Origin of the sequence: Kitasatospora sp. NPDC094019 (genome assembly GCF_044764505.1) — a bacterium.
Classification (GTDB): domain Bacteria; phylum Actinomycetota; class Actinomycetes; order Streptomycetales; family Streptomycetaceae; genus Kitasatospora.
Genome location: NZ_JBIWIF010000002.1, coordinates 625,705 through 672,416, shown reverse-complemented (window position 1 = coordinate 672,416; position 46,712 = coordinate 625,705). Strand labels below are relative to the sequence as shown.

32 protein-coding genes (1 of these 32 running past the window's edge) are annotated in these 46,712 nt (G+C 74.2%); 20 read left to right on the top strand and 12 right to left on the bottom strand.

Translation table 11 applies throughout. The features are described from left to right. Nucleotides 1-282: 282 nt before the first annotated feature. The 3 genes from ACIQ9P_RS07955 to ACIQ9P_RS07945 form a co-directional block, all read right to left on the bottom strand. Nucleotides 283-1,392, bottom strand: a complete 1,110-nt coding sequence (locus ACIQ9P_RS07955) for a hypothetical protein (RefSeq protein ID WP_402351443.1) — start codon at nt 1,390-1,392, stop codon at nt 283-285. Between the two features lie 895 nt (nt 1,393-2,287). Next, entirely contained in the window at nt 2,288-3,748 is a 1,461-nt protein-coding gene (locus ACIQ9P_RS07950) for a sensor histidine kinase (RefSeq protein WP_402351440.1), read from the bottom strand. Then, a complete protein-coding gene (locus tag ACIQ9P_RS07945; RefSeq protein ID WP_402351437.1) occupies nt 3,741-4,418 on the bottom strand; it encodes a response regulator transcription factor in 678 nt (225 codons plus the stop codon). The genes ACIQ9P_RS07950 and ACIQ9P_RS07945 overlap by 8 nt, the downstream gene beginning before the upstream one ends. A gap of 154 nt (nt 4,419-4,572) precedes the next feature. On the opposite strand from ACIQ9P_RS07945, the gene ACIQ9P_RS07940 reads away from it, so the two are divergent. From ACIQ9P_RS07940 to ACIQ9P_RS07925, 4 genes are all read left to right on the top strand, one after another. Further along, on the top strand, nt 4,573-5,223 hold the full coding sequence (locus ACIQ9P_RS07940; RefSeq protein WP_402351434.1) for a DedA family protein: 651 nt from the start codon (nt 4,573-4,575) through the stop codon (nt 5,221-5,223). Then, nucleotides 5,220-5,849 (top strand): phosphatase PAP2 family protein, encoded by a 630-nt coding sequence (locus ACIQ9P_RS07935; RefSeq protein ID WP_402351431.1) that lies wholly within the window; start codon nt 5,220-5,222, stop codon nt 5,847-5,849. The genes ACIQ9P_RS07940 and ACIQ9P_RS07935 overlap by 4 nt, the downstream gene beginning before the upstream one ends. Then, nucleotides 5,846-6,508 carry a phosphatase PAP2 family protein gene (locus ACIQ9P_RS07930; protein ID WP_402351429.1) on the top strand — a complete coding sequence of 221 codons (663 nt, stop codon included), beginning with the start codon at nt 5,846-5,848 and terminating at the stop codon, nt 6,506-6,508. The genes ACIQ9P_RS07935 and ACIQ9P_RS07930 overlap by 4 nt, the downstream gene beginning before the upstream one ends. Nucleotides 6,509-6,635: 127 nt before the next feature. Continuing rightward, on the top strand, nt 6,636-7,202 hold the full coding sequence (locus ACIQ9P_RS07925) for a hypothetical protein (protein WP_402351426.1): 567 nt from the start codon (nt 6,636-6,638) through the stop codon (nt 7,200-7,202). Nucleotides 7,203-7,293: 91 nt separating this feature from the next. Here ACIQ9P_RS07925 and ACIQ9P_RS07920 read toward each other — a convergent pair whose 3' ends face one another. Beyond that, nucleotides 7,294-8,691 carry a cytochrome P450 gene (locus ACIQ9P_RS07920; RefSeq protein WP_402351424.1) on the bottom strand — a complete coding sequence of 466 codons (1,398 nt, stop codon included), beginning with the start codon at nt 8,689-8,691 and terminating at the stop codon, nt 7,294-7,296. Nucleotides 8,692-9,462: 771 nt separating this feature from the next. On the opposite strand from ACIQ9P_RS07920, the gene ACIQ9P_RS07915 reads away from it, so the two are divergent. From ACIQ9P_RS07915 to dnaE, 11 genes are all read left to right on the top strand, one after another. After that, the gene (locus ACIQ9P_RS07915; protein WP_402351508.1) at nt 9,463-10,434 is read left to right on the top strand and encodes a polyprenyl synthetase family protein; all 972 of its coding nucleotides are present in this window, start codon (nt 9,463-9,465) and stop codon (nt 10,432-10,434) included. A 220-nt stretch (nt 10,435-10,654) separates the two neighbouring features. After that, on the top strand, nt 10,655-11,374 hold the full coding sequence (locus ACIQ9P_RS07910; protein ID WP_402351421.1) for a methyltransferase domain-containing protein: 720 nt from the start codon (nt 10,655-10,657) through the stop codon (nt 11,372-11,374). Further along, complete coding sequence (locus ACIQ9P_RS07905; RefSeq protein ID WP_402351418.1) at nt 11,371-12,318, top strand: 1,4-dihydroxy-2-naphthoate polyprenyltransferase; 948 nt, start codon at nt 11,371-11,373, stop codon at nt 12,316-12,318. Before ACIQ9P_RS07910 ends, ACIQ9P_RS07905 begins: the two co-directional genes overlap by 4 nt. Beyond that, on the top strand, nt 12,315-13,967 hold the full coding sequence (locus tag ACIQ9P_RS07900; protein ID WP_402351415.1) for a flavin-containing monooxygenase: 1,653 nt from the start codon (nt 12,315-12,317) through the stop codon (nt 13,965-13,967). The genes ACIQ9P_RS07905 and ACIQ9P_RS07900 overlap by 4 nt, the downstream gene beginning before the upstream one ends. After that, nucleotides 13,954-14,415 carry a DUF2834 domain-containing protein gene (locus ACIQ9P_RS07895; protein ID WP_402351412.1) on the top strand — a complete coding sequence of 154 codons (462 nt, stop codon included), beginning with the start codon at nt 13,954-13,956 and terminating at the stop codon, nt 14,413-14,415. The genes ACIQ9P_RS07900 and ACIQ9P_RS07895 overlap by 14 nt, the downstream gene beginning before the upstream one ends. After that, nucleotides 14,412-16,292 carry a squalene--hopene cyclase gene (gene shc, locus ACIQ9P_RS07890; protein ID WP_402351410.1) on the top strand — a complete coding sequence of 627 codons (1,881 nt, stop codon included), beginning with the start codon at nt 14,412-14,414 and terminating at the stop codon, nt 16,290-16,292. Before ACIQ9P_RS07895 ends, shc begins: the two co-directional genes overlap by 4 nt. Next, complete coding sequence (locus ACIQ9P_RS07885; protein ID WP_402351407.1) at nt 16,289-17,722, top strand: FAD-dependent oxidoreductase; 1,434 nt, start codon at nt 16,289-16,291, stop codon at nt 17,720-17,722. The genes shc and ACIQ9P_RS07885 overlap by 4 nt, the downstream gene beginning before the upstream one ends. Before the next feature lie 154 nt (nt 17,723-17,876). Next, nucleotides 17,877-19,127 (top strand): FAD-dependent monooxygenase, encoded by a 1,251-nt coding sequence (locus ACIQ9P_RS07880; RefSeq protein ID WP_402351403.1) that lies wholly within the window; start codon nt 17,877-17,879, stop codon nt 19,125-19,127. An 89-nt stretch (nt 19,128-19,216) separates the two neighbouring features. After that, nucleotides 19,217-21,202 (top strand): ricin-type beta-trefoil lectin domain protein, encoded by a 1,986-nt coding sequence (locus tag ACIQ9P_RS07875; protein WP_402351400.1) that lies wholly within the window; start codon nt 19,217-19,219, stop codon nt 21,200-21,202. 102 nt (nt 21,203-21,304) lie between these two features. Next, nucleotides 21,305-21,772 (top strand): SRPBCC family protein, encoded by a 468-nt coding sequence (locus ACIQ9P_RS07870; protein ID WP_402351398.1) that lies wholly within the window; start codon nt 21,305-21,307, stop codon nt 21,770-21,772. A gap of 130 nt (nt 21,773-21,902) precedes the next feature. After that, the gene (dnaE, locus tag ACIQ9P_RS07865) at nt 21,903-25,460 is read left to right on the top strand and encodes a DNA polymerase III subunit alpha (protein WP_402351395.1); all 3,558 of its coding nucleotides are present in this window, start codon (nt 21,903-21,905) and stop codon (nt 25,458-25,460) included. Between the two features lie 101 nt (nt 25,461-25,561). Here dnaE and ACIQ9P_RS07860 read toward each other — a convergent pair whose 3' ends face one another. Continuing rightward, complete coding sequence (locus ACIQ9P_RS07860; protein WP_402351392.1) at nt 25,562-26,089, bottom strand: hypothetical protein; 528 nt, start codon at nt 26,087-26,089, stop codon at nt 25,562-25,564. Nucleotides 26,090-26,238: 149 nt separating this feature from the next. Next, nucleotides 26,239-27,228, bottom strand: coding sequence for a phospholipase (locus ACIQ9P_RS07855; protein ID WP_402351389.1), 990 nt, complete (start codon nt 27,226-27,228; stop codon nt 26,239-26,241). Between the two features lie 285 nt (nt 27,229-27,513). On the opposite strand from ACIQ9P_RS07855, the gene ACIQ9P_RS07850 reads away from it, so the two are divergent. The 3 genes from ACIQ9P_RS07850 (at nt 27,514) to ACIQ9P_RS07840 (ending at nt 30,478) form a co-directional block, all read left to right on the top strand. Beyond that, on the top strand, nt 27,514-27,888 hold the full coding sequence (locus ACIQ9P_RS07850) for a hypothetical protein (RefSeq protein WP_402351386.1): 375 nt from the start codon (nt 27,514-27,516) through the stop codon (nt 27,886-27,888). 206 nt (nt 27,889-28,094) lie between these two features. Beyond that, nucleotides 28,095-29,450, top strand: coding sequence for a hemolysin family protein (locus ACIQ9P_RS07845; protein ID WP_402351383.1), 1,356 nt, complete (start codon nt 28,095-28,097; stop codon nt 29,448-29,450). Continuing rightward, nucleotides 29,447-30,478, top strand: a complete 1,032-nt coding sequence (locus ACIQ9P_RS07840) for a hemolysin family protein (protein WP_402351380.1) — start codon at nt 29,447-29,449, stop codon at nt 30,476-30,478. Before ACIQ9P_RS07845 ends, ACIQ9P_RS07840 begins: the two co-directional genes overlap by 4 nt. Nucleotides 30,479-30,559: 81 nt before the next feature. On the opposite strand, the gene ACIQ9P_RS07835 is transcribed toward ACIQ9P_RS07840, so the two are convergent. From ACIQ9P_RS07835 to ACIQ9P_RS07810, 6 genes are all read right to left on the bottom strand, one after another. Further along, entirely contained in the window at nt 30,560-31,102 is a 543-nt protein-coding gene (locus ACIQ9P_RS07835; RefSeq protein ID WP_402351377.1) for an EF-hand domain-containing protein, read from the bottom strand. 145 nt (nt 31,103-31,247) lie between these two features. Next, nucleotides 31,248-31,868 (bottom strand): HPP family protein, encoded by a 621-nt coding sequence (locus ACIQ9P_RS07830; RefSeq protein WP_402351375.1) that lies wholly within the window; start codon nt 31,866-31,868, stop codon nt 31,248-31,250. A gap of 94 nt (nt 31,869-31,962) precedes the next feature. Beyond that, nucleotides 31,963-33,546 (bottom strand): DEAD/DEAH box helicase, encoded by a 1,584-nt coding sequence (locus tag ACIQ9P_RS07825; protein ID WP_402351372.1) that lies wholly within the window; start codon nt 33,544-33,546, stop codon nt 31,963-31,965. A gap of 371 nt (nt 33,547-33,917) precedes the next feature. Beyond that, the gene (locus tag ACIQ9P_RS07820) at nt 33,918-34,121 is read right to left on the bottom strand and encodes a cold-shock protein (protein ID WP_030918248.1); all 204 of its coding nucleotides are present in this window, start codon (nt 34,119-34,121) and stop codon (nt 33,918-33,920) included. 386 nt (nt 34,122-34,507) lie between these two features. After that, complete coding sequence (locus ACIQ9P_RS07815) at nt 34,508-40,174, bottom strand: amino acid adenylation domain-containing protein (RefSeq protein WP_402351369.1); 5,667 nt, start codon at nt 40,172-40,174, stop codon at nt 34,508-34,510. Further along, complete coding sequence (locus ACIQ9P_RS07810; RefSeq protein ID WP_402351366.1) at nt 40,171-45,426, bottom strand: amino acid adenylation domain-containing protein; 5,256 nt, start codon at nt 45,424-45,426, stop codon at nt 40,171-40,173. The genes ACIQ9P_RS07815 and ACIQ9P_RS07810 overlap by 4 nt, the downstream gene beginning before the upstream one ends. A 422-nt stretch (nt 45,427-45,848) precedes the next feature. Between ACIQ9P_RS07810 and ACIQ9P_RS07805 the strand changes: the two genes are divergently transcribed. Both ACIQ9P_RS07805 and ACIQ9P_RS07800 read left to right on the top strand, forming a co-directional pair. Then, complete coding sequence (locus ACIQ9P_RS07805; protein WP_402351364.1) at nt 45,849-46,373, top strand: BlaI/MecI/CopY family transcriptional regulator; 525 nt, start codon at nt 45,849-45,851, stop codon at nt 46,371-46,373. Beyond that, nucleotides 46,370-46,712: the 5' portion of a M48 family metalloprotease gene (locus tag ACIQ9P_RS07800; protein WP_402351361.1), read on the top strand. Its footprint extends 599 nt past the window's final position; only the first 343 of its 942 coding nucleotides appear in the window; the start codon lies at nt 46,370-46,372; its stop codon lies beyond the right edge, outside the window. Before ACIQ9P_RS07805 ends, ACIQ9P_RS07800 begins: the two co-directional genes overlap by 4 nt.

The following is a 46,712-nucleotide window of genomic DNA, read 5'->3' as shown; positions in this document are numbered from 1 at the left end:
TGACCGGCCCGCGCGGCGGAGCCGTGCCCGGGCCGTCCGCCCGCCACCCCCCGGCCCACCTGCCGGAACCCTGCCCGGGCCGTCCGCCCGCCACCCCACCGACCCGCGCGGCGGAGCCGGGGGGGGCCCGGGGGGGCCCCCCCCGGGCCCCCCCCCCCCCCCCCCGGCCCCCCCCCCCCGGGCCGCCCCCCCCCCCCCCCCCCCCCCCCGCGCGCGGGCCCCCCCCCGCCCCCCGGGGGGGCCCCCCCCCGGCCGGCCGGGGGCCCCCCCCACCGCCCGGCGCTACGAGTAGTCGGCGAGATCGATCCCGCTGTCCACGCCCGATCCGTCGATCGAGAACTTGCCGGTGTTGCCGTACCGGTCCCAGGCGGTGATCACCGGGCTGTAGTACACCCGCCAGGTGTTGATCGGCCCGTTGGGGATGTGCCAGCCGTTGCCGCCGGTGGTGGCGTGCACCCAGGTGAAGCACAGGTACTGGTCGGGGTAGGGCCGGTCGTAGACCCGGGCGTAGTCCCACCACTTGTTGCCGTCGGGGAAGTTGACGATCAGGCCGCCGTACCCGCCGTCCCCGTCGTACGAGCTGCCGTGCGGCTCCTGGTACCAGACGTAGGAGCCGTAGAGGTTCTTGTGGTGGCTGTCGGGCTTGATGTCGCAGGCGAAGAAGCCCTCGTAGCCGGAGTCGGTCCAGTAGCCCGACACCGAGAAGGTGACGAAATAGTTGTCCGTGGAGTCCAGCGAGAGGTAGTAGTTCCAGGCTTCGGTGGTCACGTACTTGGTGTCGTCCTGGTACCTGGTGGCCGTCCTGGAGTAGTCCCAGTTGACGCCCGAGCGCCGGTGGGTCAGGGCCACCAGCGGGTCGAGCGTGACCTTGCCCTCGAAGGAGCCCGATCCGGACTCGGTGGTGTACACCTTCCCGGTGTCCGTCTCGACCCAGGCCGAGATCGACTTCCGGTCCGCGCCCGGCCAGCAGGTGACGTAGAAGGTGAACTTCTGGGTGCCGTCGGCGGCGAGTCCGGCCTCCGCGGGGGCAGGCTCCGACGCCTCACCCGGCTCGGCCGCCGACGCCGACTCCACCCCGGCCTCCGACCCGGCCTCGGCCGAGGCGGCCGCGCCGCCGCCGCCGGGGACGTGGTGGAAGTACCGGTCCTCGCCGGCGGTGAAGCACCAGCCCTCGCGGCCCTGCCAGTTGAGCTTCTCACCGCTGACGTAGTCGACGAGGTTCACCCGGTTCGGCCAGGAGATGTCCCCGTAGTAGGTGCCGCCGTTCTCGTCGGTCGGTTTGACGCTGATGGTCACGGCGACCTGGTTCCGGCCGTTCGCGTAGATGTCGGCGGCCGGACCTCCGGTCTCCAGCATCAGCGAGAGCTTGGACACTCCTGCCCATTGGGTCATGCGTGGTCTCCTTCGCTTCTCCGTGCAACGGGTGCGCCGCCGGGACGTCCGGGGCGCGTCCTTCGGATCCCTGGCGCTCGCGGAGGAACTGCCGGTCGGCCTGCGCGGAGCCGCGCCAGCCGGTCCGGGTGCCGTCCGGATCGGTACGGCTGCGCGGATTTCCCCGCTCGCCCAAATCCGTTGTCGTGATGTCACTGCGGGTGTTCCGCGCCGGATCGGTCCAGGTGACGGTGCGATGCGTCGGAAGCCGGAACCGGTACGGCTGTTCGTCGAATTCATCGCGGATCCGGACGTTGTAAGGACCGGTGCGGGGGTCCACCCCACCAGACACCGAACTCCCGGAATTGGTCGCCTGCGTGAAGAACGAGGACACCGAAGGCATGCGCCACCCTCCCCTGATGTTCCGACGCCGATCCGCTCGAATCCTCTGCCCCGACCGCCTGCCCTCCGCGCCTGCCCGAAAGCGACCGACAACAGGCCGACAACAGGCCGACGGCCGACCGACAATGCGGCGGAACAAGGTGGCGGGGGTGCTGAACCGACCGAAAAGCGCCGGACCGATCCGGCGGCAGTGGCTCAATCCGTGAAGAGGCCCGTGGAAGGACCTGTGAAGTGACCCGTGAAAAGAGCTGTGAAGAGAACTGTTCCTGACGGACTGTTCCGAACACGCCGGGGCGACCGTTTCACTGTAACCCGGCCGCAGCCGATCGTGCCCCTCCCTGTGATAATTCCGCTCCGCCGAGCGGCGTGCCGGTGGCGTCGGGTAGCGCGGAGGGCGCGTCCGGGGCGCGCCGCACGCGCCGGTACCGCCCTTCGTCAGCGCCCCAGCGCCTCGGCCCCCAGTGCCTCAGCCCCCCAGCCTCTCAATGCCTCAGCCCCTCAATGCCTCAGCCCCTCAACGCCCCGACCCCTCGGCCCCGGCGGCGGTCGGGTGGGGACGGGCCGGGAGGCGGGTCCGGAAGACGCAGCCGGCCGGGGTGTCCTCGATCGCGAGGGTGCCGCCGTGGAGGGCGGCGATGTCGCGGGCGATCGACAGACCCAGGCCGGTGCCGCCTTCGTCGCGGCTGCGGGCGTCGTCGAGCCGGGTGAAGCGCTCGAACACCTTCTCCCGTTCGGCGGGCGGCACGCCCGGGCCGTCGTCGGCGACGTCGAGGACGGCCCGGCCGGTCGCCGGGTCCAGGGCGAGGCGCACCGTCACCCGGTGGCGGGCGTGGCGCTCGGCGTTGTCGAGGAGGTTGGTCAGCAGCCGTCCGAGCCACATCGGGTTCCCGGTCACCGCGACCCCGTCGGCGAGCTCCGTCACGACCTCCTTCCGCCCCGGGCCCCGGCCCTCCAGACAGGTGCGCACCAGCTCGGCGAGGTCGAGTTCCTCGGCCGGGCCGTTGTGCCCGGTGGTGTCGAGGCGGGCGAGCAGCAGCAGGTCGGCAGCGAGCGACTGGAGCCGATCGGTGTCCTGGAGGGCACCGGCCACCATGTCGGCGCGGACCACGGGGTCGGGATGGGTGTGCGCGACCTCCAGCTGGGTGCGGAGGACGGCGAGCGGGCTGCGCAGTTCGTGGGAGGCGTCGGCGATGAAGCGCCGCTGGCGGACCCCGGCGGCCTCCAGTCGGTCGAGCATGGCGTTCATGGTGTGGGCGAGGCGGGCGATCTCGTCCTCGCTGCCGGGTTCGGGCACCCGGCGGGCGAGGTCCCGGTCGCCGATCGCGGCGACCTCGGCGCGGATCGCCTCGACCGGGCGCAGCGCGCGGCCGGTGGCCCGCCAGGTCACCACGCCGACGGTGGCCACCAGGACGGCGCTGAGTCCGGCGAGCGCGGCGGTGGTGAGGTCCTCGGCGGTGTCGGCGGTGTGGAGGGAGGCGCCGACCCGGATGGTGACCGGGCCGTCCGGAGTGGCGGTGGTGAGGGTGGTGACCCGCTGGTGGTGCTCGTCGCCGAGGACGCCGAGGTCGAAGCTGTCGTGGCCGCCGTCGGCGAGGGCGGGACGGCCGGCGAGGTTCTGGCTGGCGGCGACCACGGCCCCGGACGTGTCGGTGACCTGGATGAAGTCGGCGCCGGGGTCGAGCGGGAGCACGTGCGGCAGGGGTCCCTCGGCGGCGGACCGGGCCACCGTCCGGGCCTGCTCGCGGGCGGCCGTCTCGACGGTGCGGTGCAGGTTGGCCCGCATCAGCAGCACCACGGCGGCGGAGGCGGCCAGGAGGACGACGGCGACGGCCACGCAGGCGGCGATCGTGGTGCGGGTGCGGACCGACCGGGGTGCCAGCCGCTCGGTCGCGGTGGCCAGGCGCGGCGAGCGCCGCAGCCGGTCGGCCCGGCGGCGCAGGGCCGCGGGGATCCCGGGGCGGGCGGGGTCAGCCACCGTCGGCCTCCAGCCGGTAGCCGACGCCGCGCACGGTCTGCACCGCCGCCCGTCCGAACGGCGCGTCGATCTTGCGCCGGAGGGCGCTGATGTGGACCTCGACCGTGTTGGGTCCGCTGTCGGGGCCGCTGTCCCAGACCTCTTCGAGGATCTCCCGCTTGGAGACCACCTCGCCCGCCCGGCGCGCGAGGTGGTCCAGGACGGCGAACTCGCGCGGGGTCAGCGCGACCGGTGTCCCGGCCCGGGCACAGGTGCGGGCCGCGGAGTCCACCACCAGGTCACCGAGCACGGTGCGCTGCGGGGCGCGGGAGCCGATGCGACGGGCGAGGGCCCTGAGCCGGGCGACCAGGACGACGAAGGAGAACGGCTTGGAGAGGTAGTCGTCGGCTCCGGTGTCCAGTGCCTCGGCCTCGTCCCATTCGCCGTCCTTGGCGGTGAGCATCAGGATTCCGGCGTCACTGCCGGCGGCCCGCAGCCGGGAGCAGACCCGGTAGCCGTTGAGGCCGGGCAGCATGATGTCGAGGATGATCACGTCGTAGGCGTGCTCGGTGGCGCGGGCCAGGCCGGACAGGCCGTCGTGGACGATGTCGACGGCGAAACCCTCGGCCTCCAGACCGTGCTTGACCGCCAGGGCGAGCCGCTGTTCGTCCTCCACCACCAGTACGCGCATGCTCCCCAGGGTCTCAGGTCGCCGCGACGGGGAGCTGAAGGCGTCTTCAGGTCTTCAGGATTCCTTCAGCGCCCTTCGGCCATGCTGATCATGTCAGTGGGAACGCGGCCCGCCTCCGGGCCCGGCCGGGTCCCCTTCTCGGAAAGGCGCTTCCATGGTGCTCCCCCCGGCGGCCGCGCTGGCCGTCAACCCCCTGGACGCGGGCTCGCTGCTGGCCGCGTTCGGCGCGCTGGGCATCGCCGTGATCATGTTCGCGGAGACCGGCCTGCTGGTCGGCTTCTTCCTGCCCGGTGACTCGCTGCTGTTCACGGCCGGCCTGCTGTGCACCACCAGCGAGCGCGGCGGCCCGCACCTCGACCTCGGCCAGGTCCTGGCGGCCGCGGTGGTCGGCGCCCTCGCCGGCGCCCAGGTCGGCTACCTGCTGGGCCGGCGCGGCGGACGCGCCCTGCTCAGCCGCTCCCGCAACAGACACCTGCACGAGGGCGCGGTGCGGGCCGAGGAGATCCTCACCCGCTACGGCCACCGCAAGGCCGTCGTCCTCGCCCGCTTCGTCCCCGTGGTGCGCACCGTGCTCAACCCGCTGGCCGGCGCGCTCGGCGTGGACGCGCGCACCTTCACCGTGTGGCAGGTCGTGGGCGGCCTGGTGTGGACGGTCGGCCTGGTCATGGCGGGCTACGCGCTGGGCTCCTCGATCCCGAACGTCGACCACTATCTGCTGCCGATCGTCGCCGTGGTGGTGGCGGTCTCGCTGCTGCCGCTGGTGCTGGAGGTCGTGCGCTCCCGCCGCCGGGGCAGGACCAGGTGAGCGGGACCGCGGGCGGGCCCGTGCGCGCGCTGGCCCTGGACGGCCGCCCGGTCGACGGCGGTCTGTACCTGCGGATGGAGCACTGGGCCCAACAGCTCCCGGCGCCGCTGCAGCACCTCGTCACCGTCTGGTCCGTCGTCGGGCTGCTGCTGCTCGCCGCCCTGATGCTGCTCGGCTGGTGGCGCTCGCGCCGCGCCGACGGCGTGCTGATGGCCCGTGCGCTGGCCGTGCCCCTGGTGGTCACGCTCGCGTTCGCCACCGACACCCTGCTCAAGTCGGTACTGCGCGAGCCCCGGCCCTGCCAGGTCCTCGACGCCGGCCGGACCCTGGAAGCCTGCCCCGGCACCGGCGACTGGTCGCTGCCCAGCAACCACACCGTGATCGTCTTCGCCGGCGCCGCCGCCCTGTGGCACGTCGACCGCCGCCTCGGCGCGCTCGGGCTGCTGCTGGCCGCCGCGATGGGCCTGACCCGGGTGCTGGTCGGCGTCCACTACCCGCACGACGTACTGCTCGGAGCCGCGGTCGGCACCGCCGCGGGCCACGTGCTCGGCCTGCTGTCCGGCCGGGCCGCACCCCTGGTCGACCGGGCCCGCACGGGCGGACTGCGGAGGTGGCTGACCGCATGACCGCCCGCACCTCGACGGCGGTCGGCGCCGTCCTCGCCCTCTGCGCGGCGGCGTTCGCGACCGTCGCGGCCCTGGTCGCCGCCCATGGCTGGGCGCCGTACGGATTCGAGCGCGGCGCGCTCGACTGGGCCGTGGCCCACCGGCCGGCCCCGGTCGAGCGCGCCGCCGAGCTCCTCACCGACCTGGGGACCGGGGTCTTCTCCTACCTGTTCGCGCTGGCCGCCGGCGTCGTCACCGTGCGGGCGACCGGCCCGCACCGGTCGCGGCCGGTCGCCGCCGCCGTGCTGCTCGCCCCCACGGTCTGGCTGGCCCTGGGGCAGCTGCTGCGCCAGGGCCTGATGCACGGCTTCGGCCGGCCCCGCCCGCCGGTCGTCGACTGGGCGTTCACCGCCCACGGCTTCGCCTTCCCGTCCGGTCACGCCTTCACCGCCGCCCTCTCCGCGGGCCTGCTCGCCCTCGCCGTCGTCCGGGCGCGTCCGGGGGCGGCCCGCCCCGCCGTCGCGGCCGCCGCCGTGTTCGCCGTGCTGATCGGCTGCACCCGGGTCTACCTCGGTGTGCACTGGCCGCTGGACGTGCTGGCGGGCTGGCTGCTGGCCGCCGCCTGGCTGGCGCTGGGTGTCCTGCTGTTCCGGAAACAGCTCGGCAGACTCCGGGGCTGAGGCGCCCCCGGCGGGGCGTGCCCGGTTTCGAGCTCCCTCGAAGGGCTTTGCCCGGACAGTACGGGCACGGTGAGACTCGTCGCGGCAACAAGCCACCTGGAGAAGTGACTTGAGGAGAGTGACCGACATGAGGATCGCACCTTCCCTGGTTCCCCGTACCGGTGTCGCACTGGGGGCCGTACTGATGGCTGCCGGGCTGCTGGGCGGAACCGCCGCCCAGGCCGCCGACGGCGCCCCCGCGGCGGGCGCACCCGCCGCCGCGGCACCGGCCACCGCCGCGGCACCGGCCTCCGACGCGAACCAGACCGTCGTCCAGGGCGGCAGCGTCCTCAACCGGGGCCAGAACTGGTCCTCCCCCGACGGCAGCACGGTGCTGTACCAGCAGTACGACGGCCACGTGGTGCTGTACAAGAACAACGTCGCCATCTGGACAGCGGTCGGCACCCACGGCATCGGCACCTACTTCCAGATGCAGTACGACGGCAACCTCGTCGCCTACGACGCCGCCTGGCGCGCGGTCTGGAACAGCCGCACCATGAACTACCCCGGCGCCTACCTCGCCGTCCAGAACAGCGGGAACATCGTCGTCTACTACGGCAGCACCCCGGTCTGGTGGTCCAACTACCGGCCCGGCGGCGGCCCGGTCGACCCCGATCCCGAGTGCACTCCCACCACCCACCAGCTCTGCCCGTAGCGACTTCCCCGCCACCGGCGACCGCCGGGGCCGCTCCCATCGGACGCGGCCCCGGCGGTCGCCGTTCGCGCGTGCCTCCACCTCCGCCCCCTCACCCTCGGGCGGCGACGCGCGCGTGCCGCCGGGCCGTCAGGGTGGCGGTCATCGGGCCCGGGTTGAGGGTGAGTTGGGGCAGCCTCGGTGTGCTGAGCGTCTGCCGGTGCAGGTCGATCCGCCAGTGGCTGAGCAGCGAGGACAGCATCAGGACACCCTCGACCAGCGAGAACTCGTCACCGATGCACTTGCGGGCGCCACCGCCGAACACGGTGACGGGCACCTGCGGCCGGCCCCCGTGCGCGTCCCAGCGGTCGGGGTCGAAGCGCTCCGGGTCGGGATAGAGGTCGGGCAGGTGGCTGATCAGATAGGGGCTGTAGGCGATCACCGTGCCGCGCGCGATCGCGTAGGGGCCGAGTTCGGTGTCCTCCTCGGTCTGCCGGGTGAGGAACCACCCCGGCGGGTACATCCGCAGCGCCTCGGTGAGCACCTGCCGGGTGTAGGTGAGCCGGGGCAGGTCGTCCCAGGCGGCGGTACGACCGCCCAGCACCGCGCCGGCCTCGGCGGTGAGCCTGCTCAGGACGGCGGGGTGGGTGGTGGCCAGGAACAGCGCCCAGTTCACGGCGCCGGCGGTGGTCTCGGTGCCGGCGGAGTACATGGTCACGGCCTGGTCGACCAGTTCCTCGTCGCTCAGCGCGGGCAGGTCGCTGTCGGGGTCGCGGGAGGCGATGAGCATCGAGAGCAGGTTGTCCTCCGCCGCTCCGCCGTCCGCCGCTCCCCCGTCCGCCGCCGCGGCGACCCGTCGGCGGAGGTCGGCGGTGAGGTCGGCCATGGAGCTGCGCACCCGTTTGGTGGCCCGGTCGTAGCGGACGTTGCCGGGGGTGGGGACCGTGCGCAGCCGCTTGGGCAGGAGGGTGTGCCGGGTGAAGCCGGCCAGCAGGGTGTCGAAGTCGGCGGCCAGGCGGCCGTGCAGGCCCGGGTCCAGGCTGGTGCCGAACACCGCGGAGAGGACGACGTCGGCCGTGATGGTGCGGGACTCGACGGCGAGGTCGAGGGTCTGGCCGTGGTGCCAGCGGCGGAGCGCGAGGTCCAGGCGCTCCGTCATGATGCGGGCATAGCCGGGGAACCGGGACTGGTGGAACGCCGGTTGCATCAGGCGGCGTTGGCGCCGGTGCTCGGCGGCCGGGCAGGAGGCGAGCCCCTGGCCGCCCGCCTCGCGCAGCCGCTCGAACATCGGCCCGCCCTTGTCGAAGACCCGGTCGCGCACCAGCACGGCGCGGGTCAGCTCGGGGTCGCAGACGACGACCAGGGGCTTGCCGAGGAAGCGGATCTCCACCAGCGGGCCGTGCGGGGGCAGCCCGCGCAGGAACGCCAGCGGCGCGCGCAGGAACGCCGCCAGATGGCCGACGACGGGCAGGGCGCCGGGGGCCGACGGGACGACAGCGGTGCCGGTCATGGGACGGACTCCCTTGCTGGGCGGGACTGTTGGAGGGCGGCGCCGGGCCGATCGCCGTCCATCGGCGCCGCGGCGGACCTCCTGGCGGATCGCGCGGAGGGCACCGGGTGACAGCGGCGGCGTGGAACCGGCAGTGCGAAGGAGACGGTGCGAGGACGGCGACGCGGGGACGGCGGTGCGAGGAGCACGGTGCGGACGGCGCGGTGCGAACGACGCGGTGCGGGGGCGGTGTTCGCGCGGGCGGCGGAGTGCCGGGCGAACGGTCGCACCGACGGGCGGAGGCCGGCACGGGCTCCGGTAGGGCGGCACGCCGGGGCGGCCGCCGGAGCCGACGGCCCTCACTCTAGGCAACGAGTTCCGGAACGTCCATGCCCGGGTTGAAGATCCTTGGCACCGGCGGGACCGACTCCGAGCACTGTCAATGTGATCTGCGTCACTCCGAAACTCGTGGAACCGGCACGGAGAGTAACGGCTGAACGGGTGCTACCTGCCCGAACATCCCGGCCGCGGAACGCGCTGCGTGAAAGCGGAGCCGGAATTTCCGCATCCTTGCCCCCCTCCGCCAGGGATTAATCCACGCCCCCTGGTGCGACCGGCGAAAGGCTGCTTAGCCTGTTCGAGACCTCCGGAGCGAGGTCACGGGGGAAGGAATTCATGATGACGACATCGATTCCTGCTGGGCGCGCGTCCGCGCCCGGCGAAGAATCCGCACTCGTTCAGGAATGGCTCCGGAAAGACCTCGTACGGGTCCGGGAGGCACTCCAGTCCTTGGTGGCCCAGCCGCACTCCCGGATCGAGGAGCCCATCGCCTACGCGGTGGAGCACTCCGGACGCCTGCTGCGGCCCACGCTCGTTCTGCTGTCCTCGTACCTGCTCGCCGAAGAACCCGGCCGGCGCACGCACCGGCGGGTCATCGAAGGCGCCGCGGTCGTCGAGACCCTGCACATCGCGACCCTCCATCACGACGACGTGATCGACAAGGCGCAGGTCAGGCGAGGAAGGCCCAGCGTCAACGCCAAGTACGGCACCGCGACCGCCCTGCTGACCGGGGACTACCTGCTGGCCCGCTGCATGCAGGGCGCGGCGGCGCTCGGGCGCTCCCACCTGCTCGCGATGGCCCAGACCCTGGCCGACATGTGCGTCGGCCAGATGCTGGAGTCCAGCCGTCTCCACGACCCGCGGCGAACCGAGCCGGAGTACTACGCCGCCGTTTCCGGGAAAACCGCCCGCCTGTTGCGGACGGCCGCCTCGATGGGAGTTCTCGGCGGAAAGGCAGAAAAGGGCGCACAAGCGGCACTCGAACGCTTCGGGCACGATCTGGGAATGGCATTCCAGATCTGGGACGACATTCTCGACATCTGCAGTACGGAAACCGGCAAGGAGCCGGCGAAGGACATCCTGAACGGTGTCTACACGTTGCCGGTGATCTACGCCGTCCAGGACTCGGCGGACGTGCTGGTGCCGCTACTGAGCGCGCAACCGCTGTCCGCCGACGGGTGCCGGGCCGTGGTCGAGGCCGTCCGGGCCTCGGGAGCGATCACCCGGGCGGCGGAGGTGGCGCAGCGTTACACGGCGAACGCCCTCCTCGCGGTCGAGTCGCACCCGGCCACCGCCGCGCACGCCCCGATCGTCCGGCGGTGCCTGCGGGACCTGGTCGACACCTTCGCGTCCCGCCATCCCGCCCTCCGGGCGCTGCGCGACGCCACCGGTCCCGGGTCCGAGGGCCGTTCGCCGGCCGCGTGACCGGCCCGCACCCCGGAACCGTCCCGGGCCGCCGGGTCACCACCTGACCGGCCCGCGCGGCGGAGCCGTGCCCGGGCCGTCCGCCCGCCACCCACCGGCCCACCTGCCGGAACCCTGCCCGGGCCGTCCGCCCGCCACCCCACCGACCCGCGCGGCGGAGCCGGGGCCGCGCCGTGCGCGCCGCCGCGGCCCGGACCGCTGCCCGTCCAGAAGGAGCGTCGTGCCAGCAGTACGCAGCGACTTCATCACCGACTACGACCCACTCGCCGACGCGTGGTGGGACCCCAGGGGCCCGCTCGCGCCGCTGGGCTGGATCGCCCGCGCCCGGGCCGGTTTCGTCCCGGCCGTGCCCGCCGACCGCCACGGTTCGGCCCGGCTGCTGGACATCGCCTGCGGGGGCGGGCTGTTCGCCCCGCACCTGGCCGGCCGGGGTTACCGGGTGGTCGGCGTCGACCTGTCGTTCCAGTCCCTCCGGCAGGCCCGCGCCCACGGCTACGACGCCACCGCCCGGGCCGACATGTCCCGGCTCCCGTTCGCGGACGAGTCCTTCGACGTGGTCACGGCCGGGCAGTGCCTGGAACACGTCCCGGACCCGTACTCCGTGGTCGCGGAGGCGTGCCGGGTACTGCGCCCCGGGGGAACCCTGATCGCGGACACCATCGCCGACACCGGGGCGGCCCGGCTGGCGGCCATCACCCTCGCCGAGAACCTGCCGCTGCCGGGCCGCCCGACCCCCGGCACCCACGACCACCGGCTCTTCGTCAACCGCGAACGGCTGCTCGCCACCGCCCGGGACCACGGTGTGGAGCTGCGGCTCCACGGTCTGCGCCCGCACCTGCGGGACGGCCTGCGCTACCTGGCCGGGCGCCGCGAGGACGTCCGGATGGTCCGCACCCGGTCCACCGGCGTGCTGTTCCTCGCGGTGGGGAGGAAACGGTGACCGCGCCCTCCTCCGGTTCCGCCGCCCCCGCCCCCGTACCCGCCGCCCCGGCGCCGGTCGGCCGGCCGCGGCCCGCCGGCGGCGCCGTGCGCGCGTGGGTGGTCGGCGCCCGGCTGAAGACCCTCCCGGTCACCCTGGCGCCGATCGCGGTCGGCACCGCCGTCGCCGTCCCGCGCGGTCTGCCCGACGGCGGGCGCACCGCGCTGACCCTGGTGTTCGCCCTGGGCTTCGTGCTCGGCACCAACTTCCTGAACGACTACAGCGACGGCATCCGGGGCACCGACGACCACCGGCTCGGCCCCGCCCGGCTGGTCGGCTCCGGCCGGGCCTCGCCCCGGCGGGTCCTGCGGCACGGACTGGCGCTCTACGGCGTCGCCGTCGCGGCCGCCGTCGTCATGGCGGTGACGGTCAGCTGGTGGCTGCTCGGCCTCGCCGCCGTGTGCGCGCTCGGCGGCTGGTTCTACACCGGCGGCTCCCGGCCGTACGGCTACCGCTCCCTGGGCGACGTGAGCATCTTCGTCTACCACGGTGTGATCGCGGTCTGCGCCACCGCCTTCATCCAGCTCGGCCGGCTCCCGCTGCTGGCGCTCCCGGCGGGCGTGCCGATGGGCCTGCTGGCCTGCGCGCTGCTGACGACCAACAACCTGCGCGACATCCCGACCGACACCGCGTCCGGCAAGATCACCGTCGCCGTCCGGCTCGGCGAGCGGCGCACCCGGATCTACTACGCGCTCCTGCTGGCCTCGGCCTTCGGCTCGGCGGCGGCACTGGCGGCCGCCCGCCCCTGGGCGCTGCTGGTGCTCGGCGCGGCGCCGGTGGCGGTCCGGCCGCTGCGCCGGGTGCTGGGCGGGGCGCGGGGCCGTGACCTGATCCCCGCGCTGGAGCACACCTGCTGGCTGCTGCTCGTGTTCGGCGCGCTGCTGACGACGGGACTGGTCCTGTGAGCGCCGCAGCGGCGGGGCCGCGCCCCGGGGCGGCCGGGTACGAGGTGCTGGTGATCGGGGCCGGCTTCTCCGGGATCGGCACCGCCGTCGGGCTGCTGCGCGCCGGGATCGACGACTTCCTGGTGCTGGACGAGCAGGACGGCGTCGGGGGCTCGTGGCACGCCAACCGCTATCCCGGCGTCGCCGTCGACATCAGCGCCTTCTCCTACTCCTTCGCCTTCGAGCCGCACCCGGGCTGGTCCCGGGCCTTCCCGCCGGGCGAGGAGCTCCGCGCCTACGCCGAGCACTGCGTGGACCGGTTCGGCCTGCGCTCCCGGCTGCGGCTCGGCTCCCGGGTGGTGCGGGCCGGCTACGACGAGGACGCGCACCTGTGGGAGGTGGCGCTGGCCGACGGCACCGTACTGACGGCCCGGTTCGTGGTCTGCGCGACCGGCTGGCTGACCCGGCCGAAGACACCGGACCTGGCGGGTCTCGACCGTTTCGAGGGCCCGGTGGTGCACACCGCGCGCTGGGACGCCTCGGTGACCCTGCGCGGCCGGCGGGTCGCGGTGGTCGGTACCGGTGCCTCGTCGGTCCAGCTCGTCCCCGAGATCGCCCCGCTGGTGGAGCGGCTCGACGTCTACCAGCGCACGCCCACCTGGGTGTTCCCCAAGCCGGACCTGCCCGTCCCGGCGGCGGTGCGCGGGGTGTTCGCCCGGGCGCCGTGGACCCAGCGGGCCGTCCGGCTCGCCACCGACTCGGCCACCGAGCTGTCGTTCGTCATCGCCATGGTCCACTACCGGCGGTTCCCGTTCCTGGTCCGGGCCGGAGAGGCGGCCTCCCGGCTCTATCTCCGCCAGCAGGTCGGCGGCGACCGTGAGTTGACGAAGGCGCTGACGCCGTCCTACCGGCTCGGCTGCAAGCGGCCGTCGTTCGGCAAGGGCTACTGGCGGGCCTTCACCCGGGACAACGTCCGGCTGGTCACCGACCCGATCGAGCGGATCACCGCGGGCGGCGTCGTGACGGCCGACGGCACCGAGCGGCCGGCGGACGTCCTGGTCCTCGCGACCGGGTTCCACGTCCTCGACAACCTGCCGCCGTTCCCGCTGTCCGGCCAGGGTGGCCGGGACCTCGGGGAGTTCTGGGCGGAGGAGCGCTTCCAGACCTACGAGGGCAGCTCGGTCAAGGGCTTCCCGAACCTCTGGTTCATCGTCGGCCCGTACTCGTTCACCGGGGGCTCCTGGTTCGGCATGATCGACTACCAGGTCACCCACCTGCTGCGGGTGATCCGCGAGGCCCGCCGCCGGGGCGCGACCCAGGCGGCGGTGCGGCCGGAGCGGCACGACGCCTCCTTCGCCGAGGTACTGCGCCGGCAGCGCGGCACCGTCTTCGCGGACTCCAGCTGCCGCGGGACGAACAGCTACTACTTCGACCGCCACGGCGACGCGCCGGCGGTCCGGCCCGCCTCCACCTACGAGGCGGCGTGGCGGGCGCGCGGCTTCGACCTCGACGACTACCGGTACGAGCGGGTCCGCGGCGGCGACGGCCCGACGGCCCCGGGCGGCGCCGCACCGGTCGCCGCCGCACCGGGCCCGATCGCCCCTGACCCCGTCACCGCCCCCGTCACCGCCCCCGCGCACCCGGAAGGAGCTCCGCATGCGACCGCCTGAGCCCCCCGACCCGAGCGCACCCGGCGGGCGGGACCGCGCGCTGCGCCTGATGTACGCGCTGTGCGGCGGCGCCGGCTTCCTGGTGATGGCGACGATGGCCGTCACCTTCGTCGTGCGCAACGCCGACGCGGGCCCCTGGGGCGTGATGCGCACCTTCCTGCGCGACGCCACCGGGAACCTCGCCTCCGACTTCGTCTACGCCGACCTGGCGCTGACCTGGGCCGCGCTCGGGGCCTTCATGGTGGTCGAGGCGCGACGGTGGGGGATCCGCCACGTCTGGGCCTACATCGTGGGCGCGCCGGCGCTCGCGCTGGTCGTGAGCTTCTCCGTCTTCATGTACGTCCGCCAGTCCCGGATCGCCGCCGCGCGCGTCGCCTCCCCTGGCACCGCTCCCCGCCGCACCGCCCCCACCCACCCCGTCCCCGCCTCGAAAGGCCCGCAGCGATGACGACCACCGACGCCCCGGGCATCCCCGGCACCGTCGAGCACGCCCTGGCCCGGGCCGCCGACGCGCTCCGCCACCGCCAGGACGCCGACGGCTTCTGGAAGGGCGACTTCGAGACCAGCCTCATCGGCGAGGCCGGCGAGGTCCTCCTGCGCCACTACCTGCGCCTGCCCGACGACGGCACCACGGCCGACGACGCCCGGACCATCCTCGCCGAGCAGAGCCCCACCGGCGGCTGGGCCGCCTACCACCAGGGCCCGGACGAGCTGCTGCTCTCGGTCTTCTGCTACGTCGCCCTGCGCCTGGCCGGCCACCACCCCGACGAGGCGCCGATGCGCGCGGCCGCCGCCTCGATCCGGGCCGGCGGCGGCATCGAGGCCGTCGACAACCTCCTGATGCTCGCCTGGCTGGCCGTGATCGGGCTCTGGCCGTGGAGCGACATCCCGCTCGTCCCGCCGGAGATCGTGCTGCTGCCCAGCTCGTTCCCGGGGAACATCTACCACTTCGGGGCCGCCGCCCGCGGCATCGTGGTCGCCAACAGCCTCTTCATGGCGACCCGCCCCGTCGTCCCGGCCGGATTCGACCTCCGCGAGCTGTTCCGCCGGCCGGACGCCCGCCCGCGACGGCCCCTGCCCGTCCGCTGCGCGACCGCCCTCAGCCACTGGTACGCCCGCCGGCCGGTCCGCGCCCTGCGCCGCCGCGCGATCGACAGGGCCTCCCGCTGGCTCGTCGACACCCAGGAGACCGACGGCAGTTGGGGCGGCAACTGGCCGCAGACCGCGAACGTCCTGATGGGCCTGGACGCGGCGGGCCTGGGCCGCGACCACCCGAGCGTCGTCGCCGCCCTGTCCGCGCTCGACCGGTACGTCGTCCGGCGCGACGGGCAGCGCCGGATCGAGATGTGGACCTCCGTCGTCATGGACACCGCCCTCGCCCTGTCCGCGAGCGCCGCGGCCGGCGGACCCGGGGACGGGGCGGCGGCCGAACCGGCCGTCCGCTGGCTGCTCGACAACCAGGTCACCGAACTCGGCGACTGGGCGGTGCTGACCAAGGACCCCGTCCCTGGCGGCTGGCCCTACGAATTCACCAACAACGCCAACCCCGACGCCGACGACACCGCGTTCGCCGTCGTGGCCCTGCGCCGGGTGCGGCCGCGCGGCGAGGACCCGGCCGTCGACGGCGCGTGCCGGCGCGCCCACCGCTGGCTGCTGTCCCAGCAGTGCGAGGACGGCGGCTGGGCCGCCTTCGAGCCGCTGCGCTGGCGGCTGCCCGGCCGCGACCGGCTCGCGGAGATCGGCTTCCTGGAGGCCCCGTCCGCCGACGTCACCGGCCACGTCCTGGAGGCCCTCGCCGCCGACGGCCACGCGGACGGCCACGCCGCCCGCCGCGGCGTCGAGTGGCTGCGCCGGCAACAGCGCCCGGACGGCTCCTGGCCCGGCTGGTGGGCCTGCTACCACCTGCACGGCACCAGCGCCGCCGTCACCGGCATGGCGGCCTGCGGGGTCCCGGCCGACGACCCGGCCCTGCGGCGCGCCTGCGAGTGGCTCCTCGCCCACCAGCGGCCCGACGGCGGCTGGGGCGAGTCCGTCCGCGCGCTGCACGACCCCGAGTGGATCGGACGGGGCGACAGCACCCCTTCCCAGACGGCCTGGGCGCTGCTGGCGCTCATCGCCGCCGGACGGGCCGACAGCGCGCCGGTGCGGGCCGGTCTGGACCACCTGGTCCGCACCCAGCAGGCCGACGGCGACTGGGCCGAACCCTGGCACACCTGGGTGGTGCACCACGACGGCCTGTACTGGCGCGACAGCCTGCTGCGGCTGATCTACCCCGTGCTGGCCATGGCCGCGCACCGGGCCGCGCTCGAAGGAGGAGCGGCATGAGGGCGGACCCGGACACCGGCGACGGCGTCACCGTGGTCGGCGGCGGCCTCGCCGGCATGACGGCGGCCTGGACCCTGCGCGGGCTCGGCCTCCCCGTCCGGCTGCTCGAAGCCTCGGCCGAACTCGGCGGCATGGCCGGCTCCCGGGTCATCGACGGCCGGACCGAGGACCACGGCGTCCACATCTTCCCGGCCTGGTACCGCAACACCCTGCGCCTGGTCGGGGAACTCGGCCTCGCCGAGAACCTGCGCACCACCCGCAAGTTCCACCAGCTGCTCCCGGGAACGGAGTTCCGCACCGCCGACACCCCGGCCGCCGACCGGCTGCTGTTCCTCTGCGGCGTGCTCGACCTGCTCGCCCAGGACTACCGGGCGCGTGACGAGTCCCTCCACGACTTCCTGCGCGGGCTCCGCTACCTCTCCCCCGCGGCGGTCGCCGACATCGAGCACCTCTTCGTCGCCTCCAGCGCCGCCGAGAGCACCGCCGTCTCGGCGGCCGGCTTCCGCGGCAGCGTCGCCGCCTTCGTCCGCCACCCCGGACGGGTGCGAATGCCGCGCGGCGACCTCCAGCACTGGTTCGTCGACCCCTTCCGGCAGCGGCTGGAACGCGCGGGCGTCGAGGTGCTGACCGGCCGTGAGCTCACGGCGGTGACCACGGACGAGCACGGGGTGCGCGGCCTCACCCTGCGCGACCCGGCCGGCGCCGACACCGAGGAGGCGGTGACCGGGCAGCTGGTCCTCGCGATCCCGCACGGCCGCCTGGCCGCCCTCGGCCCCGGGATCACCGGGGCGCTGCGCCCGGCGCACGGCATCCTGGAACTCACCTCCCGTCCGCTGGGCGCCCTCCACCTGTACCTGCGCCGCCGCCTGCCGGGACTGCCCGACGAGCACATCCGCCTGGTCGGCTCGCCGCACGCGATCACCCTGATCGACGTCGGACAGACCTGGCCCGGCCACCGCGACAGCCTGCTCAACTGCGTCGTCGGCCGGGTGGCCGCGCTCCGGCACCTCGCCGAGGACGAGGCCGTCAAGGTCCTGGTGGAGGAGCTGATGACCTACCTCCCCGGCCTCACCTGGGCGGACATCGAGCACGCCTGCTACCAGCCGCACTCCTCGGCGCCCTTCCACGCGCCCGGGCCCGGCTCGGCCCGCCACCGGCCGCAGCCCTTCACCGCGTTCGCCGACGTCCACGTGGCCGGGGACTTCTGTGCCGCGCCGCCGGGTGTGGCCGGCATGGAGGCGGCGGTCCGCTCGGGCCTGGCGGCGGCGGAGTCGGTCCGCCGCAGGACCCGGCCCGACCTGCCGGCGGTACGCGTCGACACCATCGGCGACGTCCCGCCGCGGGTCGCCCGGTTGCTGCGGGCGGCGCTCGGCCCGGCCGTCGCCGCCGTCCGGAACCGGCCCCGCGGGAACGGGCCCGTCCGGACGTAGGCGCCGGTCCCGCCCGGTGGACCCACGCACCACCGGGCGGGACCGGCGGACGGCACACGGCGCGCGCACGCGCCCCGCACGCGCCGGTACACAGCGCACCCGGGCACCGGGCCCGCGCGGACACACGGGGTGCACGGACACACGGGGGAACGACATGATCCACGCACTCGTCGCCGGAGGCGGCATCGGCGGCCTGGCCACCGCCCTGGCCCTGGCCCGCGGCGGCCACCGCGTCACCGTCCTGGAACGCCAGGACGCCTTCACCGACATCGGCGCCGGCATCCAGATCGCGCCGAACGGCTTCCACGCCCTGAACCGGCTCGGCGTGGGCCGGGACGTCCGCGACCGCGCCGTCCTCGTCGACGAACTGCGCCTCATGGACGCCACCACCGGGCGCGAGCTGGTCGCCCTGCCCGTCGGCGGGCGCTACCGGCAGCGCTTCGGCGACCCGTACGCGGTCGTGCACCGGCGCGACCTCCACACCCCGCTGCTCACGGCGTGCCGGGCGCTCGACACCGTCGCCCTGGTGGCGGGGGCCGGGGTGCGCCGCTTCGACCAGGACGGGCGGGGGGTGACCGCCGTCACCGCCGACGGCCGGAGCTTCACCGGCGACCTCCTGGTCGGCGCCGACGGCATCCGCTCCACCGTCCGCGCCCAGCTGCTGGGCGACGGTCCGCCCCGCCCCTGCGGGCACACCATCTACCGCACCCTCGTCCCGATGGAGCGGGTGCCGCGGTGGCTGCGCCGCAACGCCGTGACGCTGTGGGCCGGGCCCGGCCGGCACGTGGTCCACTACCCCGTCGCCGGCGGGTCCTGTCTCAACCTCGCGGCGGTGATCGACGACGGCGCCACCGAAGCCGTCTCGGGCCGCCCGGCCGAGCGGGCCGCCGTCCTGGCCCGCTTCGCCGACGCCGGCCCCGTCCCCGTCGCCCTGCTACGGCTCGGGGATGACTGGCGCCGGTGGGTGCTGTGCGACCGCGACCCGGTCGACGTCTGGACCCGCGGCCGGGTGACGCTGACGGGCGACGCCGCGCACCCGATGCTCCAGTACGCCGCCCAGGGCGCCTGCCAGGCCCTGGAGGACGCCGTCGTCCTCGGCGACCTGCTCACCGACGCCCCGACCGCCGACGTGCCCCACCTCCTGGAGCGGTACAACGCCGCCCGCCGCGAGCGCACCGGGCGGGTCCAGCGCCTCTCCCGCGAGATGGGCGCCCGGCTCTACCACCCGGCCGGAGAGGACGCCCGGGCCCGGGACGCCCTGCTGCGCCCGCTCGACGAGGACGCGCTGCACCACCGGGTCGCCTGGCTGCACTCCGCCCCCGCCCGGGCCGCCACCGGCCCCCCGCCCGGACCGGACGGTGCGCGAAAGGGCAGAGCTCCCGACCCCGCCGTATGGACCCCGTAAGGAGCGGCCGCGCGCCGGATTTCCGGGCCTATCGTCCTTATCGGTCGAGACGGAGAACGTCTCCGATGCGAGCAGAAAGACGATTCGCCATGAAATCCCCGTCCCGCCTGAAACGCGCGTTCGCCTGCGGCGTCACCGCCGTCGCCCTGGTCGGCGGCCTCACCGCGCAGGCCCGGGCCGCGCCGTCGCCCGGCTATCCGGTGGACAAGACCTGCGGGACCCCGGCGGTCCCGGGCGGCGGCAACTGCATGACCTCGCTGATCGGCGCCGGGTTCGACATGATCCGCGGCATGCGCAGTGCCGCCAACGCCAACAAGCTGGACAACGCGGAGTTCACCCAGAAAACCGCCACGCAGCTGAGCCAGAAGTTTCCCGGCTTCAATGTCCTGGTGTTCAAGACCGTGGGCACCGACCTGTACGACACCGAATGGTTCACGAACGAGCACAAGGCCGATATGAAGGGGGTGCTGATCGACACCACCTACAAGCTCAACCATTTCATGAACAAGGAGGAACAGAAGGATCCCTCGGGTTACGACAAGTTCCGGATCTGGGTCTTCCAGGGCGAGTCGACCTTCCGCAACCGGGGCGACGGCGGCTACCTGAACTGGGCGTTCGTCGGCAACGACGGCGACAGCGTCAAGAAGGAGTCGTGGACCTGCCGGGCGGGCACCGCGCGGCCCTACAAGTGCGACGGCGACGTGCGCACCCTGCACTTCCCCGCCCGCTCCGGCTACGGCTCCAGGACCGGCAGCCTGACCCCCGACTCCAGCGCCCCCGGCTACCACGCCTGCCTGGACGTCAGCGGCAACGGCAACGCGAACGGCACCCCCGTGCAGCTGTGGGAGTGCAACGGCGGCGACGCCCAGAAGTGGACCTACAACGGCTACAAGCTCCGGGCCGCCAACGGCAAGTGCCTCGACCTGGCGGACAACAGGGCCGCCAACGGGAACAGGCTCCAGGTCTGGGACTGCCTGGAGATCCCCGGCCAGCGCTGGCACATGTCGCCCAGCGGGGGTCTGCGCCACCTCACCGACCCGGACGACCGGTCCAAGGACGTCTGCGTCGACGACTACAGCGGCCGCACCGCCAACGGCAGCCCCGTGGTGGCCTGGGCCTGCGGTTCCGACGGCAACCGCGACGCGCCCAACCAGAACTGGGCCTGGGGCGGCACTCCGCCGACCACCGGTCCCAGCACGCCGGGCAACGGCGCCGATGTGACCCTGAAGCTCGACAACGGCCTGGGCGCCGTCCCGGTCGGCGGCTCCGCCGGCACCGCCGTCGTCCCCGGGATCCGGGGCGGCAACGAGTCCAAGTGGAAGCTCACCCCGGTGGGCGGTGGCCGCTACCGGATCACCAGCTCCTACGGCCTGGACCTCACCGAGAGCGGCGGCTACCTGGCCGAACTCCAGCCCTGGAGCAACTCACCGAAGCAGAAGTGGGAGCTCCTCGGCGTCGGCAACGGCAGGTACCAGATCCGGATCTCCGACGACGACTGCCTCGCCCACGACGCCGACTTCAAGCAGCTCGGCGTGTGGACCTGCAAGCGCGGCTGGCAGCAGGAGTGGGTGCTCGAATCCGCCTCCGGCGGAGTGATCACCCCGGGCGGCGGCGGGGGCACTCCGACCGACCCCGGGAAGCCGACGAAGCCGAAGCCCCCGACGGGCGGCGGCGCGAGCGTCCCGACCGAACGGCCGCTGTTCCTCAAGCTCGACAACGGCCTGGGCGCCACCGCCCCCAACGAGACCGCGAGCTGGGGCGCGCCCGTCCTGGGCGGCATCCTGGGCTACCGGGGGTCCACCTGGACGATCAAGCCGCTCGGCGGCGACCGCTACCGGATCGTCAACGACCTCGGCTACAACCTCACCGAGAACCCCGACACCTACGTGGCCGAGCAGCAGGCGTGGGGCGACACCCCCAACCAGAAGTGGATGTTCGTCGGCGCCGGCAACGGCAAGTACCGGATCCAGATCTCCGACGACGACTGCCTGACCCACGACTCCGACCACAAGCAGCTCGGCGTGTGGACCTGTGAGGGCGGCTGGAAGCAGGAGTGGTCCCTCCAGCTCCGCTGACGGCCCGCCCCCGGCACCCGGCTGCCGCCACCCCGACGCCACGGGCGGGTGGTCGCGGCCGGGTGCTCGGTTCCGGGCCGGCGGGGGCGGATGATCCTCGGCATGGAGACACTTCAGCCCGGCGGGGATCCGCGCGCGTACGCCTGCATGCTCGTCCGGCGGCCCGCCGATGAGGCGTTCCGGGCCTTCGCCGACCCCGCCGTCACCACCCGGTTCTGGTACAGCGGGAGCAGCGGGCCGATGGTGGTGGGCGCCGAGCTGCGCTGGGAGTGGGAGACCTACGGGGCCTCGGCCGAGGTCAAGGTCCTGGAGGTGGAGCAGGGGCGGCTGATCCGGTTCGAGTGGGGCAACTACGACCGGCCGACGACCGTCGAGCTGAGGTTCACCCCGCGCCCGGCGGAGAGCACCTTCGTCGAGGTCACCGAAACCGGTTTCCGGGGGTCGGCGGACGAGACCGTGCGCTGGGTGAACGACACCGTCGGCGGCTTCACCACCGCCCTGTGCGCGATGAAGGCCCTGCTGGAGCACGGCATCGAGCTGAACGCCGTGCCCGACCACCACCCGGCCTGACCGGCCGGCCGCACCCCGGCTCCTCGGCCGGACCGGCCCGCGCGCGGACGCCCCTGGCGTGTCGCGCCCGCCGACCGACTAACCTGGACCGCTTGCCCGTACCGCCGTCCCGTCCGAGGAGCCCAGCGCCGTGTCCGACAGCTTCGCGCACCTGCACGTCCACACGGAGTACTCGATGCTGGACGGGGCCGCGAAGAACGGCAAGCTCTTCGCGGAGGCGGAGAGACAGGGCATGCCCGCCATCGCGATGAGTGACCACGGCAACATGTTCGGCGCGTACGAGTTCTTCCACTCCGCCGCCAAGACCGGCGTCAAGCCGATCATCGGCATCGAGGCGTACGTCGCCCCGTCCTCGCGCTTCCACAAGAAGCAGGTGTTCTGGTCGCCCGGCGGCCAGCGGCCGGCCAGCGCGGACGGCGAGGGCGGCAAGGACGTCTCCGGCGGCGGCCGCTACACCCACATGACCATGTGGGCGCAGAACGCCACCGGCCTGCGGAACCTCTTCAAGCTCTCCTCGCTCGCGTCGATGGAGGGCTACTACATGAAGCCCCGGATGGACCGCGAGCTGATCGCCGCCAACGCCACCGGCATCATCGCCACCACCGGCTGCCCCTCGGGCGAGGTGCAGACCCGGCTGCGGCTCGGGCAGTACGAGGAGGCCGTCAAGGCGGCCGGCGCCTACCAGGACATCTTCGGCAAGGAGAACTACTTCCTGGAGCTGATGGACCACGGCCTGTCCATCGAGCAGGACGTGCGCGAGGACCTGCTGCGCCTCGCCAAGCAGCTGAACATCCCGCTGCTGGCCACCAACGACTCGCACTACGTCACCGCCGACCAGGCGGACGCGCACGACAGCCTGCTCTGCGTCGGCGTGGGCAAGAACAAGGACGACCCGAACCGGTTCAAGTTCCAGGGCACCGGTTACTACGTCAAGACCGCCGAGGAGATGCGCGAGCTCTTCCGCGAGCTGCCCGAGGCGTGCGACAACACGCTGGCCATCGCGGAGCGGGTCGAGTCGTACGACGAGGTGTTCACCTACGTCGACCGGATGCCCCAGTTCGACGTGCCCGAGGGCGAGACGCAGGCGTCGTTCCTGCGCCAGAAGATCGCCGCCGGGCTCCAGCACCGCTACGGCGACAACCCGAGCCAGGAGGTGCTGGACCGGGTCGAGCTGGAGATGGGCGTCATCTCCCCGATGGGCTTCGACGCCTACTTCCTCGTGGTCGCCGACATCTGCCAGTACGCCCGGGACAACGGCATCCCGGTCGGCCCGGGCCGAGGCTCGGCGGCCGGCTCGATGGTCTCCTACCTGACCCGGATCACCGAGCTGGACCCGCTGGAGCACGATCTGCTGTTCGAGCGGTTCCTGAACCCCGAGCGCATCAACCCCCCGGACGTCGACATCGACTTCGACGACCGCCAGCGCGACCAGATGGTGCGCTACGTCACCGACAAGTACGGCTCCGCCTACACCGCCCAGGTCAACACCTTCGGCACGATCAAGGCCAAGGCCGCCGTCAAGGACGCCAACCGCATCCTCGGCTACCCGTTCGCCATGGGCGACCGGATCACCAAGGCGATGCCGCCGGACGTCATGGGCAAGGGCGTCCCGCTGGCGGACCTCTTCAACGAGAAGCACCCGCGGTACAACGAGGGCACCGAGATCCGCTCGCTGTACGCGAACGAGCCCGACGTCAAGAAGATCATCGACACCGGCCTCGGCATCGAGGGCCTGATCCGCGGCACCGGCGTGCACGCCGCCGCAGTGATCCTCTCCTCGACCCCGCTGCTCGACCTCATCCCGCTGCACATGCGGGACAAGGACGGCGTGATCATCACCGGCTTCGACTACCCGTCGTGCGAAGCCATGGGCCTGATCAAGATGGACTTCCTGGGGCTGCGGAACCTGGGCATCATCGATCACTGCATCAAGATCGTCAAGGCCAACCGGGGCGTGGACGTCGACATCGAGAAGATCCCGATCGACGACCCCACCACCTACCAGCTGCTGGCCCGCGGCGACACCCTCGGAGTGTTCCAGCTCGACGGCGGCCCCATGCGCGCCCTGCTCAAGCTGATGAAGCCCACCGAGTTCGCCGACATCTCCGCCGTCTCCGCGCTCTACCGGCCCGGCCCGATGGGCATGAACTCGCACACCAACTACGCGCTGCGCAAGAACGCCCAGCAGGAGATCATCCCGATCCACCCGGAGCTGGAGGCGCCGCTCGCCGACGTCCTGGGCCCCACCTACGGCCTCATCGTCTACCAGGAGCAGGTCCAGCGAGCGGCCCAGGTGCTCGCCGGGTACTCGCTCGGACAGGCCGACCTGCTCCGCCGGGCGATGGGCAAGAAGAAGAAGGAGGTGCTGGAGAAGGAGTTCGTCCCCTTCCACGCCGGGTGCAAGGAACGCGGCTACTCCGACGAGGCCATCCAGTCCGTCTGGGACGTCCTGGTCCCGTTCGCCGGCTACGCCTTCAACAAATCGCACTCCGCCGCCTACGGACTGGTCTCGTACCAGACCGCCTACCTCAAGGCCAACTACCCCGCCGAGTACATGGCCGCCCTGCTCACCTCGGTCGCCGACGACAAGGACAAGATGGCGGTCTACCTGGCGGAGTGCCGCCAGATGGGCATCCGGATCCTCTCCCCCGACGTCAACGAGTCGGTGGTCGACTTCACCGCCGTCGGCAGCGACGTCCGCTTCGGCCTGAAGGCGGTGCGCAACGTCGGCGTCCCGGTCATCGAGTCGCTGGTGGCCACCCGGGCCGAGAAAGGCAAGTACACCTCGTTCCCGGACTTCCTGGACAAGGTCGAGCTGGTGGTGTGCAACAAGCGCACCGTCGACTCCCTGGTCAAGGCGGGCGCGTTCGACTCGCTCGGGCACACCCGGCTCTCGCTCAGCACCGTGCACGAGAGCGCGATCGACGCCGTCACCGGACTGAAGAAGCAGCAGGCGATCGGCCAGGACGACCTCTTCGGCGCCCTCGACGCCGAGGAGGGCGGCGGCATCGGGCTGGACTTCCAGCTCACCGACCGCGAGTGGCCGCGCCGCCAACTCCTCTCCCTGGAGCGGGAGATGCTCGGCCTCTACGTCTCCAGCCACCCGCTCGACGGGGCCGAGCACATCCTCTCCCAGAACCGCGACACCTCGATCGCCGACCTCCTCGGCTCGGGCCGCACCGAGGGCGAGGTCCGGCTCTCCGGCCTCATCACCGCCGTGGACCGCCGGATCAACAAGGCCGGCAACGCCTGGGCGATCATCACCGTCGCCGACCGCGACGGCTCGGTGGAGGTGCTGTTCTTCCCCGCCACCTACAACCTGATGGCCGATCAGATGATCGAGGACAACGTCGTCTCGGTCCGGGGCCGGCTGAACGAGCGCGACGGCTCGCTGAGCATCTTCGGACAGGAACTCACCACCCTCGACGTCTCCTCCGCCGAGCTCGGCACCAAGCCCCCGGTCCAGATCACCGTCCCGGCCGCCAGGGTCACCCCGGGGGTCGTCGCCGAGCTCAAGCTCGCCCTCCAGGCCCACCCCGGCGACGTCCCCGTCCGCCTGCTCACCACCGGCTGGGACAAGGACACCCTCTACGAGCTGGGCTACCAGGTGAACCCCGACAACGGCTTCGCCTCCGACGTCAAGACCCTGCTGGGCAACCGCTCCTGGATGGGTACGAGCGTCCGCTGACGGACCTCGGCGGGCCGACGGCCCGGGCGGGGGCGGGGCCGGGGGCGGGGGCGGGCCGGTGGCGGACACCGGCCCGCCCCTCCGGGCGGCGTCGCCCGCTCTCAGGCGGCGCGGCAGAGCCCCGTGGGGTCGGCCGCCGCGAGCGAGGCACGGGCGACGGCCACCTCCAGGGGGCGGGCCGGCACCGCGACCCCCGGCCGGGTGCGCGCGAACACCACCAGGCGCAGGACCGCGAACCGGGCCACGCCCGCCAGCGCGGAGGCGGAGAGGTAGACGGCCTGCTCGGTCATCGCGCCGGGCCGCGCCACCAACTGGTGCAGGACGAGCACCGCCGAGCAGGTCACCGCGTACGCGGCCGCCGCCGACCCGGCCGACTGGACGTGCTGGCGCCAGGTCGCGCGGATGCCCGCGCCGAAGGTGAAACGGGCGTGCAGCTCGGTCGCGAGGAGCGTGGAGACCACGGTGACCAGGGCGTTGTCCAGGACCCACGGGACGCGCGGGAGCCATGAGGCCAGGGCCGCCACGGCGAAGCTCGCGGCCACCCCGACACCGCCGCCGCAGACGACGAAACGGGCGAAGGCGGTGAGGCCCCCGACCTCCACCCGCTCCCGGCGCCGTACTGCCGCCATGATCCGCCCCCCAGGCTTCCGCTCCCCGGAACGCACGCCCTCGGCCGCGGGGGCCGGGGCGCGTGTTTCCCCTTGACATCAGCATGGCGTAGCAATGGCGCCATGTCCAGTCCATTTGGCGCCATCATGGCACCATGCCAGCCCACCCCCTACCGGAACAGCCGGTCACCGCTGTTCGCCATCCGGTGGGTGCCACCATGGCGGCCGACCCAGTCCCGGACGAGGTTGACGGCGTTGGCGCACTGCCAGCCGCCGTCGTACTCGCGCACGCCGGTGAAGGCACCGTAGCCGACGATGATGCCGTCCACCTGGGCGTCGCCGAGGAGCTTGTCGACGTACCACGGGTCGTTGTAGGTGGCCGTCCAGGAGAAGGTGGCCGCGAGTCGGCCGGCGGAGCGCTCGGCGGCGCCCTTCTTCAGCTCGGCACAGGTGTTCCAGCCGGCCTCGGTGCAGTTGCCGAAGCCGTTGGTGATGTCGGTGTCCCCGTAGTCCATCACCCGGCGGCCGGTCGGGAAGCCGGAGCCGGAGCGGTCGAAGGCGCCGCGCACCTGGTCGCGGCCGCCGGTCGTGGTGATGCCCTCCAGCGGGCCGAGCCGGCCCGCCAGGCTCTGCCAGCCCCGGCCGCCGACGTCCGGGGTGCTGCCGCCGTGGTACTCGAAGAAGCCGTAGAGCACCTGGATCCCGGCCGCGGTCAGCCGCTGGGCCTTGTCCCGCAGTCCGGCGACGCTGCAGGCGCGGTTGGGCGCCTCGCCGCAGTAGTTCGGGTCCTTGATGTCCAGCCAGACCAGCGACAGCCGGCGCCCGGCGCCGGCGTTGGCGAGGATCCGGTCCAGCATGCTGTCGAAGCTGGGCCCGAGGCGGTTCTCGCCGGCCGAGGAGCAGTCGTGCCAGGCGCGCCACTCGTTCGGGTTCCACCAGGCGCACACGTCGATCTCGATGGCGTTGGCGCCGTGGCCGATCGCGGCGTCCACCCCGTCCAGGGTGTCCACACGGTGCGCGACGGCGTAGACGGGCCGACGCGTGTCGGCGGCGTGCGCGGGGGACGCGAGCGCGGTGGCCCCGAGGATCCCGCACAGCGCCGCCAGCAGGACGTTCAGCAGGCGCGGGCGGATGCCGCGCGGGCGCTGGGTCGTCGTCACGAGGTCGCTCCCTTCTCGTCGTTCGTGCTGCTTCGGGACTTGTCTTGTCCGTCCTCCGACAATCGATATCACCAATGGTGCGTCAACGTACGGTGAACGACGCGTTCCGCGGAGAACGGCGCGGCCGAGGGGCGCCCGCCCGCCGATCCGTCAGCCCCGCACGGCGCTCGCGACCCTCGCGACCCTCGCGCGCAGGGATCATCTACAGTGCTGTAGAAGTCGGCTGACGGAGGACCCGGTCCGTTCCGGTCACGTCACGCCGAGCACCGAACGACAGGAGAAGCAGTGAAGCCGCGCATATTCGCGAAGGTCGCCCCCGCCCTCGTCGCCGCCGGGCTGGTGCTGGGCGCGCCGGCCGCGGCCGTGGCCGCCCCGGTCGCCCCCGCCGCCGGGGCCGCGGTGGCGGTGGCGGCCACCCCGGCGACCCCGGCCGGGCCGACCGCCGTCGCCGTCGCCGCGCCCGCCACCACTGCCACCGTCCACGACACCGCCCTCGCGGCGGGCGACAAGAAGGACGAGAAGAAGAAGGGCGGCTTCTTCAAGAAGCTCGGCATCGCGGTGATCGTCGTCGTCCTGCTGATCGTGCTGTTCGTGATCGGGCTGATCGTCGCGATCGTGCTCGCCCTGCGGGCGATCCTCCGGCGCCGCCGGGCGGCGTGACACCACCGGGCCCGGGTCGGCACGCTCGCGGAAGCGTGCGGCGACCCGGGCCTTACGCCACACTGATTTGCCATCCCTTTACACTTCTGTAGAACCGATCATCCCCCGCACGAAGGAGTCGCGGTCCCCGCGATGGACGAACCTCCCAGTCATCACCCAGCCGTTCCCTGCCCGCCGCACGCGCCGACCGGGGCGGGGGTGACCCGGTGACCGAGGTCCTTCTGCTGGTCCTGGCCCTGCTCCTGACGGCGGCCTGCGCCCTGTTCGTCGCCGCCGAGTTCTCCCTCACCACGGTGGAGCGCGCCGCCGTCGAACGGGCCGCCGAGGCCGGTGAGCGGGGTGCCGCGACCGCGCTCAAGGCCGTCCGGCGGCTCACCTTCCAGCTTTCCGGTGCCCAGCTGGGCATCACCATCACCAGCCTGGTGATCGGCATGGTCGCGCAGCCCTCGGTGGCCGCGCTGCTCCGCGGCCCGCTGGAGGCCGTCGGCCTGCCCGAGGGCGCCGCCGCGACCGGCTCGCTCGTTCTCGGCGTCCTGCTGTCGACCGTGGTGCTGATGGTCGCCGGCGAACTCGTGCCCAAGAACTGGGCGATCTCCCGGCCCCTGGCCGTCGCCAAGGTGGTGGCCGCCCCGCAGTACTGGTTCTCGGCGGCCTTCGCGCCGTTCATCGGCCACCTGAACAACACCGCCAACCGCGTCGTGCGGCGGTTCGGCCTGGAACCGGCCGAGCACCTCGCCTCGGCCCGCACCCCGCAGGAACTGGTGGCGCTCGCCCGGCACTCCGCCCGCGAGGGCGTCATGGAGCCCGACACCGCCGAGCTGTTCATCCGCTCCCTCAACCTGCGCGAGCTGACGGCGGAGAACGTCATGAAGCCCCGGGTCGACGTCCAGGCCCTGACCGAGCACGCCACCGCGGCCGACGTCGCCGACCTCACCCGGGCCACCGGCCTGTCCCGCTTCCCGGTCTACCGAGGCAGCCTCGACCACGTCGTCGGCACCGTCCACATCAAGGACGCCCTCGGAGTGCCGGTCGAGCGGCGGGCGACCCAGCGGGTGTCGGCGCTGATGACCGAGCCGATGCTGGTCCCCGAGACCCTCACCGTCGACCGCCTGCTCGACCTGATGCGCGGCGAGGAGACCCTCGCCGTGGTCATCGACGAGTACGGCGGCACGGCCGGCATCGTCACCCTGGAGGACATCGTCGAGGAGGTGGTCGGCGAGGTCCGCGACGAGCACGACCCCGCCGCGACCCCCGACCTGGTCGACCTCGGCACCACCGAGGACGGCCGGCACCACTGGGACTCCGACGGCATCACCCGCACCGACGAGCTCGAAGCCATCGGCATGCCGGTGCCCGAGGGACCCTACGAGACGCTGGCCGGCCTGATCGCCGAACGCCTCGGCCGGATCCCCGCGGTCGGCGACACCGTCGAGGTCGGCGGCTGGACCCTGGAGGTCGGCGCCGTCGCCCACCACGTCGCCGAGCGGGTGCGGATCACCGCCCCCGAGGCGCTCGCCTCCCCGGAGGACGACCACGCCGAGAGCCCGGAGGAGAAGCGGTGACCGCCGTCCAACTGATCATCGGCCTCCTCACCATCGTGGCCAACGCCTTCTTCGTCGGCGGCGAGTTCGCCCTCATCTCGGTCCGGCGCAGTCAGGTCGAACCGCGCGCCGAGGCCGGCGACCGGCGGGCCCGCACCGTCATCTGGGGCCTGGAGCACGTCTCCGCCATGCTGGCCACGGCCCAGCTCGGCATCACCGTCTCCTCGCTGGTCCTCGGTATGGTCGCCGAGCCGGCCATCGCCCACCTGCTGGAGCCGCCGTTCCACAGCCTCGGCGTGCCGGAGGGCCTGATCCACCCGATCGCCTTCGTCCTCGCCCTGAGCGTGGCGACCTATCTGCACATGCTGCTCGGCGAGATGATCCCGAAGAACCTCGCGCTCGCCGCGCCCGAGCGGGCCGCCCTGCTGCTGGTGCCGCCGCTGGTGGCCACCTGCCGGGCGGTGCGGCCGGTCGTGTTCTCGATCAACGGGTTCGCCAACCGGATCCTGCGCCTGCTCAGGGTCGAGCCCAAGGACGAGGTGGCCTCGGTGTTCACCGAGGACGAGCTGGCCAGGATGGTCAAGGACTCCTCGGACGCGGAACTGCTCAGCGCCCGGGACACCGAGCTGCTGCACGACGCCCTGGAGCTGGGCTCCCGGCCCGTCTCCGAGGTCGTCACGCCGCGCGAGCGGATCGTCTTCGCCGGCCCCGGCACCACCCCGGGCGAACTCGAACAGCTCGCCGCCCGCACGGGTTTCTCCCGCTTCCCGGTCCTGGACCGGGACCGGCAGGTGGCGGGCTATCTGCACGTCAAGGACGCGCTGGCGCACGACGGCACCCGTGACCGGGCGTTCCCGCCCGGTACGCTCCGCCCGATCGCCCGCGTCCCTGCGGCGATGCCCCTGGACGACGTGCTGACCGCGATGCGCCGCTCCGGCACCCACCTGGCCGCCGCGATCTCCGCCGAGGGGACCGCGCTGGGCCTGGTCACCATGGAGGACGTCCTGAAGGAACTGGTCGGCCCGGCCCCCACCGGCGGGGCCCGCTGACACCGCTCCGCCCACGGCCCGTGCCGCCCCCGCCCCGGGTGCGGCACGGGCCGCCGCGCGCTCGCCCGGCGGCGCCGGCGGTCACTCCTCGGGGATCCGGCCGCACATCGCGTTGCCGGGGTCGGCGGGGTCGTCGCTGATCCAGAACTGCTCCCACAGGAGCGCGAACTCGGGTCGGCCCAGGTAACCGTCGCCGTCCAGGTCGAGCAGGTCGAAGACGCCGTCGGTCGGCACGGTCCGGCCGTGCCAGATGTCGACGAGGCGGCTGTGCTCGGCCCGGGAGATCCGGCCGTCACCGTTCTCGTCCACCGCGTCGAAGACCGTGTCGGCGGTCGCCGTCACCACTTCGCGCAGGGCGGGGAGCCGGTCGACCAGGACCAGGAACTCCTCCATGTCGACCTTCCCGTCGTGGTCGCTGTCCGCGACCGTGAGCAGGTGGTCCCACCAGCCCAGCATGAGCGCCTCGACCCGGATTCCCAGTGCCGCTTCCCGCTGGACGGCCGGCAGTCGTCCCCACCGCTCCGCCAGGGCCTCGAAGTCGTTCTTCCGGAGACAGCCGTCCCCGTCCGTGTCGAAGGCGGCGAAGACGTTGCGGAGCTTGCGCCGCTGGAACTCGTTGGCCATGAACGGGTCTCCCTGTGCCGAGCCGTTGCGCCACCCCGTGTGGCGACAGGCTGGCGACTGTAGGGGCGCGGCGCGCGGCCCCGGCGGGCTTCGGCGAAAGAGCCGCGGATTCCCGGCACAACCGCTCCGGGGCGCCCCGGATGTGCTACCGCGTGTCCTTCGGACCACGCCGGGCGGCGGGGTGCGGGCGACGGTGTTCGGCGGTCTCCTGGGGAGGAGGCGCCACCGGGCCGCCGGGGCGCACGCGACGGGAGCGGGCGTGCGCGAGACGGGCTTCCGCCCGCTCCACCGGCGCTGCATCGCCCCCGGCGTGACCGGCGCCGCCCGACCGGGGGCATCGCTCCCGGATCACCCCGAGCGGGCGACGTGATCCGGGGAACCGTCTCCAGCGGGCGAACAGGCCGACGGCGTGGCCGTCGTGGCCCACCACCGGCCACACCGCCAGGTCACGGGCGCCCATGACGGCCACCGCGGTCGCGGCGGGCATGTCGGCGGTGGCGAACGGGGCGCGGTCGAAGGCGATGTCGCGGACCGGGATCCGCTCGGAGAGCGGGGAACGGACCTCGAACGGCGCCAGGTGCGCGCGGGTCAGCAGGCCCGCGCAGCAGCCGTCGTCGTCGCGGACCAGGACGTGATCGGCGCCGGAGCCGCGCAGGATGTCGATCGCCACGTCGACCATGACGTCGTCGCTGATCTGGAGCTCGGGGTGGCGCATGAGGTCACCGACCGTGGCAGTGGCCGCGGGACGTTCGAGGACGAGCGTCATGAGCGGACTCCATGGGGTCGGTTCCGGCGGGTTCGGGACACGGGCGGCGGGGCACCCGGGCCGGAGCGCGAACGGCGCTCCGGCTCTCGGATCCCTAGACCGCGGTGGCGCGCCTGGGTGCGCGGCGGCGGTTCGCGCCTCCCGCACTCGTACCGGTGCCGGTACCGGCACCGGTCCCGCCGACGGGGCGGGCGGGGCGGCTGCGCCGGTTGCGGCTGCTGGACGGGCCCCGGCGGGACCGCTCCACCACGGGCGCCTCGATCACGACCGGGATTCCGGTGGGAACCCGGGCGCCGGTGATCCGGACCAGCTCCTCGTCGCCCGCGCTGACGCGGGTGGTGACCGGGGTGATGGCGGCCGTCGCCATCAGGCGGGCCATGCCGCGGCGCTGGCTGGGCAGGACCAGGGTGACGACGGTGCCGGACTCGCCGGCCCGGGCGGTGCGTCCGCCCCGGTGCAGGTAGTCCTTGTGGTCGCTCGGCGGGTCCAGGTTGACGACCAGGTCGAGGCCGTCGATGTGGATGCCGCGGGCGGCGACGTTGGTGGCGATCAGCGCGGTCACCTGGCCGTTGCGGAACTGCTCCAGGGTCCGGTTGCGCTGCGGCTGGGACTTGCCGCCGTGCAGGGCGGCGGCCTTCACGCCGTTGGCGAGCAGGTCGTCCACCAGGCGGTCGGCGCCGTCCTTGGTGTCGATGAACATGATCACCCCGCCGTCGCGGGAGGCGATGTGGGCGATGGTGGCGTTCTTGTCGAAGTTCTGCACGTGCAGCACGTGGTGCTCCATCGTGCTGACCGCTCCCGCGGACGGGTCCACCGAATGGGTGACCGGGTCCTTGAGGAAGCGACGTACCAGGCGGTCGACGTTGCGGTCCAGGGTCGCCGAGAACAGCATCGTCTGGCAGCCCTCGGCCACCTGCTCCAGCAGCTCGGTGACCTGCGGCAGGAAGCCCATGTCGGCCATCTGGTCGGCCTCGTCGAGCACTGTGATGCCGACCCCGTCCAGCTGGCAGTCGCCGCGCTGGATCAGGTCCTTGAGCCGGCCGGGGGTGGCCACCACGACCTCCGCACCACGGTTCAGCGTCTGCGCCTGGCGTCCGATCGACATCCCGCCGACCACCGTGGCCATCCGCAGCCGCACCGCGTGGGCGAACGGCGTCAGCGCGTCGGTGACCTGCTGCGCCAGCTCCCGGGTGGGGACCAGCACCAGGGCCAGCGGGCGGCGCGGCTCGGCCTTCTGCCCGGCGGTGCGGGCCAGCACGGCGAGGCCGAACGCGATGGTCTTGCCGGAGCCGGTACGGCCCCGGCCGAGGACATCGCGGCCGGCCAGCGAGTTCGGCAGGGTCGCGGCCTGGATCGGGAACGGCGCGGTCACGCCCTGACGGGTCAACACCGACAGCAGGGCCTTCGGCATCTCCAGCTCGTCGAACGTCTCGACGGCCGGCAGCGACGGGGTGGTGCTCACCGGCATCGCGAACTCCCCCTGCAGGGAGGAGCCCTGGCGGGAGCCCCGGCCACCGAAGGGCCGGTCGCCGTAGAAGGAACCGCCGCCGGAGGGGCGGGAGGAGCGGGATCCGTAGGACCCGCCGGAAGAGCCGCCGTAGGACCCGCCGGAGGCGCGACGCGAGGACGCGGAGCGGGAGTCGGCGCTGCGGTACGGGGAACGAGTGGAACGGTTCATGCGAAACCTTCCTTGGACGGCGCGTCGCAAGGAGGCTCCGCAGCGCAGGGCGCAGACAGGAGGCCACGAGGAACGGGCCGAAAGTGTGGAGAGCGGAGCGTGGACGGTGAAACCGTGCGGCACGTCACCTGCAGTCGGCGCTCACCGCGGGAGGCGGGAGCGCGGAACCTCGAACCGTGAACTGTCACGGCAGGGCGCCGATCCGGACGTGGCGCTGTGCGTCTCGCGTCGGGACGGGCAGCCGGTGGCGGAGCCGAGGGGCCGGAACGGCCCGGGATGCGCGTCGTGGCGCAATGCCGAGAGGCCCGGACCGGACATGATGTACGCCGGTTCGGGCCCCTCGCTACCAGGCGGGTGCCGTGGCAGAAAAACTACAGCGGACGAATGTTCTCGGCCTGCGGGCCCTTCTGGCCCTGCGTGACGTCGAACTCGACCTTCTGGCCCTCGAGCAGCTCGCGGAAGCCGTTGGCGTTGATGTTCGAGTAGTGGGCGAAGACGTCGGGGCCGCCACCCTCCTGCTCGATGAAGCCGAAGCCCTTTTCCGCGTTGAACCACTTCACAGTGCCATTAGCCATAAAAAAATCTCCTTCAAAGGGAATTTTCGAAACATGCGGAACGCACGCCCCGAATCACCGCGATGAGCACCCACCCGGGGAAGAGCCGGGAAACAAAAATGCGCCTGCCGATCATCAGCAGGCGCACACAAAGTTCATGGGAACCACTACTGCAACAACAACGACTGTAGCAGGCCCGGGACCACGGCGGGCGGATATTTTCCGTCGGCTCCGCCGGGACCGGTCCGCGAGCGGCGCGGGCGGCACGGCCCTCGGCCCGGCCCCGGGGCCACGCGGCGCGTGCCGCGCGGCCCCGGACGTCCGCGTCCACCGCGGCCGCGGGCGCGCCCGACCACCGGGCCGGGACCGCGGCCCGGACCGCGGTCGACATCGCGCCCGCTCACCGGTCAACCCGCAGTTCGGGTACGGGTGGACGAACGTGACGGACCGTCGGACAGCGCGCGGTCGGCCGCGGCCTGGAGGGCGTCGAGGTCCTCGGCGATCTCCGCGCCCGCGACGGCGTCCGGCAGTTCGTCCTCCATGAACCGCAGCGGGCGGTAGCACAGGCCCAGGACGGCCCAGCCGATCAGCAGCACCCCGCAGGTGACGAGGAGCAGCCCGGTGCCGCGGCCGGGCCCGGTGCCGAGGACGCGGCCCACGCTGCCCGCCAGCGCCCCGCCCGGGTCCAGCGGACCCGCGAAGAGTTCGGCGAGGGGCGGGGCGGTGAGGAAGGCCAGTGGGGTCATGGCGACGGCGAGCATCTGGTTGGTCGCGAGCACCCGGCCCTGGAGGTCCGGGCCGACCTTGAGCTGGATGATGGCCAGCCAGTGCGCGTTGAGGATGCTCATGGACGCCCACCAGACCAGCGCGCCCACGGCTGCCAGCGTCACCGACGGGCGCAGTCCGACCAGAACGACGCCCAGGCCGACACCGCCCACGAACCCGACCATGCCGGTCGCCCGTCGCGCGGTGCCGCCCCACAGGGCCACGATCAGGCTGCCGGCCACGGCCCCCGCGCCGCCGACCGCGGTGACCACGCCCACCGCGGCGGTACCGCTGAACGCGAGCACGCCCGGGACCGTCAGCGTCACCGCGAGCGTGCCCAGGTAGTTCTCCACCATGAAGAACACGATCATGACCAGCAGCGGACGGCGCCGGGCCAGGAACCTCCAGCCGCCGACGACGGTGCGGGCGAAGGACTCCTCCTGCCGGCGGAAGAGCCGGTCGGGGAAGCGCACCCACAGCAGCGCGGCCAGGCCGACCAGGAACGAGGCGACGTCCGCCGCCACCACCCAGGGCAGACCGACCAGCCCGATCAGCGCGCCACCGGCCAGCGGGGCGATCAGCGTCCCCAGCCCGGCCCCGAGGTTGGCCAGCCCGTTGGCCTGCACCAGGTACGGCTTGGGGACGAGCTGGGCCACGGCCGCCAGGTAGGCCGGCCGCCGGAACGCCGTCACCAGCGACATCACGCCCACGATCAGACCGACCTGCCCGAGCCCGAGGCCGCCGCGCCACAGCGCGGCCACCAGGGACACCGTCGCGGTCGCGGAGACGGCGTCGCAGGCGAGCATGACCCGCCGGCGGTCGACCCGGTCGGCCACCGCGCCGCCCAGCGGCCCCGCGACGATCGCCGGGAGCATCGCGAGCATGCTGATCAGCGCGTAGTCGAGGACCCGCCCGCTGCGCTGGTAGGCCCAGACCCCGAGGGCGAACGAGGTCAGCGCGCTGCCGATCAGGGAGACGGTCTGGCCGGCGGCGAGCAGGTAGAAGTTCCTGAGGTCCCGCCGCGCCCTCCCGCCGACGACCGTGACCTCGGCGACCGGCTCCGGAAGCAGGCCGTCGGCCCAGGCGCCGAGCCGCTCGCCGACCAGCGCGGCGAGCGGGGCGGCCTGGTGCTTGAGGAAGTAGTGTCCCGCCCTGGGGAGGGTGGCCAGCTCCACCCGGTCGGCGAAGGCCCCCCACTCCGCGAACCGCTCCTGGTAGAGCTCGGTGGACCGGTCGCGTTCGCCGATCAGACAGAGCACCGGGGCCCGGAGCCTGCGGGCGTCCGGCCGGGTGAGTTCGCCGGTGAACCAGCCCTGGGCCTGGTCCACGTCGTGCCGCAGGGCGCGGAGCATCGTCCGCTGGGCCGCGTCGGCCGCTTCGCCGTTCCCCTTCCCGTGCCCGTCGCTGTTGGCGTCCCGACCGGCGTCGCCGCTGCCGTCGCCGCTGCCGTCGCCGTCGTCGTCGATGCCGCCGAGGGTGCGCAGGAAGTCCCGGTAGGCCCGGTCCGACGTCCAGCGGGTGGCCGGGAACCGGCTGCGCAGCCAGGTGGACAGCCGCCCCGGCAGCCGCGCGCCGGGGAAGCTGCCGCCGACCAGCAGGCCCGTCACCGGGACGCCGTCGGCCTCCAGGCGCAGCGCCAGTTCGGTGGCGGCGGCCGAGCCGACGCAGTGGCCGTACACCGCCACCGGACCGACCGGACCGGCTGCCCCGGCCACCCCGGTCGGTCCGACCGGCTGGGCCAGTTCGGCGAGTTCGGCGACGACCCGGTCGATCAGCGCGGTCAGCGGGAGCAGCGGCTCGTCCGGCCGGGCCGGATCGTGTCCCGGCAGTTCCACGGCCAGCACGGCCGCGCCGGGAATCGCCGCCGCCAGTCCGGCGGCGAGCGGGCCGTAGGCGGCCGCCGAGCCACCGCCGTAGGGGAGACAGACCACGGTGACGGTCGGCGGCCGTCCGGGCGGCGGACCGGCCAGCCGGTGCAGCAGCCGGCGCTCGCCCTCGGGCCCGCCCGCCTCGGCGGCGTCGAGGAACGCGGCCAGCTCGCGGACGGTCGGCCGGGTGAACAGGTCGATCACCCGCAGTGTCGGGTCGATGGCCCGGACCGCGCGCACCGCCCGGAAGGAGTCGCCGCCCAGGGCGAAGAAGTCGTCGTCGACGCCGAGGCCGTCGGCCGCGCCCGGTTCGAGCACCCGGGCCCAGGCCCGGGCGACGCGCAGCTCGGTCGGCGTCCCCGGGGCGGTCCGCTCAGCGGCCGGCGCCGGCTCGGGTGCGGGCAGGGCCGAGCGGTCCACCTTGCCGTTGGGGTTGAGCGGCAGTGCGGGGAGCACGACGACCGCCGAGGGCACCATGTGGTCGGGCAGCCGTCCGCGCAGGGCCGCGCGGACGCGGGCGACGTCCACGGCGGACCCGGGCGTCGCGGGGGTCACCCAGGCGGCGAGCCTCCGGGCGTGCGCCTCGCCGACCGGCAGCACCACCGCCTCGGCGAGTTCGGGCAGGTCGCGCAGCGCCGAGACGACCTCGCCCGGCTCCACCCGGTAGCCCCGGATCTTGACCTGGTCGTCGATCCGGCCGAGGAACTCGAACAGACCGGCCGGGGTCAGCCGGACCCGGTCGCCGGAGCGGTAGCACCGCGCGGTGCCGGTGACCGGATCGGGGACGAAGCGCTCGTCGGTCAGGTCGGGACGGCCGAAGTAGCCGCGCGCCACGCTGGGCCCGCCGATCCACAGCTCGCCGGGCACGCCGGCGGGGAGCGGGCGGCCGCCGGGGTCGACCACCCAGCAGTCCACGTCCGCGAGCGGCCGCCCGATCGGCACCGTCCCCGAACGCCGGGCCGGCGGGGTCTCCTCCACGGCGCAGCCGAGCACGGACACCGTGGTCTCGGTGGGGCCGTAGTGCACCTGGACGGCCAGCCCGGGCCGCGCGGCCCGGATCCTGGCCACCAGGTCCCAGGAGCACGCCTCGCCCGCGAGGATCAGCAGCCGGCGCGGCAGCACCCGGGCGAGCTCCCCGTGGGCGGCGAGCAGTTCCAGGTGGCTCGGCACCATCTTGACCGCGTCGACCGGGTGCGCGGCCAGGTACGCCCCGTACGCCTCCGGGTCGGTCGCCACCTCACGGTCCACCAGGTGCACCGTGCCGCCGGTGACCAGCGCCCCGAACAGGTTGGTCAGGCCGAGGTCCGCCGCGTGGGTCGAGACCAGGGCGAACGAGCCGCCCGTCACCCCGCCCTCGGCCAGCCGCTCCGCCACCGCGTGCAGGTAGTGGGTGATCTGCCGGTGTTCGACCGTGACGCCCTTGGGGCGGCCGGTCGAGCCCGAGGTGAAGACCAGGTAGGCCGCCGCGGCCGGGTCGACGGCCACCCGCGGTGGGGCGTCGGCCCGCTCCGGTGGCGCCCCCGGCGCGGGCGGACCGTCGAGGAGCAGCACGTCCGGCGGGACGCCGTCCGGACCGGGGCCGCGCCCGGGCAGGCGGTCCGCGAACTCCCGCTCGGCGAGGACGACCCGCGCGCCCGCCGTCGCCAGGATGTCGGCCAGTCGGTCGTCCGGGTAGGCCGGGTCGAGCGGCAGGTAGATCGCGCCGGCCTTGAGGACGGCGAGCAGGGCGACCACGAGCGGTGTCCGGCGGTCGGCCAGGACGGCGACCGGGTCCTGCGGTCCGACCCCGGCAGCGAGCAGCCGGTGCGCGAGCCGGTTCGCCCGCCGCTCCAGCTGTCCGTAGCTCAGCTCGCCGTCGGGGCCCACCACCGCCGTCGCGTCGGGCCGTTCGGCGGCCCGGCGCTCGACCAGGGCGTGCAGCGGCCGGGTGAGGTCGAACTCCCGGCGCGGCCCGGACAGCAGCGGGCCGTCGGCCGGCTCCAGCGGCACTTCGCGCACGGGGCGGTCGAGATCGGACAGCACGCCGTCGAGCAGGACCGCGTACCACTCGGTGATCCGGCGGGCGGTCTGCGGCTCGAACAGGTCGGTGCGGTGGATCAGCGACCCCTGGTAGGTGTCGCCCGGGCCGGGGGCGTTACCGGCACCGCTCGACGAGGTGGCCGTGAACGCGAGGTTGAGGTCGAACTTGGCCGTGGTCGCCGGCGGTGCGGAGACCCTCGCCGTCAGACCCGGGAAGCGCGGGGCCGGGACCGGGGTGTCGATCACGTTCAGGAGGACCTGGAAGATCGGCGTGCTGGAGAGGTCGCGCGCCGGGCGCAGCCGGTCCACGATCCGCTCGAACGGGACCTCGGTGCGGGCGAGCGCCTCCAGGGCCACGCCCCGCACCCGGGTCAGCAGTTCCCGGCCGCTCGGCCCGCCCGACAGGTCGGTCCGCATGGTCAGCGTGTTGACGAAGAACCCGATCGTGCGCTCGGTGTCGGGGTGCCGCCGTCCCGCCTCGGGCACGCCGACCGGCACGTCGTCGACGCCCGACAGCCGGGCCAGCAGTTCCTGCCAGACCGCGAGCAGCACCATGAACGGCGTGCAGCCGACCTCTGCGGCCCGCCCGCGCACCTTGGCGGTGAGGGCGGCCGACAGGACCACCGGCACTTCCGCGCCCGTCCGGTCCGCGACCGGTGGGCGGGGCAGGTCGGTGGGCAGGTCGAGGACCGGCTCCAGACCGGACAGCGCGCGGACCCACCAGGCCAGGTCGGCCTCCGCGCGCTCCCCTTCCTCCGGCCGCCGGGAGAGCCAGTGCGCGTAGTCCGCGTACTGGACCGGCGGCGGCGCGGGCGGCGCGGCCAGTCCGAGCCGGGCCGCGTACAGGGCCGCCAGTTCCGCCACCGCCAGCGTTCTCGACCAGGCGTCGAAGGCGAGGTGGTGGACCGTCAGCGCCAGGACGTGTTCGTCGTCGCCGAGCCGGAACAGGGTCGCCCGCGCGGGCGGTGCGGCGGCCAGGTCGAACGGTCGGCGCGCCTCCTCCCGCAGGCGGCCGTCGAGCGACTCCCGCCCTCCCGGCCCGCTCAGGTCGACCTCGGCCAGCGGTACCGCCTCGGCCGGACCCGCCACGGCCGCCGGCTCCCCGTCGGTCTCGACGACCAGGCTCCGGAGCACCTGGTGCCGTTCGGCGAGGTCCCGCACCGACCCCAGCAGTGCCGCGGCGTCGAGCGGTCCGCGCAGGTGCAGCGCGACCGGGATGTGGTAGGCGGTGCTCTCCGGATCCAGCTGGGTGAGGAACCACAGCCGTGCCTGCGCGGCGGACAGCGGGGCCGGCGCGTCCCCGTCGGGCCGGACGGGTATCGCGGGGGTGCTGCGGGCGGCGGTGCGGCGGGCCGAGGCCAGCCGGGCCCGCAGGGCGTCGGCGAGTCGGGGGTCCCGTCGCTCGGCGGACAGCTCGGTCATGCGGCACCGCCCGCGGTGCGGGCGGCGGGGGTGGCCGTGCCCGCCGGTCCGAGGGGCTCGGGTCCTCCGACGGGCTCGGGCGGTCCGACGGGCTCCGGTGGTCCGGCCAGGTCGGGTGACACCGCGGGGCCGGGTGACGCGGCGGGGTCGGACGGTCCGGCGAAGTCCGGCGACGCGACCAGGTCGGCCAGCAGCAGCGCCTCCAGTCCGGCGGCGAAGTCGGCCAGGACCGGGTGCTCGAACAGCAGCCGCACCGGCAGCGCGAGGTCCAGCGCCGCCATCAGCCGGCCCGCGACCCGGGTGGCCGCCAGCGAATGCCCGCCGAGCGCGAAGAAGTCGTCCTGGACGCCGACCCCGGCGACCCCGAGCACGGCCTCCCAGACCTCGGCCGCCAGCAGCTCGGCGTCGGTGCGCGGGGCGGTCCGCTCGCGGCCCGGGCCCTCACCGGGGGCCGGGAGGGCGCCCCGGTCGACCTTGCCCGAGGCGGTCACGGGCAGGGCGTCGAGCACGACCCACCGCCGGGGCACCAGGTGGTCCGGGACGCGGGCGCGCAGGCGCTCCTCGATGCCGTGGGTGCCGAAGGCGTCGGCGTCGGCCGCCGAGGGGCCGACCGCGAGGTGGCCGACCAGGTGGGCGTCCGCGCCGTCGCCGAGGACCACGACGGCCGCGTCCCGCACCGCCGGGTCCGCGCGCAGGGCGGTCTCGATCTCGCCGAGTTCGATCCGGTGGCCGCGCAGCTTCACCTGCTGGTCGCGGCGGCCCAGGAAGTCGAGGGTGCCTCCCCCGGCCTCCGGCGAGGGGGACCCGCCCCTGGTCCCCCAAGGGCGCCAGCGAGCCAGGTCGCCGGTCCGGTAGCGCCTGCCGCCCGGTACGAACGGATCGGCGGCGAACGCCGTCGCGGTCGCGTCGGGCCGGTTCCGGTAGCCCCGGGCGACGCCCGCGCCGCCGATCCACAGCTCGCCGGTCACCCCCGGCGGAACCAGCCGGCCCAGGGCGTCCAGCACGTAGGCGGTCTCCCCGGCCAGCGGCCGGCCGATCGGCACCGCCGCGCCGACGGGAGTGCCCACCCGGGCCAGGGTCGAGTAGACGGTGCTCTCGGTGGGACCGTAGGCGTTCCACAACTCGCCGGCCCGGGAGAGGAGTTCGCCCGCCAGCCCGGGGTCCATCAGCTCGCCGATGCTGATCACCCGCACCCCGGGCGCCGTCCACCCGGCGGCGACCAGCATCCGCAGCGTGGTCGGCGTGGCGGTCATCAGCGTCACGCCGGCCCGGTCGACGAACCGCGCGACGGCATAGCCGTCGACGGCGGACTCCCGGTCCAGTATCGCCAGCCGGAGCCCGCAGACCAGGCTGACCCAGAGCTCGAACCCGAACACGTCGAACGACGGCGAGGTGAGACCCAGCATCACGTCGTCGGGGCGGACTCCCGGCGTGATCCGCATCGCGGCCACGAAGGCCGCCAGGTTCGCGTGGGTGACCTCCACGCCCTTGGGCCGGCCGGTGGAACCGGAGGTGTAGAGCACGTAGGCCAGATCCTCGGGCGCCGGCTCGGGCAGCGGCGTGGGGCCGGGGTCGCCCGTGCCGTCCAGGTCGAGAACGCCGACGCCCAGCGGTCCGGCCAGCTCGGCGGCCCACCCGAGGGTCTCCCCGGCGGCGGCGACGACGGTCGCCCCGGAGTCGGCGAGCCGGCCGCGCAGCCGTTCGAGGGGCTGGTCCGGTTCCAGCGGGACGTAGGCGGCGCCGGCCCGCAGGACGCCGAGCAGGGCCGCGGGCAGGTGGCGGTCGCGGGGCAGGCAGACCCCGACGGTGAAGGCCCCCGCCGGTCCGGTCACGCCCTCGCTCGCTCTCCTCGCCAGCAGGGCGGCGGCCACGTGCCGCGACCGTTCGGCGAGTTCCGCGTAACTCAGCTCGCCGGTCGCGTCGGAGGCGGCCACCGCGGTCGGCCGCCGAGCGGCCCGGTCGAGCACGGCCGCCACCACGGTCCGCGGACCGTCGGTCGGCAGCGGGGCTCCGGTGCCGGCGGCGAGCAGAGCGGCCCGCTCCGCCCCGCTCACCAGCTCCAGTGCCGACAGCGGGAGGTCCGGACCGGCCGCGGCGGCGCGCAGGATCCGGAGCAACCGGTCGGCGAACGCCTCGGCGTCGGCCGGGCCGAACCGGTCCTCGTCGTACGCGATCCGGAGTTCGGGCCCCCGCACCGTCTCGTTGACGAACACGGTCAGCGGGGCCTGCGTCCCGCCGTTGGTCGCCTCGCCGAGCAGTTCCACGCGGACGCCGTCGCGCTCCACCGCCACCGGAAGGCCGGCCGGCTGGAACGAGAGCACGACCGGGGTGCCCATCGTTCCCCGGGGGTGTTCGATCCCCGCCGCCTCGAAGGCGTCCCGCACGGTGAACCCCGGACGGTCCATGACGCGGGCGGTCGTGGCGGCGGCGGCACCGACGGCGCTCCGGAAGGACTGTCCTTCCGCCAGCCGCAGTCTGACCGGGCTGATGCCGACCAGCGGTCCGACCACGTTCTCCAGCTCGGGGCGCGCCCGGTCGGCCACGGCCGCGCCCAGGACGACGTCCGACCGTCCGGTGAGCCCGGCGACCAGGACGCCGAGCGCGGTCAGGAAGGTCGCGAACGGGGTGGCCCCGCAGTCGGCCGCGAGCCCGCGCAGCAGGGCCGCCGTCCCGGCGTCGAGGGGACGGGCCAGCCGTTCGCCGACCGGTCCGCCGGGGCCGGCGGGCGCGACGGGCGCGACGGGGAGAAGGTCGTGCGGCGGCACGGCGTCCGCCAACTCCCGGGCCCAGAAGGCACGTAACCGCTCGACCCGGTCGGGCCCGGCGGCGAGCGCGCGTTCGTGCAGCGCGAGGTCGCCGACCTGGACCGGCGGCGCCGTCGGGCCCGGGCCGCTGTCCGACGGGTGCGCCGCCGACGGGTGGTCCGCTCCGCCGCCCAGGCCATCGGCCAGCTCCGCCATCAGGACGCCGATCGACCAACCGTCGAACGCCACATGGTCGGTCACGACGACCAGTTCCGCCTCGTCCCCGCCGAGCCGGAGCAGGGTGGCCCGCAGCAGCGGTGTCTCGGTGGCGAGGTCGAACGCGTGGCTCGCGGCCGCGCGCGTCAACTCGCCCGCCCGGCCCGCCCGCTCCGCCCCGGGCAGGCCCCCGAGATCGTGCTCCTCGAACGGCACCGGGGCCGGTGGGCGGACCGAGGCGACCGGTTCGCCGTCGACCGCCCGACCACCGGAGGCATCCGCCGCGCCGACGACCGCCGCACCACCGGCCAGCACGACGCTGCGCAGCACCTCGTGCCGCTCCACCACCGCGTCCAACGCGGCCCGCAGCCGCGCCGTGCCCGGCAGTCCGCGCAGACGCAGACGGAAGGCGATGGTGGTGGCGCGCTCGCCGGAACCGACCTGTCTCAGCAGCCACATGCCCTGCTGCGCGGACGTCAGCGGGTAGCTGTCACGCCCGGTGTGACGCACCGGCGCCGGTTCCGGCGCGGCGCCCGGGCGGTCGGCCGGAGCGGCCCGCAGCAGCGGGGCGAGTCCGGCGACGGTGGGCGCGGCGAGGAAGTCCGTCAGCGACACGGCCGTCCCGAACTCGCGGCCCAGGACGGCGCAGACACGGGCGGCCGCGAGCGAATGCCCGCCGAGCGCCCCGAAGTCGTCGTGGACGCCGACCTCGGTCAGACCGAGGGCACCGGCGAGGACCTCCGCGATCCGCCGCTCGGTGCCGGTGCGCGGGGCCACGTACTCGGTGTCGACGGCGCGTCCGAAGTCCACGGCGGCCAGCGCGGCGCGGTCGGTCTTGCCGGTCGGTCCGACGGGCAGGCGGTCGAGGACGGCGATCCGGGACGGGACCAGCTGTTCCGGCAGCCTGTCCCGCAGCCACGCCCGGAGCCGCGCCCCGGTGAGCGTCCGGTCGTCCGATTCCGCGCAGGCCAGCAGGATCCGGGTGCCGTCCTGGTCGGCCGGCGCCAGCGCCACGGCGTGCCGGACGGCCGGGTGACCGGCGAGCGCCGCCTCGACCTCGCCCAGCTCGATCCGGAAGCCGCGGACCTTCACCTGGTCGTCGATCCGCCCGGCGAAGTGGTGGAGGCCGTCGACCCGCCGCACCAGGTCGCCGGTCCGGTAGTGCCGGACCCCGGCGGCGTCCGTGACGAACCGTTCGGCCGTCAGCTCCGGTCTGGCCAGGTAGCCCCGGCCGACCAGCGGTCCGGACACCCAGAGTTCGCCGACCTCGCCGTCGCCCAGCGGGTTCCCGGCGCCGTCGCGGACCGAGAGCCCGCTCTCCGCGTAGGGCGACCCGATCGGCGGCTCGGCCCGCCCGGCCGCGGGCACCTCGTAGGTCACGCAGCTCACCGTGCACTCGGTCGGGCCGTAGCTCTGGACCACCCGTCGGACACCGGCGTTGGCGTGGATCCGGTCCGCCAGGGCCCGGGTGAGCGGTTCGCCGCCCGCGCGGACGGTGCGCACGCCCGGCGGCAGCGGCTCGCGCAGCAGCGCGGCCAGCCCGGACGGCGTCCCGTAGACCATCGTGACCCGGTCCCGCTCGGGAAGGGCGGGCAGCGCGAGCAGGTTCTCGGCGAGGATCACCGTCCCACCGCGGAGCAGCGGGAGGAACAGTTGGGTCACCGACGGGTCGAAGCAGACCGACGTCGCGGCCAGCATCCCCCGGAGCTCGTCGGCCGCGTACACGGACGACTCCCAGCGCAGCAGGGCCGTCACGTTGCGGTGCTCCACCACGACGCCCTTGGGCCGGCCGGTCGAGCCCGAGGTGTACATCACGTAGGCGGGGTCCGTCGGCTCACCGGCGGAGTCGGGGTCGACGTGGTCGGCGCTGCCCGGGCCCACCGTGTCGACGAGCAGCAGGTCGGCGCCGGTGGCCCGGAGGACGTCGCCGCGGCGCCCGAGGACGGCCCCCGAGGAGACCAGGTGGGAGATCCCGGCGTCCTCGACGAGGAACTCCGACCGGCTCGCCGGGTGGGCCGGATCCAGCGGCACGTACGCCGCACCGGCCTTCCAGACCCCCAGCAGCGCGGGCAGCAGCCACTCGTCCCGGTCCAGGCAGACGCCCACCAGTGAGCCCCGCCCGGCCCCCCGGCGGCGCAGCTCGCGGGCCACGGCGCCGGCCCGGCGGTCGAGTTCCGCGTACGTGGTCCGGGTCGACCCCGCCACCACGGCGATGTCGTCCGGCGCCCGGCCCGCCATCCGCTCGAAGGCCCGATGGACCCGGCCGATCCCGAACGTGCTCGCCGACGCCATTGTCGATCCCCCTTCGTGAACCTGCCATGACACCGGGACCAGTCCTGTCGAGCGTCCCGGTGCGATCGAACTCCCAGCGCTGGTCGGCTCCCGCCGTCGCTGCCGCGCGCACGGTCGGGCAAGCCGAGACGGGCCGGCCCGAAGGCACTCAGGGCGGGCTCCCAGCGGCGCGCCCACCGTACTGGCCCGCCTCCGGTGGGGTCCAGGGTTGTGATCGTCAGGAACAGGCCGTTGAAGACGGAACCCCGGTGGGGTACGCGAGTGCCTCGTCGCGGCCGGACGGTCGGCCCCCGTAGAGTTGGGTGAGGCATACCTAAGTCGCACGCGGCCGATGCGGTCCGGCCCCCGACTCCGACCGCTTGTCGGCACCGGGGTGCGCCGGTCGAGGACATCGGGTCGAGCACATCGGGACAGGGAGAGAGATGGCGAGGGACCGCAAGGAGGCCCGGCGGCCGCACGGGGAACTGGTCGCGGACGTGATGACGGTGCTGTGGGCGGCGGGTGAGCCGATGACCGCCCAGCAGGTGCAGGGAGCACTGCACCAGGACCTCGCCCGGACGACCGTCGCGACGATCCTCGCCCGCCTGCACGAGAAGGGGACCGTGGTGCGCACGCAGCCGGGGCGTTCCTTCGCCTACGCGCCGGTCTCGGACGCCGCCGGGCTGGCGGCGGGACGGATGCGGCGGGAGCTGGAGAAGGAGCCGCAGCGGGATCTCGTGCTGAAGCGGTTCGTGTCCTCGCTGTCCACGGACGACGGGGACCTCCTGCGCCGTCTGCTCGTCGAGGCCGAGGCGGGGCCGGCCGAGGTCGAGTCCGCCGAGGCCGAGTCCGCCGAGGCCGAGTCCGCCGAGGCCGGATCCACCGGGACCGAATCCACCGCGGTCGAGTCCGCCGACGCGGAACCGGCCCCGAGCGAGGGCCCGGCAGCCCCGGAGGGCACCGCGTGACGCTGCTCCTGCTGATCGTCGCCCTCGCCGTCGCCCTTCCGTGGGCGGCGGCGCCCGCGGCCACCCGGCTCGCCGGGCTGCTTCCGCCCCGTGCGGCCTCCGTGACCCTCGCCGGAGCGGCCACGCTGCTCGCCGGCGGGGCGGTCGCGGCGCTCGTCGGACTCTTCCACGTGCCGTTCCTCGCGATGCTGGAACACCTGCGACTCGACCAGGTGACGGCGGACTGGCCGGCCGTGCTCCCGGTGTCCTGTGCCGCCGGGGCCCTGCTCGTCGCGCAGACGGTCCGGCTGACGCTGGCCGCCCGTCGGCAGCGGGCGCTGCTGTCGAGCGCCTGGAGGC

Bases quoted from the DNA above. Each gene is read 5' to 3' on its own strand.
- ACIQ9P_RS07930 (WP_402351429.1), top strand. From the start codon at position 5,846: ATGACCGCCCGCACCTCGACGGCGGTCGGCGCCGTCCTCGCCCTCTGC.
- ACIQ9P_RS07955 (WP_402351443.1), bottom strand. From the start codon at position 1,392: ATGACCCAATGGGCAGGAGTGTCCAAGCTCTCGCTGATGCTGGAGACC.
- ACIQ9P_RS07810 (WP_402351366.1), bottom strand. From the start codon at position 45,426: ATGGCGTCGGCGAGCACGTTCGGGATCGGCCGGGTCCATCGGGCCTTC.
- ACIQ9P_RS07945 (WP_402351437.1), bottom strand. From the start codon at position 4,418: ATGCGCGTACTGGTGGTGGAGGACGAACAGCGGCTCGCCCTGGCGGTC.
- ACIQ9P_RS07835 (WP_402351377.1), bottom strand. From the start codon at position 31,102: ATGGCCAACGAGTTCCAGCGGCGCAAGCTCCGCAACGTCTTCGCCGCC.
- ACIQ9P_RS07920 (WP_402351424.1), bottom strand. From the start codon at position 8,691: ATGACCGGCACCGCTGTCGTCCCGTCGGCCCCCGGCGCCCTGCCCGTC.
- ACIQ9P_RS07885 (WP_402351407.1), top strand. From the start codon at position 16,289: ATGAGGGCGGACCCGGACACCGGCGACGGCGTCACCGTGGTCGGCGGC.
- ACIQ9P_RS07880 (WP_402351403.1), top strand. From the start codon at position 17,877: ATGATCCACGCACTCGTCGCCGGAGGCGGCATCGGCGGCCTGGCCACC.
- ACIQ9P_RS07825 (WP_402351372.1), bottom strand. From the start codon at position 33,546: ATGAACCGTTCCACTCGTTCCCCGTACCGCAGCGCCGACTCCCGCTCC.
- ACIQ9P_RS07815 (WP_402351369.1), bottom strand. From the start codon at position 40,174: ATGACCGAGCTGTCCGCCGAGCGACGGGACCCCCGACTCGCCGACGCC.
- ACIQ9P_RS07860 (WP_402351392.1), bottom strand. From the start codon at position 26,089: ATGGCGGCAGTACGGCGCCGGGAGCGGGTGGAGGTCGGGGGCCTCACC.
- ACIQ9P_RS07870 (WP_402351398.1), top strand. From the start codon at position 21,305: ATGGAGACACTTCAGCCCGGCGGGGATCCGCGCGCGTACGCCTGCATG.
- ACIQ9P_RS07875 (WP_402351400.1), top strand. From the start codon at position 19,217: ATGAAATCCCCGTCCCGCCTGAAACGCGCGTTCGCCTGCGGCGTCACC.
- ACIQ9P_RS07805 (WP_402351364.1), top strand. From the start codon at position 45,849: ATGGCGAGGGACCGCAAGGAGGCCCGGCGGCCGCACGGGGAACTGGTC.
- ACIQ9P_RS07820 (WP_030918248.1), bottom strand. From the start codon at position 34,121: ATGGCTAATGGCACTGTGAAGTGGTTCAACGCGGAAAAGGGCTTCGGC.
- ACIQ9P_RS07925 (WP_402351426.1), top strand. From the start codon at position 6,636: ATGAGGATCGCACCTTCCCTGGTTCCCCGTACCGGTGTCGCACTGGGG.
- ACIQ9P_RS07895 (WP_402351412.1), top strand. From the start codon at position 13,954: ATGCGACCGCCTGAGCCCCCCGACCCGAGCGCACCCGGCGGGCGGGAC.
- shc (WP_402351410.1), top strand. From the start codon at position 14,412: ATGACGACCACCGACGCCCCGGGCATCCCCGGCACCGTCGAGCACGCC.
- ACIQ9P_RS07830 (WP_402351375.1), bottom strand. From the start codon at position 31,868: ATGACGCTCGTCCTCGAACGTCCCGCGGCCACTGCCACGGTCGGTGAC.
- ACIQ9P_RS07940 (WP_402351434.1), top strand. From the start codon at position 4,573: ATGGTGCTCCCCCCGGCGGCCGCGCTGGCCGTCAACCCCCTGGACGCG.